Genomic DNA, 57671 nt, shown 5'->3' on the forward strand with positions numbered 1-57671 from the left:
CGAGAAGGATAGTCTTCGCTTCGCCAGACTCCCGACACTTAAGGGCTTCATCAATTACTACTTTGATGGCGTGCATCGGTTCCGGGGCACTAAGAATGCCTTCAGTACGGGCAAAGGTTATCCCTGCTTCGAAGGTAGCCAGCTGGTGCTCGGCCCTGGCTTCCACAAGTCCCAGCTTATGAAGATGACATATAATAGGCGCCATACCGTGGTAGCGCAGTCCTCCGGCATGAACCGGTGGCGGGATAAAACCATGACCCAGGGTATACATCTTAAGCAAAGGGGTCAACCCCGCTACATCACCGAAATCATAGGCATATGGTCCCCTGGTCAGAGTAGGACAGCTTGCCGGTTCAACACCGATGATTTGCAGGTCAGGCTTGGCTCCGCTGAGCTTATCCCTCATCCAGGGTATGAATTGCCCGGCGAAATTTGAGCCGCCTCCCATACAGCCCACGATAATATCAGGATAGGCATTAGCCATCTCCATTTGCAGTCTAGTCTCCTCCCCAATGATGGTCTGATGCAGCAGAACATGGTTGAGCACGCTGCCCAGTGAATAATGGGTATCATCACGGAGGGCAGCATCCTCGACTGCTTCACTGATGGCCAACCCCAGGCTACCGGGACAGTCGGGGTCCTTCGCCAGCATATCCCGTCCTGCCTTGGTATCAGGGCTGGGACTGGGGACACAATGGGCACCCCAGGCCTCCATCATAACGCGGCGGTAGGGCTTCTGGTTATAGCTGATCCTGACCATATATACCTTGAGTTCAATATCAAAGAACCTGCAGCCCATTGCCAGGGCACTGCCCCACTGCCCGGCTCCGGTTTCGGTCGCTATCCGTCTGGTACCTTCCACCTTATTGTAATACGCCTGTGCGACTGCGGTGTTAAGTTTGTGACTACCCGCTTGACTGGTTCCCTCATACTTGTAGAAAATCTTAGCCGGCGTGTCCAAGTGCTTCTCCAACCGGTGTGCCCGATACAGAATAGTCGGCCTCCAGGTACGGTAAATTACCTGTACTTCTTCCGGAATCTCGATGTAGCGCTCAGGGCTGAATTCCTGCATGATAAGACCCATTGGAAACAGAGGTGCTAAATCGTCGGGGGTTACCGGCTGCTTGGTTCCCGGGTGCAAGACCGGCGGCAGCGGTTCAGGGAGATCGGGCAGGATGTTATACCATCTGGTCGGCATCTTTTCTTCATCAAGAATAAACTTCGTTCTTTCCAATTTTACCTCCTGTAATTCTTCCATTTATTGGGGCATCTTTACCCTTATGACATAAGGGGATACCTTAATAATAATAGTATCACTGTAATCATAGCAACCTGTCTTCTATAAGGTCTCCTCCTTTCTCCTTCAGTGATATTGATCAAGAGTCTCTCTCAAGCTCCGAACAAAAGACTTCAGAGAAGAGAGAGAGTTATCTTCTTCGATTAGCTGAATGAGGCGGCTGCCGACAATAACACCATCGGCTATTCTGGCTACTCTACCGGCCTGTTCCGGGCTGGATATACCGAAGCCAACGCAGAGAGGGAGTTCTGTTTTTCCTCTGACTCGCTGGACAAAACTCTCCAACCCCGGGGGCAGGCTTTGCCTGGCTCCGGTGACACCGGTCAGGGAAACCAGATAGATAAACCCCCGGGACCTCTGCGCCACCAGCAAGATACGTTCCTCGGAACTGGCAGGGCTGAGCAGGTAGATAGGATCCAGCCCGTATTTTTTCATATTCGCCTCCAGTTCTTCTCCTTCTTCCGGCGGCAGGTCCGGGATTATCAAACCATCAACACCGGTCCGGTTTGCCGAGTGGCAGAATGCCTCCAGTCCAAAGTTTAGTATCGGGTTATAGTATCCCATAAAGACCAGCGGCGTTGCTATCCTCCGTTTTATCTCCTGCGCTGCTTCAAGGCAGACCTGTAACGTAACCCCACGCTTGAGGGCCTGATAGCTTGCTTTCTGGATAGTAGCGCCGTCAGCCAGCGGATCGGAGAAAGGGATACCCAGTTCAATAAGATCGCAGCCGCTTCCGGCAAGCAGGACTGCTGCCTCAATAGTTGCTTCCAATGATGGATAGCCCAAAGTGAGGTAGGCAATCAGCACCCTATATCCCGGTCTAAAGATATTCTGAATACGACTCATAGCTCCATCCCCATCGTTTCAACGACAATAGCCAAATCCTTGTCACCACGGCCGGAGAGATTCACTACGACAAGCTGGTCTCGTGTCAAACCGGCGGCCAGTCTAGCCCCGTAGTATATGGCATGGGCCGATTCCAGTGCCGGAATGATACCCTCGGTATGACAGAGAAGCCGAAAACCTTCCAGCGCCTCGGCATCAGTAACCGCCACATAGCTGGCCCGGCCGGTATCCTTATAGTAGCTGTGCTCGGGGCCAACCCCAGGATAGTCCAGACCGGGAGCAATGCTGTGAGTCTCTATTATCTGACCGCTACTATCCTGAAGCAGGTACGACCTGGTACCGTGCAGCACACCACTCCTGCCCGCAGACAGCGAAGCGGCGTGGCGGCCACTCTTCAGCCCGGCTCCGGCGGCTTCTACGCCAATGAATTTAACCTCTTTATTGTTATAAAAAGGCGAGAACAGTCCCATAGCATTGCTTCCCCCACCGACACAGGCAACCAGATAGTCGGGAAGCCGGTTATACATAGTCCTGATCTGGGCTTTTGCTTCCCTGCCGATTACCGACTGGAAGTCACGGACAATCATCGGATATGGGTGCGGACCGGCCACAGTACCGAAGAGATAGTAGGTGGTTTCGACATTGGTAACCCAGTCCCGGATGGCCTCATTGATGGCATCCTTCAGAGTACGACTGCCTGATTCTACGGAGCGCACCTCGGCACCCAGCAGTTTCATACGGAAGACATTAGGTGACTGGCGCTTGATATCATCTTCACCCATATAGATGATACATTTGAGGCTCAACATCGCGCATACCGTAGCGGTAGCTACCCCATGCTGCCCGGCACCGGTCTCGGCAATAATTCGTGTTTTCCCCATCCGCTTCGCCAGCAATCCCTGACCCAGGGCATTGTTAATCTTGTGGGCACCGGTGTGAGCCAGGTCTTCCCGTTTCAGCAAGATGACAGCGCCGCCCATCTCTGCTGACAGCTGCTCTGCCGGGTACAATGGGGTAGGCCTACCGACATACTGCCGACATAGCTGCTCAAACCGACGTTCGAAGGCAGGGTCGGCCCGGGCGCTTAGATAGGCCTGCTCCAGTTCCCCAAGCGCCGGCATCAGTGTCTCGGGGACAAATTTCCCACCGAATTCGCCAAAGTATCCCCGTTGGTTAGGCAACTGCCTGTTATTCTCTCCCATCGGCCCTCCTTACCGCATCGACAAAGGCTTTAATTCTAGCTACATCCTTTATTCCGGCTGATTCCACCCCGGAGGAGACATCGACACCCCATGGTGATATCATCTCAATAGCCCGGACCGCATTTTCCGGAGTGAGCCCTCCGGCGATAATTACAGGAAACTGCCGGGCTACCTCTCGAAAGAGTTTCCAGTCGGAGGTTATCCCTGTTCCACCATAGCTGTCTTTAACCAGAGAGTCAAGAAGGTAAAGGTGCCGCTGACTGGATAGCAACCTGTCTGCACTGGCTAAAGCATCACATATTACCGCAGGATCCTGTCCCTGGGCTACCCTCACCGCCTTAATCAACGGCCGAGTAATCTCACGGCAGTACGCCCATGGCTCATCACCGCTCAGCTGGATACAGTCCAAACTGCAGGTGGCGGCAATCCTGTTCACGACAGGAGCAGGTACATTAACGAAGACTCCCACCACCTCGACCGTATTGCTATGTTCTTTAATTACACTGACTATCTCCTGCGCCCGGGATATGCTTACCTGCCGCCGACTGGGAGCAAAAACCAGCCCGACAAAATCACTGCCGGACTCGATAGCCGCCAGAGCATGCGATTTTTCAGTGATGCCGCAAATCTTGATCCGGGTCATAACATCAACTCCCTTATCTTACCCGCAACATCATTAGTGGCAACCAGAGCCTCTCCGACCAGTACTGCATCGACACCACACTCCTCCAGTCTTGTCACATCAAGACGGCTGTTGATGCCGCTCTCGCTAACTACGATGGTCGGTTCAGGCAGTAACGGCCGCAGCCGGCAGGTGGTATTAATATCAACAGTAAAGTTGCCCAAATCCCGATTGTTGATGCCGATAACCCGAGCCTTAGCCTGAAGGGCCCGGCCTATCTCGGCCTCATTATGAACCTCAACCAGACATCCCATACCAAAGCTGTGGCTTAAGGAAAGCAACTCATCAAGCTGCTGCTGGCTCAAGATACCTACTATCAACAACAGGGCATCAGCGCCATAAGCTGATGACTCGTATATCTGGTAGGGATCGAAGATAAAGTCCTTTCTTAGCAGTGGTAGGTTGACCTCCATCCTGATAGCAGCCAGGTAGTCGATGCTACCACCAAAGTAGTTTGCCTCGGTGAGTACCGAGATGGCTACCGCACCACCAGCAGCGTACTCGTTAGCCAATCCAACCGGGCTGAAATCATTACAGAGCACCCCCCGTGATGGTGATGATTGCTTGACCTCGGCAATCAACTGAATCCGGCTCTGATTGATGGCCGAGCCAAAATCAAGTGGCACACGTCGTTGAGCAATCCGTTCTTCCAGAGCGAATAGTGGCATTTCCAGCTTCCTTGCCTCAAGCTCTTCTCTTTTATCGGCAACAATCATGTTAAGCACGTTATTTACCATTGACAACATCCCTGTCCAGACCCTGGCTTAATTTTACCAGGGCATTAAGCTTTTCCAGAGCCATACCGCTATCGATTACCTCTTCAGCGAGGCGTGCTCCTGCCACCAGGTCCGAAGACTTTTTGCCGACGACCATAGCCGCTGCTGCATTCATAACGGCAATATTACGTCCCGCTCCACGCTCTCCACCCAGGATACGACGTATTATTTCAGCATTATCCTTAGCGGTACCCCCCTTAATCTCCTCGGGCCCCGCCTCTTCAAAGCCGAAATCATTCGGAGAGACTTCATAGGGAGATAGTACCCCTTCCAGAGTGACCTCCCGGATCAGGGTAGCACTGCTTATAGATATTTCATCCATGCCGTCATTACCATGCACTACCAGAGCATGCTTGCTACCCAGGGTATGCAGGACGCGGGCTGTTTTCTCACTCAATTCTAAAGTGGGTACACCGACAACTTGGAATTCGGCTCGGGCCGGGTTAGTCAACGGGCCCAGGATATTGAATACGGTACGGATGCCAATCTCCCGACGGGTGGCAGCAGCAAACCTCATCGAGGGGTGGAAGATAGTTGCCAGCATAAAACACAGGCCTATTCTCTCCAGACACTCGGCTACCGCCTCTGCCCCGAGGTCGATTTTAACCCCCAGTGCTTCCAGAACATCGGCGCTACCACAACAGCTGCTCATTGCCCGGTTCCCGTGTTTAGCCACCTTAATCCCGGCTCCGGATGCTATCAGAGCAGCTATCGTAGAGATATTGGCGCTTCCAAACTCATCGCCTCCCATGCCGCAGGTATCAACTACCGGGAGGGCCGTCCTGACCGGTATCGCCCTATCACGCATAATACTGGCCAATCCGGCTATCTCATCTACGGTCTCTCCTTTAACCCGCAGTGCCACGACCAGGGCGGCAATCTGCGAAGGCGTCGCATCACCATCCATTATTTCACTCATTACTGCTGAGGCCTGTTCAAAAGTGAGCGAACAGCCATCCGCAACCATTCCGATAGCGTCTCTGATCATTTTTCTTACTGCCTCACGTAGTCCAGAAAGTTTTTCAGCAGGTCCTTACCTACATCAGTCATAATCGACTCCGGGTGGAACTGGACACCCTCTACCGAGAACCGGCGATGACGCAGCCCCATAACGATACCATCCGCCGTCCGGGCACTGACCTCAAGACAGTCGGGCAGACAATCACTCATTACCGCCAGGGAGTGATAGCGAATAGCAGGAAAGGGATTGGGCAGCCCCTTGAAGAGACCCCTTCCGTCGTGATAGATAAGCGAGGACTTACCGTGTTTGATTTCAGCGGCGCGGCCGATCTTAGCTCCGTAGCTGTAACCGATACACTGGTGCCCCAAACAGACACCCAGGATAGGGAGCTTGCTACCGAATTCACGGATAACCTCATTGGATATGCCGGCCTGCTCCGGAGTGCCCGGCCCCGGTGAGATAACGATACGCCGGGGTAACCTGGCATCAATTTCCCCCAGTTTTACTCTGTCGTTACGGACTACCCATACCTCTTCTCCCAGCTCGCTCAAGTACTGGTAGAGGTTGTAGGTAAAGCTGTCGTAATTATCTATCAAAAGCAGCATGGCTGACCATCTCCGCCTGTTCCATCGCTGTTATTAATGCCTGGGCTTTGTTTAAGCTTTCCTGGTATTCACGCTCGGGAATACTATCGGCGACAATACCCGCGCCAGCCTGAGTATAAGCAACACCATCCTTGATAATACTGGTACGGATGTTTATGGCAGTATCCATATTACCGGAGAAACCGAAGTATCCCACTGCACCGGCATAGGGCCCCCTCTTGTCCGGTTCCAGCTCAGCGATAATCTCCATCGCCCGAACCTTCGGTGCCCCCGACACTGTCCCGGCCGGGAAACAGGCACGCAGGGCATCGAACTGGGAAAGACCGTTCTTCAGTCTGCCTTCGACATGCGATACCAGATGCATAACGTGAGAATAGCGTTCAATACCCATAAGCTGAGTTACCTTGACTGTACCCGGTTCGCTGACCCGCCCGATATCATTACGACCAAGGTCCACCAGCATAATATGCTCGGCACGTTCCTTCTCATCGCTCTTAAGGTCTTCTTCCAGGGCCAAATCCTGGGCAACATCTCTACCCCGGGGACGGGTACCGGCAATGGGGTGGTTGGATACTATTCCGCCTTCCACCCTTACCAGTAACTCAGGAGATGCCCCCACAATGTGGCAGTCCCCCATTTTAAGATAGTACATATAAGGCGATGGGTTGAGAGAGCGTAGCGCCCGGTACAGGGTAAAGGGACTGGCGGTGGTCGGTCTGGCCAACCTCTGAGACAGGACTACCTGGATAATATCACCGGCACAGATGTACTCCTTAGCTCGACGCACTCTTTCCTCAAACTCTGTCCGGGAAAGGTTCGAGGAGGCTGGAGCCGGGGATTGTTCATGTGAAATAGATAAATGGTATTGAGGGCTAATCGGCTGCCTTAACCTCGCCACCAGGACATCAATTTTATTGGTTGCATTCCGATAGGCAGCCTCAACATCGCCGTTTACATGAACATGCGAGACCACCTTTATCTTATGGGTGAGATGATCGAAAATGAGCAGGGTGTCCGCCAGCATGAATACTGATTCTGGAAGGCCCAGTGTATCAGACTGAGGGGAAGGTAGCTCTTCAAAGTAGCGGGCGACTTCATAGCCCAAGTAGCCGACCATCCCTCCATGAAAACGGGGCAAGCCGCTGTCAGTCGCCAGTCGGAAACGAGCGAGCTCCTTTTCGATAAGGGATAGGGGATCAACAGAATTATTGGTCTCGGCTCTCAGAACCAGGGCGGGCTCGGTACCGATAAAGCTGTAGCGGGCCAGTTGCTCGCCACCCTCTACACTCTCGAGTAGGAAAGAGTAATCCCCGCGAGCTACCTTAAGATAGGCAGATACCGGCGTTTCCAGATCAGCCATAATCTCACAATATACCGGTATCAGATTACCATATCTGGCCAGTTCTCTAGCCTCATCCAGTGCAGGATAGTACATATTATCTCCCAATAAAAAACTCCCAACCCCTACAAAGGGGCGGGAGTTCAACTTCCACGGTGCCACCCTTCTTAGCCCTCACTCCATAATCAGAGAATAAGGACTATCTCTATCAGGTACAGAAGCAAGAATCTACCTCAATACCCTGGAATACAATAACGCTTTCCCTGCGTCAAGACCTACTTATTGCTGAATCAGCAATTTTCAGCCTGCGGCTCCCAAATCCATTCACCATCTGCGCCAGCACCGGCTCACACCCTACCCGGCTCTCTGAGCCTCGCTTGAAGGCTACTACTCTTGTTCACAGCCTTTACAATATTCAATTGGATAGGATGTTAACATAATATCAATCGTTTGTCAATAGCTACCCCCCTACTTCTATCAGAGGGAAATATTACGGCTGATGCGGTTGCTTATAATATTTGGACGGGTGTGATAAAATGTACAAGGAATGGATTGGAACTCTGTTTCGCAGTCGGGAGGGATCGCATAGTGGTCTAGTGCGGGCGCCTGCTAAGCGCTTACCTTGGGTAACCGGGGTCGTGGGTTCGAATCCCACTCCCTCCGCCAGATAAAATGCCCCTTAGCAAGGGGCATATATTTTAATAACCGGTGTAAGGCTATGCCTCGATATTATATCTGGACTATCGGTTGTCAGATGAACAAGGCTGAATCCGAGCGACTCGGCAGTTGCCTGGAACAGCACGGGTATCAAAGGGCGACCGCCACCGAAAAGGCTCAACTGATTGTACTTAATAGCTGTGTGGTACGGCAGAGTGCGGAAAACCGGGTTATCGGCAGGCTGAACGCTCTTAAGACACTGAAAAAGTCATGCCCTGACCTTAAACTGGCGGTTACCGGCTGTTTGGTAAACTCAAAGACAGACGAACTCAAAAAGAGCTTCCCTTTCGTTGATTATTTCTTTAAGCCCGGAGAAAATCCGCCCTGGCTGGAGGATCCAATACCAGGTCCGATATTACCCCGACATCCATCAACAGTCACTTTCGTCTCCATCATTCAAGGCTGTAATAATTTCTGTTCCTACTGTATCGTTCCTTATCGTCGTGGCCGGGAGAGAAGTCGCCCACTTGAATCAATAGTAGCTGAAGTGAAGGAGCTGGTGCGCCATGGCGTAAAAGAGGTGGTCCTGCTGGGACAAAACGTGGACTCATACGGGCAGGATCTTCCGGAAAAGCCGCAGTTATCCGATCTGCTTGGTGAGCTTAATACTGTGGATGGACTGGTCCGCATCCGCTTCCTGACCAACCACCCCAAGGATATGAGCCTCAGGCTCATTAATAAGATAGCCTGTCTGGATAGGGTCTGCGAAGAGATAAGCCTCCCTGTGCAGTCGGGCAGTGATGATATTCTGAAAGCAATGGGACGAGGTTACACTGCAGAGCACTATCGCCGGCTCATAGAAGAAATACGCAGCAGAGTGCCGGGAGTAGCCTTAAGCACCGACGTCATTGTCGGCTTCCCCTACGAAACGGAAGAGCAGTTTCAGAAAACATTTGAACTGATCTCCGAGCTAAAGTTTGACGTAGTCCATGTCGCTGCATATTCAGTGAGGCCGGGGACTGCTGCTGCCGAGAGATTTCCCGATAATGTTCCGCTGGCTGTGAAAAGAGAGCGATTGAAAAGGGTGGAAAAGATTCAGGAAGAAATAGCGGCTGCAATTAATGCCCGGCTATTGGGTAAGACAGCTGAGGTCCTGGTAGAAGGTAAGAAAAAGGGGCGGTGGTGGGGCCGGTCTCAAAACGGTAAACTGGTCTTTTTCGATAGCAGTTGCAACTGCCTGGGACGACTGGTCAAAATAGATATTGAGAAGACAAGTCCATGGGCGCTGCAGGGTAGTATTAACACCAATCGGACTGATTAAAGCAAGGAGGGATAATGGACACCAACATAATATACATAATCGCCTTTCTGTGTGTGCTTGGTTTAGTATTCTATTTCTTCATGATCAGACCACAGCGAAGGAGACAGCAAGAGCACGATGAACTGATAAATCAGTTGAAACAAGGGGACAGTGTGATCACCGCCGGCGGCATATATGGGCGGGTGGAAGATGTCGGTCAGGACAGCGTCGTCCTGAAAATAGAATCAGGGGCCACAATGAGAGTGGCTAAAAGCAGTATCGCCGGTAAAGCAAAATAATAAGTACGATCCGGCATCTTTCCCTTATTCCAATGAGACAGAGACGTACAGCAACCGGTAACCTGATAGAGATGGCAATGGATAGTGTTGATAACCTTAAAACGAAGATAGCGGAGCTGAAAGAAAAGCTAAGGGCAGTCATTGTCGCCCACAATTATCAGAGTCCCGAGATACAGGATATCGCCGATTTTACCGGCGACTCCCTGGAGTTAGCCCGCAGGTGCACCGGGGTGGATGCTGAAACCATCATATTCTGTGGCGTACATTTCATGGCAGAGACAGCGGCCATACTTAGTCCCGAACGTACCGTCTTACTGGCTGAAGGAAGTGCCGGTTGCCCTATGGCTGATATGATTAGTGCCGATGAGCTTAAGGATTGGAAGCTGAGATACCCCCGGGCGTCGGTAGTCTGCTACGTAAATTCAACAGCCGGAGTCAAGGCAGAGAGTTATAGCTGTTGCACATCGGCTAATGGAGTCAAGATAGTAGATGCGGTACCCAACGACGAGATTCTCTTTGTCCCTGACCAGAATCTGGGGCACTTTATATCCACTCAGACCAGAAAAAGGATGATCCTTTACCCCGGCTACTGTTATGTGCACCACCGGATTAAGCCAGCGCAGGTGAAGATGGCAAGGGAGCTTTATCCCGATGCCACGCTCATCGTCCATCCCGAATGCCGACCGGAAGTAGTAGCCCTGGCTGATGCTGTCCTCAGCACCTCGCAGATGCTCCGCTATGTCAAAACAAGTTCGCAAAAGAGCTTTATCATCGGTACCGAGGAGGGACTGCTGCATACGCTACGTAAAGAGAACCCCGGTAAATCCTTCCATATGCTATCAAACAGCCAGGTCTGTACCGACATGAAAAAGACAACCCTGGCGACGTTAGCCGAGACGATGGAGATGAGAAGGAACAGGGTAACTGTTCCCGAGGAGATAAGGTTGAAGGCAAAGCAGGCTGTTGAGAGAATGATTGCGGTAGGGTGAAGAAAAAGGAGCACAGGAGTGTGAGCCTGGTGAATAAATTCAGACCGTCTAATGAACAGATTGATGGCATTATTAACCTCGCCCTGGCAGAGGATATTAGTCAGGGTGATATCACCAGCGAAGCCTTGATACCAGCCAAACTTCAGGGTAAGGCAATCGTGCTGGCTAAGGAAGAAGGAACTCTGGCCGGTGGAGAAGTAGCCAGACAGGTTTTTCTCAAGGTATCCCCATCACTTAAGGTGGAGCTATTGATAGAAGATGGTACTTTGATTCATCCCGGAGATATCATAGCTACTATTTACGGACGGGTAATAGATATCCTCAAGGCAGAACGGGTGGCTCTCAATTTCTTACAAAGGCTAAGCGGTATTGCTTCGCTTACTGCCCGCTATGTTGCCGAGACTACGGGGCTTGGAGTCAGTATCTGTGACACCCGTAAGACTACCCCCGGACTCAGGATACTGGAGAAATACGCCGTGAGTGCCGGCGGTGGCAAGAATCACCGTTTTCATCTCGGTGACGGCATCTTGATCAAAGACAACCACCTCTCAGCACTACGCACCCAGGGAATGAGCATAAAGGATATCGTGGCTCAAGCGAGACGAAATGCCCCCGAAGGTCTGACGGTGGAGGTCGAGGCCGATACTGTTTCAGAAGCCCTGGAGGCAGTTCAAGGTGGGGCCGATACGATCCTGCTCGATAATATGAGTCCGGATGAAATACGCCGTGCCGTGGGACTAATACCGGGGCATGTCAAGACAGAGGCCTCGGGAGGTATTACCCTGGCGAACGTACGTGCCATAGCGATGTCCGGAGTGAATACTATCTCAATCGGCGCGCTCACCCATTCAGTAAAGGCTTTGGACATCAGCCTGGAGCTTGAACCGGAGACCATCCAGCCAGTTCATACGAAATAGCCCGTGCCGACCTTTTTGACATGCGATATCCGGCCTTTATCTTCCCCGGCTTAAAGAGACTGATAATTAATACAGATGGCAAGCGGCACTACTTCTGGCACTTCGGACATAGGCCAAAGAAAGCAAGGTGCTTCATATTGACCCTGAAGCCGTATTTCTCTCTAATTTCGGTCCACAACGGGTTCAATATCGACTCTTCGACGTCGACAGTTTTTCCACACTTCTCACAGACAAGGTGATGATGATGGCCTTTCCCAATACTGTGGTAGCGTACCCGCCCATCGCCCAGGTCAGTCTCGGTAACCATTCCCAGTCCCTTCAGTAGCTCCATAGTACGATAGACAGTAGAGATATTCATCTGGGGATAATGGTCACAGATCTGAGCATATATCTCCTCAGCACTGATATGACCATCCGTTTCCTCTACAGCTGTTAGTATCATTATACGTTGTGGTGTCAGGCGGTAGCCTAACTCACCCAGTTTACGACCTATTGCTGTAGTTTGACTCATTCGACTTTACCCTGCTTGATAGACCAACTATGAACAAATTATAAACAAGAGATTAATTCATGGCAACAAACAATGCAAGAGCAATTATACAGATGGGTCATTAACGTTTATCACCGCTGTCCAGCATAATGGTTACCGGACCGTCATTATGAATCTCCACCTGCATATATTGCTGAAAGCGCCCGGTGGCTAAACTGAGTCCGGTATCACGAACTTCCTTGACAAAGTATTCGAAGAGTTCTTCAGCCCGGGATGGCGGTGCTGCCTCGGTAAAACTGGGGCGGCGCCCCCTCCTGGTATCTGACAGAAGAGTGAACTGGCTGATTATCAGTATTTCTCCGTTAATATCCAGAACGGAACGGCTGAACCTGCCCGCCTCGTCAGCAAAAATACGCAGATTCACTGCCTTCTGCGCCAGGTACTGCGCATCCTTTCCAGTATCACTATTAGCAATACCGATAAAGGCTACCAGCCCCTGTCCGATTTTACCCACTATCTCATTGTTGACACTGACCGAGGCACTGGTAACCCGTTGCAGGAGTGCCTTCACAACTACTTTCCCGTTTACTGTTTCTTAGCAGGTTGCTTCGCCGCTCCTGAGCTAACATCAGTATTGCGGCTGTCGGTAACATAAAAACCGCTCCCCTTGAAAATGATGGGTGCAGAGTGAAAAACACGACGAACTTTCCCCTCGCACTGAGGACATATAGCTATCGGTTCTTCATCAAACCGCTGCCTTTTTTCAAAACGGAAGCTGCATTTATCACACTTATATTCATAGGTGGGCATCTACATCACCTCACGGATACTTGTATCACTGTCTCACTGGCTATTTTACACAAATAATCGCCATAAAGGCAAATTCAGGCGATGCGACATTGGTATCAATGATCAGTAGACCGAAATAGGCGCCAAAATTAAATTGATTCCCCCTAGACTTCGGGGTGAAAAAGGTGTAAAATTTAAGCGGTTAGCGGAGTGGATAAGTATATGTAGTTATGACCGCATTAGCAGCGAAAGATTATCGGATAAAGAAGGCACCGGGCTAATTGATAGTCGGTGCTCTTCGCATTTATAGGGAGGTGTAGTTATGCAGTCAAGTCTGATTGGGAAAATCGAAAAGGCCAAGCGCTATGCCCAGGAAACCGACCGAATCAGCTTCTCCGATTTCTCAGTAGAATTCCGCGGAGAGAATGACAGCTACACTACGGGATATAAGGATGGCAAATGGCATTGCTCCTGCCACTTCTTTTCAAGCTGGGGGCTTTGTAGTCATACCATGGCACTGGAGAAGATTCTGGGCAATATGCTGCCCGAGGAAGCCAGGATCACTCAGGAGCCCGTTAACCTGGGTTAAGCTAAGCTCTGGGTTGCTCTCTTTTGCTTATCAAGCCGCTCCCTGATTCGGTTTGCTTGATTACCTCGGCCACCACGAACAGGGAGCCGGTAGCACAGACGAGATCTTCGGGCCCGGCCATTTTCACCACTAGCGATAACGCTTCGGGAATTGACTCCGTTGATCGTGCTTCTACTCCGTATTTTCTGAACTCAGCCTTCAGGCGAGCCGGCCCCATCGCCCGGGGATGGGCGGAACGAGTAACGATCACCCTGTCGAAAGCGGGCGCCAACTCAGAGACAACACCGGCAACATCCTTGTCCGAAGAAGCTCCCATAACCAGGACACTTCGTTTGAAGTCGAAGTATACTTTCAATGACTGCCTTAACCTTCGGGCAGCATCAGGGTTATGGGCTCCGTCAACGACCAGCAGCGGCCGGCGATTCAGTATCTGAAGCCGACCTGCCCAGCTTGTCGCTGCCAGTCCACTGGTAATACTATCCCGGGAAAGACTGAAACCCCTTACCGATAACACCTCCAAGGAAGCTAACGCCGTAGCAGCATTCTCTAACTGGTACTGGCCGAGAAGAGGAATGGCTAGTTCGTAGCTGTCCAGTCTCCCCTCGACACGGAGTAGCTGTCTCTTACCATCAAAACCAAGGTTTCGCCAGGTAATATCTTTACCTACCATAACCAGCTCCGCTTTCTGATCTCGGCACGCTGCTACTATTACCGGTACCACCTGATCGAACTGTGGGGCAAGTACCAGCGTGCCGTCAGGCTTGATGATACCCGCCTTTTCTTGGGCAATTTTGGCCAGTGAGTCACCCAGCACTGCCGTGTGATCAAGACTGATTGAAGTAATAACACTAACCTCCGGCAGAATCACATTGGTAGCATCGAACTTGCCTCCCATCCCCACCTCCAGTACCTGAAAATCAACCCCCTTGAGCTTGAAATAGGTAAAAGCGAGAGCGGTCAACAACTCAAAGGTAGTCAGTTGACCATGGTCAGCTTGCTGATTTACACGCTCGACCTCTGGTTTCATCTCATTTACTATGGAGGTGAGCTCATCTTCGGTGATCAACGTACCGTCAACCCTGAAGCGCTCCCTTATCGTATTAAGGTGCGGGGAGCTATAGAATCCTGTCCGATAACCCGAGGTTGTAAGGGCTGAGGCAATCATTGCAGCGGTACTCCCTTTGCCGTTGGTACCACCAACATGGACTGACCGGGCTGATAAATGCGGGTTGCCTAGTCGTGCCAGCAGTTCTTCAACACGTCTCAGGTCATAATGAGCCAGGGCATGCGGCATCGGTATCTTCTCATAGTCAATATGACTATAAAGGTAGTCCAGTGCCTGTTGATAGTCCATTATAATCCGACGAAAGGAGTCTAAGAGGTTATCCACCAAGTTTACCGCCATTATAGCACTTGACGCTAAGCAACGGCTACTGGTACTATCACCTTACGCGGTTGAACCGCTTATTTAAGGAATGAAATGAACTTTATTGAAAGGCTGACCGAAGCTGCTCACAGGAACAAGAGCCTTGTCTGTATCGGGCTTGACCCTGACTCTCAGTTGATGCCCCGGAACAGGAGTGTCTTCGAATTTAACCGGGCGATTATCGAAGCTACTGCTGATCTGGTTTGCGCCTACAAGGTCAATTTCGCTTTCTATGAAGCTATGGCTGACGGTGGGTTCGACTCCCTGAAACGTACCATCAGGTATATCCCTGATGGCATACCGGTTATCGGTGATGCTAAGCGCAGTGATATCGGTAATACGGCAAGGGCCTATGCCAGGGCTATCTTCGATAACCTCAACTGTGATGCCGCCACCGTAAATCCCTATCTTGGCTTTGACTCGATAGAGCCGTTTATTAACTACCGAGACAAAGGCATATTCATCCTGTGTCGGACATCAAATACCGGCGCTCTGGACTTCCAGTCACTGCGCTTTGATGAGACGGAAACAGGGAGCCATGCTCTGTTTGAACTGGTTGCCCGAAAGGCCGAAATATGGAACAAGTACGGTAATATCGGGCTGGTAATCGGCGCTACTTATCCTGAGGAACTGAAGATAATCCGTGAGGCCCACCCCGATATGCCTCTCCTTGTGCCGGGTATTGGCGCCCAAGGCGGGGACCTCGCCCTGGCAATCCGTTACGGGATCGATGCCCAGAGCGAGAGGATTATTATCAATTCATCACGGCAGATAATATATGCCTCAGCGAATGACGATTTTGCGGAGGCAGCCCGGCGGGCGGCCTCATCACTGCGCGAACAGATTAATTCCTGTCTGCCTTGATTTCCCAGAACAGGCGTAATGACTATCGAAATAAAACTGGGCGATGTGGTTCGCCTCAAGAAGAAGCACCCCTGTGGCAGCTACGAGTGGCAGGTAGTCAGACTCGGAGCTGACATCGGAGTCAGGTGCCTTAAGTGCCAGCGTCACATCCTCCTTAAACGCAGTATCTTCGAGCACAGGGTAGTAGCCTTCATTTCCCGGGGAGACTGACGACTCATCGCTATACTCATACAAGAATAAGATAAAAGCCGGGTTAAAACCGACTGGCAGAGAGATCCGGTAGACCCAGCCAAATGTCTACATCCTCCTGCATTCTTCACGAATTTCGATAACCATACCCCCGGGACTGGTATCGAAATAGCACCAGCGACATCCCTCAAATACAGCCGCCAAGAGCAATGTGTGCCCCTGCTTCTGCAGTTTTGTCACTATTTCATCATAATTAGCTACACCATAAGCGATGTGATGTATCCCCTCGCCCTTATCTCTAATGAAATCGGCCCAGATCGATTGTTCGTCGAGTGGCTGAAGCAATTCTATCGAGTGCGTACCTAACCTAATAAAAACGAGCCTGACCTTAAAGGGTTTACCAACAACCAACTCTCCAGATCTGGCTTCGTAGTCGATAACATCGGGAGTACCGATATCCCATATAGAAGAAATGAACCTGGTACTTTTCTCGGCATTTTTTACGGCGACACCCAGATGAACGACACTGGGCAACAGAATAGACCCTTTATCCAGTTTCCACTGCAACACCTTACTAACCCCCTTTGGTCAATGATCAACTTGGCAAACTCAAAGTATTGTTTCTCAGGAAAAGGCACCCCTTCATACGCCGATTCTATCGCAGTAAGAGACCTAAAACACACCGGCAGGAGGAGGGGTAAGCTGGACTATCATCTCTTTACGGCCAGGATATTCCTGTACCAGCCGGTTGCGCTCACCGGCTTCGTAGTCGGTAGAATCGAAGGCGGGTGCCATAGTAGTACCCAACAGGGCAAAACTTCCCCCTCTCTTTAAGAAGGAACCCTGCCATACTCCCCTGGGTACAGTGAACTGAACCTGTTCCCCATTATCTATCGCTGTCCCCAGGGCTATCAAACGGGACATACCATCGGGGTATAGATTAAGCATAATGACAGGATCACCGCAGTAAAAGTGATAGGTCTCATCAGTAGGCAGCCGGTGGAGCCGGGAACAGGTATCCGGTATCAGCAGATAGTATATTGCGGTGGCGAATGATTTTCCGGTAGTATACCTGTCCGGCAGCGCATCAAGAGAAACATTTTCTACCGAGCGGTAGGTTTCCCGATAAAAACCGCCCTCTTCCGGAAGAGGTTTCAAACCCAGGGCACTTATTATCTCATCCGCTGATAACATCATTAACCAATCAACTTACGCGGCATCTAATATAACACTTAACCTGATTTTAGACAAATCGCCTGCTTGTGTTTCCATCTTGGTAATGGATATAATAGGTCAAATCAGTCCTATTGAGAGGAGTAGTCTAAGATGCCGCTATATGCCTATTTTAACAAGCAATTTGTTCCTATGTCTGAAGCCAGACTAGGAGTTATGACTCATTGCCTGCACTATGGCACCGGTGTTTTCGAGGGCATTCGCGGTAATTGGAATAGTGACGGGCGGCAGCTTTATATCTTCCGTCTCAACGAACACTACCAAAGACTGCTTAACGGCTGCCGTGTGCTTAATATCGATCTGTCCCATACTATTGACAAGCTCTGTCAGATCACTGTGGAGTTGATAGAAAAATGTGGTTTTGAGGAGGACATATACGTCCGTCCTTTAGCCTATAAGAGCTCAGAGGCGCTGGGTGTTCGGTTGCATAATCTGGATGATGCCTTCATGGTCTTTGCCTTCCCCTGGGGACCATATTTGGATACGAACGGGGTGAAGTGTATAGTTTCTTCCTGGCGTCGCCCCAGTGAGACACCACAGGCTAAAATTACCGGCCTTTACGTGAACAATGCTCTGGCTAAGACCGAAGCTGTCAAGAATGATTATCACGAGGCGATTATGCTTACTGCCAGCGGCTATGTCTCCGAGGGGAGCGGTGAGAACATCTTTCTGGTCCAAAACGGCGGACTGGTGACGCCGGGCGTCGATGATCTTATGGTAGTAGGAATTACCCGTGACGTTGTAATTAAGATGGCACACAACGAACTGGGTATAGAGACCACAGAACGGCATATCAACCACAGCGAACTCTACACCGCCAGCGAATGTTTTTTGACCGGAACAGCAGCTAATATCACCCCGGTGGTTGAGATAGATGGGCGTAAGATAGGCAGCGGCAAGGCGGGTGAGATAACCAAGAAATTGCAAAAAGCCTACTCTAACGTAATAAAGGGACAAAACCACAGATACTGTGAGTGGTGCACCCCGGTCTATAAAAACGGACCGGCAACAAAAGGCCGACAGGCTATTCCCTGACCTCGCTCACCTTCAACGACCGCAACAGGCAAAGGACCTGGCAGCTTGCCTCAAAAAGAGTGGTGTAGTTATGGGCTTCTTCCAGCAACTGACCGATAGCAAAGCTGCCGTGACCACGAACCATAACAATATGATATTTCTTAAGCGCTTCAGCGATGATATCAGCTAATCCACCCGGTTTTACTTCCATATTCCAACCGAGAACAGGAACACGCTCCATTAAGGGAGATACTTCGCTACAATTGGGGGTAATCTCGGTTTCCATTAACGACATAGCAACAGCATGCGGCGGATGGGCATGAACAATGGCTAATGCCGAGGTTGCGCGATAGATAGCCCGGTGGACGGGCAGTTCGCTCGATGCAAGCGGTGTAAAACGATCGTTTTTGTCTATTCCGGTCTCTATCAGATCGTTTTCCTCCAGACAGCCAAGCATACCTCCACGGCGTGTAATCACCAGGCGGTCTCCCATTCTGACACTCAGGTTCCCGCTGTTGGAGCAGACCAGACCGCGACTACAAAGGTCACGACCTGTACTTTGAAACTGGCCTAGGAGCATATCACCCTTTCTCTCTTCCGGTGCCGACCTTACGATGTTGTCAGACCATACCACTTTAGTGTATATCAGCCACCTACTAGTTTATACCTACTTAGCAATAGACATCAAATCAGACTATCTGCCCGGACCAAGCTGCCTGATAACTGCAATTACTCTACCCTGAACTTCCACGTTATCAGGTTCGACATATATTGGCTTCATCCTGGTATTGGCTGGCTGAAGCCGTATTTTCCCGGCTTCAGAGTAGAATTTCTTTAAAGTTGCTTCCCTCTCTGCCTTAAGCCAAATAGCAGCCACCTCGCCGTTATCCACGGCATTGACATACTCCATCAGCACAATATCACCATCGCTGACCAGAGCATCCACCATTGACCACCCCCTCACCCTTAGAGCATAAATCCCATCGCGCCCCCGGGTCAAGTCTCTGGTCACCTCTATAGTTTCTGCAAAAGCAGCCGTATCCCAAGTATCGGAGGTAGGTACCGGTATCGGCTTCCCTGCCGCTATTTGACCGATAACGGGTACCAACAACCGATATTTGAAATGCGTGGAATGAGCAACCAGCCCGATACCACGTGCTATTTCGCCGTGACGACGAATGTACCCGTTCCTTTCCAGAATATCCAGGTTATATTTAACCACTGATGTCGAACTGATTGCACATCCACTGGCAATATCCCTGATAGTAGGTGGATAGCCCCTATCTTCCACAAAACGATAAATAAAGTCGATAATCTGTTGTGGTTTAGATGATAGTTCCTTTACCATATACCCTTCCAGGGAATCCGCACAAAACGAACATCAGTTCTACACCACCATAATACCAAACATAGCCTATGGTCAATACCACCGGCTACGATTCTTAAGAATATTTGGTTAACCTTCCGTTGAAGACATGGCCTGTGCCTGATTGAGCTTCTTCGTCAGGCGTGATTTACGTCGGGCAGCATTATTAGCGTGTATGATCCCTTTCTCAGACGCTTTATCCAGAACACTGACCGCGTCTACCACCGCCTCCCGACCCAGATTAAGCTCTCCTGATAAGATGAGCTTCTCGGCTTTGCTTATCTTGGTCTTGCACAAACTGCGAATGGATTTATTGCGGAACTGTCTCCTTTTGGAAGCCCGCACCTCTTTTTGAGCTGATTTACTGTGTGGCAACATCTACCTCCCTAATTGTTTAGATTAGCTTGAGTCGAGGGGTTGGTTTTTGCGGTGGGTTCGCTTCCCACACGGGTAACGTTTATTACCCCCCTGATCCCCTCGATTTTTCCTAACATCCGACTCAGCTGAGCCAGACCGTTTGTCTCCAAAGTAAAATATTCGGTGACAGTATTGTCATCATGTCGAACAGAACTAGCAGCGGCTATGTTGACCTTCTCTTCAGCCACGATTGTAGTAATGTCACGCATCACTCCAACCCTATCCCAAGCATCAACGCGGATATTGACTGGGTACAGTGCAGCGGTACTTCCCCAGTCCACCGAAATCAGCCTTTCTTGTTCGTCCTCGTGGATTATATTATAACAGTCCTGACGATGGATTGATACTCCGCGACTACGTGTGACATAGCCGATAATACTATCTCCGGGCACGGGATGACAACACTGGGCCAAATGGGTCAGCATATCTCCTGAACCTAGTACATTAACAGTAGGTATCGTTCGTTTGACCGGCGTTACTCCCGTTGTTTCTTTCTGCTGTTCCTGTTGAGCAGATAATTTGACGGCAATCTGATGGGTAGAAATACCACCGTAGCCAATAGCTGCCAGAAACTCGCCCATATCGTCGTAGTTGAGCAGTTTGGCCAGCTCCTCCCGGCTGCTAAGTTTTATCCCCAGTCGCCTAATCTCTTTATCAAGTAGCTCACGACCACGCTCAATATTCTCCGTTCGCTCCTGTTTTCTGAACCACTGTCGTATTTTCTCTCTGGCATGAGATGTTTGGACGTAACCCAATTGGGGATTCAACCAGTCTAGACTTGGTTTCTTATCACCCTTGGTAGTCATAATGTCTACGATGTCGCCATTCTGAATTCGATAATTAAGCGGTACCAGCCTACCGTTAACTCTGGCCCCTATACAGCGGTGTCCCAGCTCGGTATGGATACGATAGGCAAAATCGAGTGGGGTAGCGCCCTTGGGCAGGTCCTTAATCTCACCCTTGGGGGTATAAGCAAAAACCTGGTCAATGAATATATCAGTCTTGACCGACTCCAGAAACTCTTCAGCACCACTTAGCTCACGCCGCCACTCAATCAGCTGACGAAGCCAACCTATTTTCTCCTCAAAGTGCAGATCCTTCTTTTTGCCTTCCTTATAGCGCCAGTGAGCCGCTACACCGAACTCGGCAACACGGTGCATATCATAAGTACGAATCTGTATCTCCAGAGGAGTACCGCCATACATTACCACTGTGTGCAAGGATTGATACCCGTTCGGTTTGGGATTAGCAATATAGTCATCGAAATCACCGGGTAAAGGACGCCACAAGTTATGGATAACACCTATAGCAGTGTAACAGCAAGGTACGGTATCAACCAGTACTCGTATGGCTAGCAGGTCATGTATATTGTCAAAGGTTTTCCCCTGGGCGGCATAGTTCTCCATTTTCTGATTTATACTGTAAATGTGCTTGGGCCGACCCGATATCTCAACTTTCAGACCTATACGATCAAACTCTGCCTCCAGGATTTGAATTACCTGGGCTATTACGCTCTCCCGCCGGGCACGCCGGGCGGCAACCAGCCTGGCCACTTTTCGATATTTCTCCGGCTCCAGATATCGGAAGGAGAGGTCCTCCATCTGCCATTTCAACTCCCATATCCCCAGGCGGTGGGACAGTGGAGCATATATCTCCAGGGTCTCCCGCGCAATCCGGCGCTGCTTCTCCGGGGGTAATACACCCAGAGTGCGCATATTATGCAATCTATCGGCCAGTTTTATGAATACTACGCGGAGGTCCTCCGCCATGGCTACCAGCATTTTCCTCAGATTTTCCGTCTGCTGTTCACTTGCTCTGGATACGGAAACGCCAGCTCCTGTTCCTGAAAAAGAAAGTTTGCTCAGCTTGGTGACACCATCGACCAGCTTGGCTATTTCGGATCCGAAGGTAATCTCAATATCGGAAAGCGGTATATCACAGTTCTCCAGGACATCATGCAGCAAGGCAGCAGCAACAGAGTTAGCATCAAGTTGGAGTTCTGCCAGAATTAACGCAGTCTGTATCGGGTGCTCCAGATAGGGCTCACCTGATATGCGTAACTGTCCCTCGTGGGCTTTCCGGGCAAAGTCATAGGCGCTCTCGATCAGAGCTAGCTTCTCCGCCGGAAGATATTCCTCAACCTTGGCTTTTAGCTGACTGTAACTCACCACCCACCTTGCCAACCGATAGGATTAGTTAAGTATAGCGTAACGCGTTTAACGGTGCAAAATCCACCTACGCCTTATCGCCGATGCCAGAATCAGTACGCTACCAGTATTCCACGATGGTAAACGTCCTACCTTGTGTTTCTCGTATCGCCTCTTGCCAGCGAGGCAAAGATACCGGCAGTACACAGGGCAGTGAAAACTATGAATGCTATTTTGGTGCTGCTCAAAAATAACGGGTAGTGTTCCGGCGTAATTTCTACTCTACCGATATATATGGTAAATAGCAGCATCGTAATTCCCATGCTGAAACTCATCCCAATCTGCCGCATGGTTGCCATTGTTGCTGAAGCTACCCCGTAGAACCTTTGTTTCACAGAGCTCATTATGGCATTGGTATTAGGAGAAGTAAACAGAGCAAAACCAGCGCCCATAAGGACCAGAATACCGATGATAAAACCCAGACTACTATTTTCATTGACAAAAATAAGTACGGACAGCCCTATAGCATTAATCCCCATACCGATCGAGGCGAGTATCCTGGGTTCAATCCGATCGGAAAGTCTGCCGGCGAGCGGTGATAAAGCAGCCTGTACCACAGGCATTGCCACCAGAACGAGACCCGCATTTTGCGGATCAAGCCCTTTAATGTACTGCAAATACAAGCTTAACAGGAAACCAACAGCGAATAGCGCGCTGTAATTAAGCAAGGTTGCCAGGTTAGAGAAAGCAAAGACTCTGTTCTTTCTAAAGAGGCCTATATCCAGAAGCGGATGCTTGACCTTTATTCCTCGCCGGACAAAATAAAAGGCTCCGGATATACCTGCTGCCAGTAGCCCGATGCCCAGGGCATCGGGTAGCCGGGAAAAACCATATATTATGCCTACCAGCGTAAGCCCATAGATTACAGCACCACCATGATCGAATTTCTCCTCTTTTGCCTCAGCCCATTCCCCCTTCATTTTCCATAGAATCAGGATAATTATTATTATGCCCAGTGGTATAGTAGCCAGGAAGATGCTTCTCCAGCCGAAGTGCTGAGTCAACATTCCACCAAGTACAGGGCCGAGAGAAAGTCCTGAGTATGTCATAGCGACGCTTATACCCAGTGCCTTACCCCTCTCCCCTGATGGAAACACCGAAGTCACGATAGCCAACCCGGTAGCGAATATCATGGCGCTGCCGATACCCTGGACAAAACGTAATGAAATCAGCAGATTAGCAGAATGGACAAACGACAAGAGGAGAGATGAAATGGTATAGATGATTACACCATAGGTAAGAATCTTCTTTCGTCCCCGTATATCAGAGAGGCGCCCAAACGGCACCAAGGACATTACTGAGGCCAGAATGAAAGAGGTAGTGACCCAGCCCAACGAAACAGCATCCATGTGGAGTTCTCTGCCAATCGAGGGCAGAGCTATGTTAACTGCAGAACCCATAAATGCTGCTAAGAAAAAGCTTAACGAGACAACAACCAGAGTTATTCTTCTCATTTTTTACTCGCTGTCATGCTAATCTTTACCCCGGCGTTATATCGTCATTCTATAGTAACACAACCCGGACTTCCCCATCTTTCTACGCAATCCAGATGTTTCATGCTAACCTTTTCCCATACCCGGCGTTATACACTTTAGGAACCGGGAGGCAAGCCAGTATTATGATCGTAGAAGCAATCTACTACCTGAAAAGGATTCTGTTTCGGTTACGGTGGCTCATTATGTCTGATAGGGAAAGGTATGCCTATCTGTGGAACCGAACCAGAGATAGTCTACAGGGGTGCTCGAGGTGAGAGGGGAGTCTACGTATTTATCTCACTCTGAACTACGGCAGACCGGTAGCCGCATCTTATGGCTAGAGGTTGCTCGAAGGGATTAATAGAAAAGCTCTCCGCAGTTATGAATGGCCGGGATAGCCTGGTTACACAGAATATACCATAACTGAACTGATCTGGACTAAGTGCGGGCGGATTAGACCGGGCCCGATCTTATATTCTTGTGCCAGCATTACTGGCAGCATAAAATTCTCTGGCCCTAAACATGCTGCTGCTGGTCAACTCACCCAGCAGACTCTTGAGCACGGATATATATTTATCCTCTTCGTCATGATCAATAGTAACAACCTTATCGGCTACTTCCTGACAATAATTACAGTTATTGCATCCAGAGAGACAATCCTTTTTCTTGAAAAATTCAATGAAGCCGTCCAGGGACTGGTTATCAATATACACTCTCGGCGGTGAAGCGATTGCGTTTGTTCTGGCCCCGGGCAGATTCGACTCTGCACTCCTTAACTTAGAGGTGAGGGCACTTAATATATCGTACAGATTACCCGGATAATTCAAAGAAGCATATGCCTTGGTGGCATTCAAAATCCACTTTGTTGACATCGCTCTGCCACCGATTTTGAAGAAATCAATACCCATCTCCTGGTAGATATGTATATCTTCCGGCCTTATCCAGCGAGACTTAATAAGCTGGGACTTATCGGTAAGGCTACTCAGAGCACAATGAAGCACACAATAGTCCATATAGAAACCACAGAGCGGGTTTTGTCCTTGGCTGGCATGCCCCAGGGTATTGTTATGATAATACTCGTAGGGACACTGGTAAAGACAAAGGCTGTTGGTCAACACTCCAAGCTCACATTTTACCGAGCTTCTAATCGCTTTAAGAAGCCTGAAATCACGGTTAACATTAGAGTCCAGCATAATGGCATCAACCCCCAGGGACTCAAGAAAATTCGCCCGGGCAACGCTGTTTACGTGGGTTATGGTTGACGCCTCTACCTTAAGGTTGGGAAACTGACGTTTGATAAGCTCTATCAAGTACGGGATAGCGACGGTAACGCTATCCACCCCGATATCACTCAACCACCCCAGGTGCTGCAGTAACTCACGATGAGTGTCTTCATGCCACTCCATATTGTTGAGGCAAGGAGCATTAAGAAGATAATTGAACTTGAAACCGGCAGAATGCACCAGCCTGATGTATTCTTCGGCACGACTTATCGTCATTTGGGGAATATCTGGGCCGGAGCCTCCGCTCCCGATCATTGAGGTAGGCAAAACGCCATATAATTGAATATCTGCCTTCGTCTCACTCAGAAGGGGTATCAGATCCCTATCCCAGTTCGTTGGCAATAATAACTGCATATTTACTTCACTTTGAGGTTGACGGTAAAAGCTATTCTAAAGATACTACATATAGAACAACATTTTGTCAAGACCCAAAATGCTCACTTTCAAAAATACCAATAGGCCAGCGTTACAGAATGCACCTTACAACTAGAAGTAACGTCATTGCACAATAACTAGCCTTGTAATATATTATATTGAGAGAAACAGTTTGTCAATACGTAAATCAATTATTTACTGATTTGTGAGGATTTGCCGTGAATCTTAAGAAAGTACTGGAGGTTACCGCCCGTGAGGTACCGCAACGAACTGCCCTCGTTTTTGGCCCGCAGAAAATTTCCTACCGAGAGTTAGACACGGCTGCTAACAGGGTAGCCAATACGTTGATTGGATTAGGGGTAAAGAAAAGTGACCATGTTGCTATCTTAATGTCCCATAACCCCGATTGGGTTATTAGCTACTTCGGCATTATCAAAACTGGCGGCGTAGCCATACTGCTCAGTCCTATGCTGAAAGCGCCCGAGCTTGCTTCCCTGCTACGTGATTCTGATGCCGGGGTACTGATCACGGAAAGAAGACTATCCCGGATGCTTACTACCTTCCGACCCGATATCCCACGGCTACAGCATGTCCTAGATGTCGACAGTGAAACTTACAAATCAATGCTAGCGAAAGTCTCTGCGGTATCTCCGGATGTCAACATTAATAACGATGATACGGCTACTATTATATATACGTCAGGGGTATTGGGCAGGCAAAAAGGGGTAGTACATACCCATGCTTCTCTTATGGGAACACCTGACATAGTATCCGCAGGACTTCATAGAGTCGGAGACGACGTGGTTATCGACCCGGTTCCCTTTTTCTACCTCCTGGGATTAAGCGAACTCCTTTTCGGATCGATCATAAAAGGGTCTACTGTAGTAATAATCCCCCGTTTCACTCCCAGGTCCGTTCTAGAAGCCGTAGAGCGGAAAAAAGGTAGTATCCTCTTCGGAGTTCCGGCAATGTACAATGCTTTAGCCATGCTGCCGGATAAGGTCATCAGTGATTACGACCTTAGTTCATTGAGAGTTGCCTCTTCAGCCGGGGCGAAGTCATCACCACATCTCATGGGGATACTGGAGAACAAGCTCAATCTGACTTTCTGCGAAACGTACGGCCTTTCGGAACTTTCCGTTGTTTCTATGAGCACTCTCGATAACCACAAACTGGGTACCGTGGGCAAACCGATCTGCGATCTCAGGATAGTTGCCGATAACGGAGAGGAGGTTGCTCCCGGTGAAGTAGGAGAGGCTGTTTTCAAGGCCCCCTGGATGATGAAGGAATACTATAAGGCCCCCGAACTCACGGCTCAGGTCATTAGAGACGGCTGGTTTTATACCGGAGATTTGGTCCGTGTGGATGAAGATGACTACCTTGAATATGTAGAAAAGAAATCATTCATAATAGTAACACAGTCAGGATTAAAAATATCCCCATGGGATGTCGAGGATGTGCTCTTAAGTCATCCCGCTGTCGCTGAAGCAGCCTATGTTGGGGTTGGCTGTGTCTCCGATGAACTTATTCCTACCGCCTTTATCGTCCTCAAGGAAGGGCAGGTTGCCAGCGAAGCAGTAATGGCCGCTTTCTGCCGCCAGAACCTGGCTGACTTCAAATTACCCAAGAAGTTTGAGTTCGTGGACAGTATACCCAGGACCGGCTCCGGAAAAATTTTGAGGCAACAGCTCAAAGAGAGACAGGATTGAAATCCTGCACCTTGGGCGTATTGCGTTGTTTTTCTTGCCTTGACTCCACCACAAGTATTCTATATCAGAAGGACCGCCGCAATAGCCCCACTACTCCGTAATCCCGGTACTACCACCAACATTGTATAATCACGGGTCAAACGAGATTCTATTTCCCCTTCTTTATCCACATCCTCTCACCATCGGTGATAAATTCGACTGTGCCGTCATCACTGGTACGGTATATATTTCCCATACCTGTCTTTTCTGCCAGCCTGGTTATTACCCCGTCGGCAGGATGACCATATTCATTATCAGCGCCTACTGAGATGACAGCTATTCGGGGATTAACCACAGCCAGGAACTGGGGTGTAGTAGAAGTATCGGAGCCGTGATGACCGACTTTGAGTACCGTGCTGTTCAGCTTGGCCCGGCCGTGTATCAGCTCAAGTTCGACTTCCCACATTGTATCAGCCGTAAGCAGGAAGCTTATCTCGTCCATGCTCAGCCGTAATACCATGCCATTGTTATCAATGTCGGATTCAGTGCCGGTCAAAAGAGGCCGGGGAGGATTGAGTACCTCCAGTAATACTCCACCGCCCAGATCGATTTGCTGTCCGGCTCGGGCAAAGCTGCATCTATTATCCTTCTGCCGGACTAACCGAAGCCACTCATTATATATACCGGACACGTAGGCTAAATCAGGGTAGAGCACCTGCTCGACATTGTATCTATTTAATACTTCCACCAGGCCGGTAACATGATCGGCGCTAGGGTGAGTCAACACTACCATTTCGATAGTCCTGTCCCAAAAGGGCATTTTTTCGCCCAACTCCAAACCGATTGCCTGCGGGCTGGGGCCGCCATCAATCAGCACCTGCTGATTACCTCTCTGAATAAGGATAGCGTCACCCTGTCCGACGTCAAGAAAACTGACGTGGAGCTTGTCATCCGGTGCAGTAACCTCAAAAAGCCATAATAACATAGCTGCGACTGCTAGGGACAGTAGCACCCACTTGATATATGTTTTGGGAATAAAATCAGATATCTTATTCATCCCGATCCTGTCCCGGTTTCAGAAATTTGACGGCGAGGGTACTTACTTTACGGCGGTTGCTGCTAAAGAAGATAGCCAGCGCTAAAGCCAGGTAGTAAATCCAGACCGCACTTAAGTTAAGGGAAATATCCAGGGAGGACAATGGGATAGCGGCGAAAGCCCTGATCACCAGCAAGAGGTAGAATAACAAAAGCCAGGTTAACCACCCGATAACCTGAGCTACGGGGAGGGCAAAGAATCCCAGAACACCGGATATAGCGCTGCCGGTAATAGCACCGGGCAGGGCGGGGAGAGCAAGCAAGGTAGCCGGGATAGCTACAAATGAGACAATGCCGAAGTAGTAAGCGATTAGCGGCCCGACTCCGATAATAGCCCCCAGGCTTATACTAAAGCCATCGCTGGTAAAATTAGCCGCGGTTACTATCGGCCTGTCTTCACCCATGGTTGCTCTGATGGCTTTTCTACCTAAAGTCCGGAAGAAGGGAGCAATCAGGATCAGGCCAGACATAGCCGCGAAGCTCATCTGGAAGGAGGCCGTCCACAGGATTTGTGGTTCGATAGCTACCATAATAGCAGCAGCGAAGGTAAGAGCGGTGATGGCACTGCGCTGTCTGCCGAGAATGTCGGCAGCAAGAAACAGGCTGGCCATAATTGCCGCCCGGACTATTGGCGGGTGCATCCCGCTGATTAGGGTATAAAACCAGATCGCAGCCAGTGCCAGCCAGATGTAGAGATAGTACCTTCTCCCCCAGAGCCAAATACCGGCGCCGAGCAGGACACCGGCTAGAATACTGAGATGAAGGCCGGAAATAGCCAGCAGGTGGGTAGTGCTGGTACGGGAGAAATCATCCTTGATCGATAGGGGAATATTTCCCCTGATGCCCAGAGTGACAGCCTGAGCCATTGACGCCTGGGGCTCAGGTAAAACCTGGGTCAAGGTTTGGGACATCCGGTTTCTTACCGAATAAACCCAAGCCAGTGGTTTAAGCCCCTTTTCTCTCGCTAGAATTTCTATTTCAGGGTAGGACATCAATGAATAAACCCCCTGGTGGGCAAGGTAAGACTGGTAGTCAAAGTCATTAACCGGGAGGGGTGTCTCAAGCTTCCCTGTAATCAGGAGTACATCACCATACTTATAGCCGGTATATCGCGGTACAAACAGCAACGCGGTACCTGATACCTTGTGCCATTTTGCGCCAGATCTCAATTCTTCGACCGACAAGCGTATTTGAGTAGTTTTATCCCTGACATCCGGATCAGCGCCAACGATTCCCTTGACCGTAACCGCTTCCTGGTTATTGTAAAAGCACAGTTGATTTTCATCAATAGCGGGCTGACTTGCCTCAAACCTGATGACACCCCCGAAAAAAGCGGCCAGACAGAGGCCGACTAAGATAATTACTTTCTTACGATGGCGGAGCCGAAGAACCAGAGGGAGAGGAATAAGCCCGGTGAGAAGAATGATCGGTGGTGGGCTAAATTCTAGCCATCCGCCCAAAAAGATACCGGCTAGCCAAGCACAGCTAAGATAAATAAGTGCCAATGTCCGTCATCCTGGATTTATTCGACTACAGCAACCAGTGGCTCAATCTGCCGGAAGATACTAGTCTCGATACCGCTTACCTTAGTCAGTTCACCGGTATTGCGGAAGGGGCCATGCTGGTTACGATAGTCTACGATAGCATTAGCTCTATCACTACCAATCCCGGGTAAAGCCTCAAGCAACCATGCTTCAGCCCGGTTAATGTCAACCTTTTGTGGAGAGTCTTTCTCCCCTGCCTCAGCAATATAGAGGCTGATGTTATCACATTCAATTCCGGTATTCGTATCCCCGGCAGCCTGAACCAGTATCGCTATGCTATCGTCGGCTCTTAACGGGTACAACCCGGGGTTTTTAACCGCTCCGCCGATATAGACCTCTCCTATTTGCTCTGCGGGGGGAGGGCTGGAGATGATAATCTCCGTAGCCTGCTTACCGCTATATCGTGACCAGACTAAGATACCCGCCGTGACAACAATAGCCAGTAGCGAAATGGCAAGTGGCGTCCAGCGTCTGTTTTCCATATCAGCCCTCCCGGTCCTGATTTACATAACAATATAGATAGCCATAAATGCAGGGGAATCTACCAAGTATAATTGGCATCCGGATGGTTAGGGCAACAGTATAATAGGAACCCGGACGATGTCAAACGCGATTACACGAACTAAAGCCAATAATCCGCTGCCTTATTGATAGAAAGCCTCCTGCTGAAGGCTATCCGGGGAAAGTGAAGAAGTGGGGGTATGAATGGATAGAGGGGAACTACCATCCCGCTTACATTTAAGTACTTTAAGTACTGCTGAGTACGGTACGCAGCGCTTCTTCCTGCTCCGGAGTAGTGATTGCTATTATCCTGTCCCCATCCCTGATTGTTGTGTCAGCAGAAGGAATGTGAGGCTTTTGTGACTGGTGGATAATTAGAGACAGCCTGCTTCCCGGTGGCAGGGGAAGCTCCTTTACCTTCTTACCGACTGCTTTCGAATTGGGCAGAATTCTGATTTCCACAATCTCCAGACCCACCTCGCCGAGGTCCTTCAGATGTGTCAGAGGGTATGTTGGCAGTTCTCCCTTGATGTGCTCCAGAATAACGTTGGTACTGTCTACCGTAATGTCAATCCCCAGTTTTCTAAAGACAATTTCGTTCTGGGGATTTCTAATTCGGGCTATGGTTCGAACAACATTGAACCTGTATTTGGCAACCTGGCAGGCAACCAGGTTATCTTCATCGTCCCCGGTTACTGCAATAAGTATGTCAGCCCGGCTGGTGCCTTGCTCAGCCAGAGTTGCCGCTTCGCAGCCGTCGCCACGAATGCAAACGCCACCCAGCTCATCGTTAATGATTTTGCATACCCCGGCATCCTTTTCAATAATGACTACCTCATGGCCTTCGCTCAATAAAGCTTTAGTCAGATAATAACCTACTCTACCACCACCGATGACTATGATATACATATTTCCGCTTCAGCTTTCCACCCTTTCTCTCAATATCTGGGCAAATATTGTGGTCGGGCTGATGGTCTCGAGCCCCATGGTACTGTACAACTCCTGGCGCAGGGGATCATAAATACGGCTGACCACTTTGGGCACATTGAATATATTCTTGGCGATTTGAGACGCCATAATATTACGATTATCACCCTGGGTAGTGGCAACGAAGGCATCCGCATCCTCTATGCCCGATCTTTTAAGAACTTCTTGATCAAGACCATTACCTACCAAGGCGTTGCCTTTGAAATTTGGGGGCAGCCTCCGAAAACTATAGGTATCCGTATCCAGAATAGTTACTGAATGTCCATCACCATCCAGCAGTCCGGCCAGTCTAGCTCCAACCCGACCGCAACCCATAATTACTACTTTCATAAACCAAATCCCTTTAGTTAGGTATTTGAGATAGGACCCAGATGATATAGTATGACGCGACAGGGGGCATTTTCAAGCACGTAAGGAACAACTTCACCCAGGCTAAACTCTCCGAAGCGCCTCTTGTAGGCAAAACCCATCACGATCAGATCAACCTCACAGCCAACGGCTTCATTAACAATGGCCGGCCCAACTTCACGGGCCTGGAGCACCTCGGTATCGATCTTGTAATTATGCTCCGCAGCAATTCTCTCTACGCGGTTCAGTATCTCTTCAGCTTTCTGAATTTCGGGTTTGATCTCGGCGTCCAGCGGCAGGTCACGTTTCAGCGTGATAACATAAATAACACGGACCTGGCACTTGTCCTGCTTACCCAATCTACAAGCGAACAGAATTGCTTCTTCATCGGCCTGACTGCCAATTACAGGTAACAGAATTTGGCTAAATCTAATTACTTCCATCTCACCTTGTTACTGAGCACCGATAATTATACTCCCCCGGTCAAGATACTACAACCATACTGCAATTCACCAGCTAAAACTTCATATTAGCTAGCGCCACTGCCAAAACGATGGAGCAAAGAGAGCAAACACCGTGAGCAGCTCAAGACGCCCTGCCAGCATGCATACTATCAGGGTAACCTTCCCGGCAGCAGGAACGAAGGCGTAGTCCAGCACCGGTCCTACCATGCCCAGGCCGGGGCCAACGTTCCCCAGGGTAGCAATAACAGAAGACAGGGCGGTTATCTGGCTAAGCCCGAAAGAACTCATTATCAAAAAGCTGACAATCATGGTAGTAAAGTACAGAACGGTCATACCGATGACACCGGAGACAACCTGCTCCGACAGCACGGTATTCCCCACCTTTAGAGGGATGACCGCCTGGGGATTAAAGGCGAGTGCAATCCGGCGATATGTATACTTCAACAATACCAGTATCCTGCTCACCTTCAGCGCTCCTCCCGTTGAGCCGGCCGAGGCACCGACTATCATCAGAACAAGCAGAGTCGCCTTGGCGAATGCCGGCCAGCTGTTAAAATTAACGGTACTGAAACCAGTTGTCGTCATGACTGAAACAACCTGAAAGACGCTATGTCTAAAGGCACTACCGGCAGACATCCCCATGCTGTTTATTAAATTCAAAGCAATAAGAATGGAAGCGCCGACAAGCAAACCGATGTAAAATCTGAATTCCGGGTTAACGAAAAGACGCCCGGGTTGACGTTTCCACAAGCATAGATAGTGTAGTCCGAAATTAACTCCGGCGATTATCATAAAGGTAATAACGATGCTTTCCACGATTACGCTGTTATAGGCACCGATGCTCAGGCTTCTGGCGGCAAAACCTCCGGTGGGCATTGTACCGAAGGTAATCGTTATAGCGTCGAATGCGGATATATTCCCCGCCTGCCAGAGCAGCATGAACTCCACAATTGAGAAGCCAACGTAGAGGTACCATAGCGACTTTACCGTATCCTGGATGCGGGCGGTCAACTTTTCTGCCTGAGGCCCCGGTATTTCAGCTTCGACCATGTGAGCAGCTCCTATGCCGAACAGAGGGAATAAGGCAACAAATAGTGTTATTATTCCCATTCCCCCCAGCCACTGAGTGAAGTTGCGCCACAGGAGAATACCTTGGGGTTGGCTTTCAATAGAGCTAAGGACGGTAGCTCCGGTAGTGGTATAGCCTGACATAGCCTCAAAATAAGCGTCAAGATAGCCAGGAAAAACTCCGGCCAGTTGATAAGGTATCGCGCTGAAGGCTGAAGCTAGCAGCCACCCGCAGGTGACGAAGAGTAGCGCTTCCCGTCGGCTGAATCTCCCCCCACCACCCGGAGTCAAACGCCAGAGCAGTAGACCTGAGCAAGCGGTGATGCCTGCTGAAATGGCAAATGACTGGGACACCGGTTCACCGTAGTAGCCACTCCAACCCGTAGGAAAGAGCATGGCTATACCGAGCCCTATTATCAGCAGTCCTAGATAGTGGAGAACAACCCTAACTCTCATATCTATTGTTTAGGTGAATAACTTTTCCACAGCCGGGATGAGCGCAAGCGGTGATATTACAATAAGGTGGTCACCCGGTTGTACCGTGCTGTCATCAGGCGGAATGATTACGGTATTGTTGCGAACAACAGCTCCACAGATTGCTCCCTTAGGCAGGCCTGCTTCTTTAATACTTCGTTGGGCTATCGGTGCTGTCGGGCCGGTCACAAACTCAATAGCCTGTACCTGCTCGCCACCGAGCATGGCTACCGAAATGGCCCCGCCGTGAAGTGCGAAGCGGGCGATTCTACGTGCTGTCAGTAAAGGCGGCGACGCTGCCACATCAACACCAACCGCTTCAGCCAGAGGAATATTCCATGGATTATTGACCAGCACTAGATTACGTGAGATTCCCAGGCTCTTAGCTAACAATCCGGAAAGGATATTCACTTCGTCGCTTTCGGTACTGGCAACAAAGGCATCGGCTAGTGGGACTCCCTGTTCGATAAGGAAATCCCGGTCAGTACCATCACCCTGGACTACTGCCGTTCCCTCCAGTCTGCCAGCAATCTCCTGGCTCCGGTCTTCGTTCTTCTCAATAATTTTGACAGGGACCCTACGTTCGCGCAGCCCTTCGGCAACAAGGCATCCGACACGACCTCCACCCAGGATAACCACACTACTGGCCGGACGCTTTGGTTGGACAAACATCTCCCCTAACTCATCCATAAACTCAGCAGCAGCAATCAGGTAAACGCGGTCACCCTCTTTGATGATTTCATCAGCGGCCGGGATAAAGATACCTTCAGCACGAAGAATAGCGGCTATCACACACGGCCTGGGAAAGGTGATCTTGTTTAATGGTTTGTCTATTGCCATCCCCTTTTCCGTTCTGAATTCCCTTATCTGAACGATACCATTGGCAAAGTTATCCACCGGCGAGGGATAAAAACTGGAGAGTATATCAATTATTTCTTTAGAGGCTTCAACCACCGGGTTGATAAAGAGGTCTACCCCGAAGGTCTTCGGCCGGATCACCTTTCTGGGGGCAGAGGGATCAGTGGCCGGGCTGATAAAATAGCTTGAATATTCGGGGCTACGAACCCGGGCGATCGTCATACGGGCACCCAGCTCCTTAGCAATAAGGCAGATTATCATGTTGGTTTCATCGCTATCGGTGACAGCAATGATTAAGTCGGCTCGATGAATCTCAGCCTCTATTATGGTCTTGGGTACTGCCGCATTGTCCAGAATGGTTGCCACATCGAGCTGACGGCGGACGTTCTCTATCGCCTTCTCAGACCGATCTATTACCGCTACCTGGTGGTTTTCCTGGACAAGCAAGGAGGCTATGTTGAAACCAACTACTCCGGCGCCGGCTATAATAATGTACATCTATTCAACCCTTCTTACTGGCAGGCAATCTCAAGAATCTTGAAATACTTTGCGAGATAGCGTTCCATTTTCCTTGAGACTTTTTCCGCCTGCGCAGTACCCGATCACCGGGACGAATGGTGGGTAATTCCTCAACAAAATCTTCTTTGTCGCTCCGTAGCGTACCTTTGGTATCCATTGGCCTCCATCTCTGATCCAGGCTTCTAAATCACAGCCATAATAATGGCACCGATTTAGGAAATGGTCAAGTGAGTCCCCTGCTCTCTACCATCCCACTTGAATTATTTTCCCACGGTTCGGAGAATTTTACCCACTCACCTGACTTCTGTCAACAAGACCACCGCTTGACAATTACACAGTCCTCATCTAAACTCAAAGTACATATTTTGTGCCTAGGCTTTTGGCATCCTAATCATAGTCATCATTCAAATGAAGTTATTTATACGTTCTTTGTCCACGGAGGAGAAATATTAATGGTCAGGTTCCCCTTTATACCTAAAGAAGAGAGTTTTTTTGGACTTTTTGAGCAGAGCGCCCGGAATATGGTCAAGGCAGCCGAGGAGCTGCATAACATGATGGATAACTGTGGTGATTTCGTGAAAAGCGCGGCTGAGATAGCCGAGCTCGAACACCAGGGCGACACTATTACCCATCAGATTATGGCTCAGCTACACCGCACCTTCGTTACCCCGTTTGACAGAGAGGATATAGCACTACTGGCCCATGCTCTGGATGACGTGACTGACTTCATTGACTCGGCGGCCGATGCCATCCTTATTTATAAAATAGATTGTCCTACACAAAGGGCTAAGGAACTGGCCGACGTCATCGTCCAGGCATCGATTGAGGTAGAGAAGGTGTTGCCTAAACTGAGGCGTCGTGCCGAGTTGAAGCAGGTGCTTGAGCGGTGTGTGGAGATTAACCGTTTGGAGAACGTCGCCGACCGGATATTCCGCTCGGCGATGGCCGAACTTTTTGATGATAACATAGACATCGCTCAGGTCATCAAATGGCGTGAGATATACGAATACATGGAAACAGCAACCGACCGGTGCGAGGATGTGGCTAACGTCCTTGAAGGGGTAGCCCTTAAGCATGCCTGATCCGTTTCTGATCCTGATTATTGCTCTGGCACTCGGTTTTGGTGTGGTTAACGGTTTTAATGATGCCGCCAATGCCGTAGCTGCTTCAGTTGGTTCCCGTGCTCTTTCCCCCCGAAATGCCATCATAGTGGCTGCCTGTTTTAATATGGCTGGTGCCGCTTCCGGCACGGCAGTTGCCAAGACCATCGGCAAGGGGATTCTAGTACCGGAGGCAATGAATTCCTACCTGCCGGTAATTGCCGCCCTGATTGCCATCGTTATCTGGGGGGCTATTGCTACCTACCATGGCGTACCGATAAGTCTTACCCATGGATTTATTGCCGGCCTGGCTGCTGCTGGAGTAGCCGTAGCCGGCAGCACGGCAGTGGTATGGAGTGTTATGCAACGGATTCTGGTCTCGGTAGCGGCTGCCCCCGCTCTGGGCTTTGCCGGCGGGTTTGGCCTAATGGTCGCTCTACTATGGATATTCCGCCGTAGCGCTCCGGCCAAACTACGAACTGTCTTCAGCCGTTTGCAGTGGCTTACTACCGCCTTTCTTGCTTATAGTCACGGTAAGAATGACGGCCAAATGCCAATTGGCATCATCACGATGGCTCTGGTAATTCATACCGGGCAGACCGGACTGTGGGACAATATTCCCTGGTGGGTAATAGGGGTATCAGCCGCCGCTATCAGTATAGGGACACTAACCGGCGGATGGCGGGTTATCAAGACAGTAGGAATGAAGGTTACTGCTCTGGAGCCAATTCATGCCTTTACGGCTAATATTGCCGCGGCAGGAGTAATTGAGGCGGCTTCGCAGCTGGGTATCCCGGTAAGTACCACCCACTGTAACAGTGCGGCTATCATGGGTGTCGGAGCTACAAAGAGACTCTCGGCAGTACGTTGGGGGGTAGCACGCCGCATTGTCGCTGCCTGGGTCATCACCTTTCCCGTCTGCGGCGGGCTGGGTTATTTAGTCGCCAAGCTAATGCAGCCGTTATTCTAACCAACTGACCTACAGGATAATCTCACGCTTTTTTACTCGGCACTTTTCCGCAGTAATGATTGCTTTGATCTCAGATACAGCCAGGTCAACCGCGCCCTCTTTGTTTACCACCACATAATCAAACTGAGATAGCTGTTTTACCTCTCCGCGAGCAGTTTTTACACGCAGGGCCAGATCAAATGGAGTTTCCGTGCTGCGTCGATCCAGCCGGCTGACAAGCTCTTCAATAGACGGCGGTATAATGATGATAGATACTGCCCCCGGCAGGATTTTTTTGATGGTTGCTGCTCCCTGGATATCAACCTTTACTATTGTATCCTGCCCGTTCCCCAAGGCTTTTTGAACCGGTCCCCGAGGCACCCCGTACCAGTTCCCGTAAACATTAGCCCACTCCAGTAATTCTTCTTTCTTGATCATTTCCTGAAATTCTCCCGGGGAGACGAAGTGATAGTGCTCATTATCTCTTTCGTTAGACCGCTTACATCGTGTAGTCACCGTGGTGACATACTGCAGGGGATAGCCGGACTGTCTTATCCTGCTCAGAAGAGCATCTTTGCCTACACCTGACGGACCGGAAAGGACTATCAGTAAAGGTTTTGCTTGCGGATCAAAAGGAGGCTGATTTTCACGGCTCACATTTTTCATCGCCCGGATCTAGCTTTAGCGCAGGGTTTTCTCGACTGGCTTGTAGCCGACCAGCAATGGTTTCCGGAGCCAGGGCTGCCAGAATAATATGTCCGTTATCGGTGATGATGACGGCCTTAGTTCTCCTGCCGTTGGTCATATCAATCAGTAGCCCCTTGTTTCTACCTTCCTGAACAGTACGTTTGGTAGGTGCTGAGTTCGGCGAAACTATGGCAATAACTCTGTTCATGGCTATGATATTGCCAAACCCAATATGAACCGGCTCCATAATCATTGTAAACACCTCAGAAATTAAGTAGTTTATATCTCTATAGTGCTTAATATCTTACACTTTTACCGACGATTACGCAACTGTTCTTGACATAGCTTCACCTTTACAATACCATAGCATAATCACCCGTTAAACAGAATTAACCCCGGCGGGATCGGCTTTCGATAAAGGAGGCTCAATGTTTAAAAAAATTCTGGTTTGTCTCAACGGCTCCGATCTTGCGGAGCAGATTTTACCCTATGCTGCCGAGGTAGCCCAGCTTTCTGGCAGTAAGGTTGTGCTTCTCGCGGTGACTATTCCACCGGGTGCTGTTGTCCAGCCGTTAATCGGTTACTACCACGCCACCCCGCTGGAAAGGATCCAGAGAGACGAGGAAGTAGCCGGAGAATATCTAAAACGTGTGGCAAGGAGACTGCGCAGGAAACGGCTTCACGTGGAGTGCGTCACTCTACCCGGAGACCCCGGTAAGACTATTGTCAGCTATGCTGCCCAGAATGATATAGACCTTATCGCTATGGGTACCCATGGGCAGAGCGGCTTGGGGCGGCTGGTCTTTGGTAGCGTAGCAGACTTTGTACTGAGGCATTCGGAGTTACCTATCCTGGTGAGAAAACCCGAGTACACCAAGAAATAAATGTCCTTCGGGTCATATTCAATTCATCTTCCTGACCGGAAAAGTAAGCCGGGTAAAATAGGTTAAGAGAGGCAAAATCACCCTTCTTTTTCATCGAAAATTCTAGTAGAATAGATTTTGATGGCAAAAGAAGAACTAACTCCTATCCGGCGGCAGTACCTAAAGATAAAGCACGATTACCCCCAGGCTATTGTCCTCTTCCGGCTGGGAGATTTCTATGAGACCTTTGACAGCGACGCCGAGCTTACCTCCCGTGAGCTGGATATTGTCCTGACTTCAAGGGAGATGGGTAAGGGGCACCGGATACCCATGGCCGGTATTCCTCATCACGCCCTGGATAATTATCTGGCGAGGCTTATTAATCGTGGCTATAAGGTTGCTATATGTGAGCAGGTTACCAAACCCGGTGAGAGTAAAGGCATTGTTGAACGTAATGTGGTGCGGGTGGTAACACCGGGAACAGTCATTGAACCAGGCCTTCTCAATAGCCGAACCAATAACTATCTGGTTAGCCTTGTTCTGGATGATGAAGCAGCGGGTATTGCCTACGTTGATATCACCACCAGTGATTTTGCGGTCACCCAGACACCTCTTGATCGGGTTAACGCCGAACTGGAGCGACTCAAGGCTTCAGAGATTATTACAGCGAACAGTTCTCAGTTATCCGATCTGGAACTATCATTCCCGTTAAGCCGCCTTGAAGATTATTGGTTTGAAATCAATGAGGCCCGACAAACATTACTCAAGCACTTTGGAGTAGCCTCTCTTGACGGCTATGGATGCAGTCACCTCCCCCTGGCAGTGAGAGCTGCCGGCGCCATTATTAGTTACATTCGGGAAACGCAGAAGGGAGTTCTGGGACAGCTAACCCGGCTTACTACCTATTCGACAGATTCGTTCATGGCACTCGATGCACAGACCCAGAAAAATCTGGAGCTGTTTCACTCTGGCCGAGAGCAGCGAACCGATGGCTCTCTGCTCTCGGTGATCGACCTGACCAGAACACCGATGGGGAGCCGACTGTTAAAGCGCTGGTTAGGGCAGCCTTTACTTGACATAACAGAACTAACTAAGAGGCAAGACATAATAAACTGGTTCTTCGATAACACATTGATTCGCAATCAGACAACTTCCTGGCTCGATAAGGTGGTTGACCTGGAACGGTTGATTAACCGGATCAGGAGTGATGTAGCTACTCCCCGTGAGTTAATCAGCCTGAAGCAAGGTCTGGAGATTATCCCCAAGCTGATCGAAGTAATCGATGCTGATAATGAAGATAGCGCCATCGGATTGCTCAGAAAAGAGCTCAGGCCCCGCCAGGATGTTATTGATTTAATTACAGAGGCAATAGAAGATCTACCACCATCTTCCTTAAGCGCCGGAGGCGTAGTGCGAAGAGGGTTCTCCGAGGAACTGGATAGCCTGCGTCTGGTAGCTAAGAATGCCAAGCAGTATCTGGCTAATCTAGAGCACCAAGAACGGGAGAAGACCGGGATCAAGTCGCTCAAGGTCGGATTCAATAGGGTTTTTGGCTACTACATTGAGGTCTCTAAGGCTAACCTCGGTCAGGTGCCACAGAGTTACATTAGAAAGCAGACCCTGGTCGGTGGTGAGCGTTTTTTCACGCCCGAACTAAAGGAGTACGAGTCCCTGATTCTGAATGCCCGTGACAGGATTGGTGAACTTGAAGCGGGTATCTTTCGCCGAATATGCTGCCAGGTATCTACAGCCAGCGAGCGTATTCTAGCCGTCGCCAGTGTCCTGGCTAATCTCGATGTCTTCTCCAGCCTGGCCGAGGTGGCAGTAAATCACAGTTATGTCCGACCAAGGTTGACCATGGACAGTGAAATAGTTATTAAGGGGGGACGTCACCCGGTAGTAGAGAGAGGAGTATCGACAAACAGCTTTGTACCAAATGATACCTATCTCTCCAATAGTGATAACCAGCTTATCGTCCTTACCGGACCCAACATGTCCGGTAAGTCAACCTATTTGAGACAGGTTGCCTTAAGCGTTCTGTTAGCGCAGATAGGAAGCTTTATTCCTGCCGAATCCGCTACCATCGGTCTGGTTGACCGTATATTTACCCGCATCGGCGCCGGAGAAGATATCGCCGCCGGTCAGTCAACCTTTATGGTAGAAATGGTGGAGACAGCCAACATCCTTAATAACGCCACACAGCGCTCGTTGATTATTCTGGATGAAATCGGGCGTGGTACCAGTACCTATGATGGACTTTCGATTGCCCGGGCGGTTTGTGAGTATATCCATAATAATTCCCGGTTGGGAGCCAAAACCATCTTCGCCACCCATTACCATGAACTGGTGGAATTAGCCAGTGTTCTACCCAGGGTAAAAAACTTCAACGTAGCGGTAACCGAAGAAGGCGGCAGGGTGGTCTTCTTATACAAGATTGTACCGGGTGGGGTTGACAAAAGCTATGGCATCCATGTTGCACAACTGGCCGGCTTGCCCAAGCCGGTAGTGCAGCGGGCTAATGAGATACTGAAGGAAATGGAAGAAGGCAACAGCAAGGAGACAACAGCACGAGAAAGACTAGGGCGAAAGAAAGAGACAGCCCGGCAGACATCGTTCTTCGGGCCAAAATCGCCGGTGGCAGAAGAACTGGAAAGACTTGACATAAACTCCCTGACACCGCTGGAGGCAATCAACAAGCTCTACGAATTGCAGAAGAAGGCGAGGGATGGGTAGCGCGGCAGACTATTACCCAAATAGATAGGCTCCGGGAAGGCGGCAGCGGTAATTTGACAGCTATCCGGTGCTGCCTGGTATTAGTGCATAATGTTATAGTAATTAATAAACTGAAAATATAGAAAGGGACATGAGAAGATGGGAAGAGTAGATGATAAGGTTGCCCTGGTAACCGGCGGTGCCACCGGCCTCGGAGAAGCTGATGCCCGTTTGCTGGCTAAGGAGGGAGCCAGTGTTATCATTACGACCAGGAAGAAGGTGGAGCAAGGACAGGCGGTGGTTGAAGAGATAAGAAAGGAAGGCGGAGAGGCCACTTTTCTTCAGCTTGATGTATCGAAAGAGGATGATTGGAAAAGGGTAATGAACGAAGTAGTTAAGAAATACGGTAAGCTCAATATTATCGTCAATAATGCCGGGATTTCCGTGGTGAAGAATGTTGAAGAAACCTCCCTGTCCGATTGGAATGCGGTAATGGACATTAATTCGACCGGAGTCTTCCTGGGGACTAAATACGGAATTGAGACGATGAAGGATAGTGGCGAACCGTGCTCGATAGTGAACATATCATCCGTTGAGATCCATATCAACGAGCCTGACTTTTTCGCCTATAATGCCGCTAAGGGTGCAGTGAGGAGCATTACCAAAACGGCAGCGATTCACTGTTGTGAAGCCGGGTATAACATCAGGGTCAATGCCATCTACCCGGGCTACATCTACACCCCGATGCTTGACGGGGAGGCCAGAGACTACGGACTGACCAGCGCACAGTACATGGCACAGCTAGCCGAGAAATACTGCCCCATAGGTCATGTCGGGGAACCGATGGACATCGCCTATGCTGTCCTTTATCTCGCTTCCGATGAATCTAAATTCGTTACCGGGGCAGACTTTATCATCGATGGCGGTATCGCGGCAAAGTAACCTGTAGCAACGAAAACCGGGCCTAGTCTACGCTTTCGACTACGTAGTTTCTCAGGATCCCAATCTCGGCTATACGTATCTCTATCACGTCACCGGGGCTCATCGGCCCGATGCCGCTGGGAGTACCGGTGGCAATAACATCCCCGGGTAGCAGGGTCATAATACCGGATATAAAGCTCACCAACTCCGGGACGGAGAAAATTAAATCGCTGGTACTGCCTCTTTGCTTTGACTGACCGTTAAGATAGGTCTCAATGCAGATATTGCCGGGATCAAGCTCGGTCTCGATGCAGGGACCAACAGCAGCAAAGGTATCAAAACCTTTAGCCCGGGTCCACTGCCCGTCCTGTTTTTGAAGATCACGCGCGGTGACATCGTTAAAACAGGTATAACCCAATACATATTCCAGGGCCTTTGCCGCCGCTACTTGACTTGCTACGGCTTTCATCACTACGCCGAGTTCCCCTTCGTAATCAACCCTCTTTGAAGAACGAGGGTAGATGATTTTACCCTCGGGACCGATTACTGATGTCGACGGCTTCATAAAAAGCAGCGGGTTAGCCGGGACGGGCATTACCAGCTCCCGGGCGTGGCTGTAGTAGTTAAGCCCTATTGCCACTACCTTGGATGGCGAGCAGGGTGCCAGAAGTCGGACATCATCAATGTTATAGTAGCGGTCAGACGGCTCCAAACCGTCATAAGGATTACCAGCGACAGCTTGGATAACCTTCTCTTCCAGTATTCCGTATTCAGGCTTCCTGCCGGTAGCAAAACGGATGATTTTCATTTTAACGTTGAGTTTACCAACCTTTCTTTTGGATTTCAAACCCCTCCAGTACCGGCAAAGACTCTCCCGGCAATTGCCGAATACAGCATAATAAGCCGATTTAGGACAGGTGCGGCTTGCAGAGGATTTCCTTGACCTTAAGGTTGAAGAAATTATGGGAATTCACCGGCCTTAACAAGATGGCAGTATCGGCGCCATGACCTGTGCCGCCGATAGAGATAACATCCTCATCGGTACGTACCAAGCCGCTATCAGCCGCCATCAGGGCTATTTCACAGGCAACCTTCACTCCCTGCCCAAAGACGCGCAGAGTATCGGCGATTATCATCCCCAGGACATAGGTATTATACTTATTACGCATCGCGGCACTCAGCCCGCCGAAGGCATGGGCCGTAGTCAGTATGACACCTTTCTTACTCTCAATGATCCGCCTGTTCTCTTCCTTGAATTCCTGACTTTCGGCTTCCCGCAGTCCGGTAACGTGGCTGACTATGATAACCTCCACCCCCGTGATGACATCAATAGCCCTTACCGCAGTAGCGCCGCTTGTCGATGCTACCAGAATTTTCTTAATATCCAGCTCCTCCGCTCGCTTGCGAGCGATACGGAGAGTCGCCTCGGTAGTCTCGCTACCGGGATGTTCAAAATATACGGTCCTTAATTCCATTACCCGGTTGTACCCCCCTTCTAATGTGCCGCAGTTACCCTGTTATTCTATCACATCCCCGTTGCCTGACTATATCGACTATGGTATATTTATCTGGTGGACGGTGAAATTTCTTTCATAACATCGGGTACGGTTACCACGCCCCAAGGCTTCCTGGCCGGGGCTACCTATGCCGGACTGAAAAAGAAGAAGGTAAAAGGTATCCTCGATCTGGCTATTCTCTCTGCGGAACGTTCCTGCACCGGAGCGGCTCTATTCACTACTAACAGGGTCAAGGCAGCCCCGGTGGTGCTATCCCGGCAGCGTCTACAGTCAGGCAAAGTAGGGGCGGTAGTAGTAAACAGCGGTTGTGCCAATGCCTGTGTTGGTGAGGAAGGTATTAGAGATGCCGTCGAGATGGCAGATTTGGCCGCCCGGAATCTCGGGGTATCCCCGGATACTGTTTTGGTTGCCAGTACCGGCGTAATCGGCAGACGACTACCGATGGACCTTATCAAAGCTGGCATCAAGCGCATTAAGGTCTCCAGAGACGGCGGGCATGATCTGGCACGGGCGATAATGACTACCGATACCGTTCCCAAGGAAGCAGCAGTAGCGGTCAGCAGTGACAACGGTAATTTTGTTATCGGTGGTGCGGTCAAGGGCTCGGGAATGCTTCACCCCAACCTGGCTACTTTCCTTTGTTTTTTGACTACCGATGCTGCCGTAGAGCCGGAATTCCTCAAACACGCTCTGCAAAAAGCGGCTGACGTTTCTTTTAATATGGTTTCTATTGATGGGGACACCAGCACCAACGATATGGCACTGATTATGTCTGACGGAATGGCGGACGTCACAAGCACCATTTCGCCAGGGGATTACCATTCCGAGATTTTTCAAGAAGCCCTTAACCGAATCTGTATCCACCTGGCAAAGAGCATCGCCCGCGATGGTGAGGGAGCAAACCGGCTTATTGAAATCAATGTTAGCGGGGCGGCCAGCATTGCCGACGCCAGACAGGTAGCCAAGACAATAGCAACATCGTCTCTAGTGAAGACAGCGGTACACGGCAAAGACCCTAACTGGGGCAGAATCCTGGCCGCGGCCGGTCGTAGCGGCGTTGAGATAGTAGAATCGAGGATCGGCCTATCTATCGGGAATATCTGCCTGGTAAAAGCAGGCTGCCCGGTATCCTTTGATGAAGCGGAAGTAGCAAGAATAATGGGCAACAGTGAGGTAGTGATAAACCTGGATCTTAACCTGGGTAGAGCTGAAACCACTGCCTGGGGTTGTGACCTGTCCAAGGAATATGTCGCCATTAACAGCGAATACACGACTTGAGTTTTAGTTACTCAAGACAGAAATAAGGGGTGTCTATTGAGCAGAGTTACCGTAATAAAGATTGGCGGGTCTACCTTAGGTAGCCATGATACCGCCCTGACTGATATCGTTGAGCTTCAGAAACAGGGCATATCATTGGTTATCGTGCATGGTGGTGCTAATGTGGTAACCGATTGGCTGAAGCAACAGGGAGTGACCACCAGTTTTATCCGCGGCGAACGAGTAACCGATGAAACAGCCCTCAAAATGGTAGCTGCCGTGCTCGGCGGCCTGGTCAATAAGGAAATTGTCGCTGCAATTAATAGCCAGGGTGGAAAGGCAGTCGGTATCAGCGGTATCGACGGAGCACTAATCCAGGGCAGAATCAGGAATAAAGAGATGGGGTACGTCGGTAACGTGGTCAGGGTAAACACAGATCTCCTGGATGCCCTGCTTGATTCTGGATTCGTCCCGGTGGTCTCCCCTCTCAGTCTACACTCGTTTGACAGACCGGATGATACCCCGTTAATGCTTAATGTTAATGGCGATACCGTAGCCGGTGAAATTTCTGCTGCCATTGGTGCGGAAAGGCTTATCTTTCTCACCGATGTTGCCGGTATCAGCGACAGTTCGGGCAGATTTATCCCGGCGCTGTCACCGCATGAAGCCGAGGCTTTACTGACTTCAGGTGTAGCTTCAGGAGGAATGATTCCCAAGATTAAAGCCTGCTTGAAGGCTTTATCCAATAGTTCGACTACCTGTATTATTATGGATGGCAGAAAGCCGCACGCTCTGCTCAAGCAAATCAACGGTGGTAGTAGCAGCACCACGATAAAGGTTATTTAGTTAATATGAATACTGGAATGAGCCACTGGCAGGAGCTTGAAAACAGGTACTTTATGCATACCGTGGAACGGACACCCCTGACCCTGATCAAGGGGAAAGGGGCATGGGTCTGGGATGAGAACGGCCGGAAGTACCTCGATTTTGTCGCCGGTTGGGCAGTTGACAGCCTGGGACACTGTCACCCGGCAGTAACCAAAGCAGTGATTGAACAGGTACAGACACTCATCCATACCTCGAACCAGTTCTATACTATTCCCCAGGTACAACTGGCGGAGATCCTCGTTCAGTATAGTTGCCTGGACAGGGTCTTCTTCAGCAATAGCGGAGCCGAGGCTAATGAAGGCGCGGTGAAACTGGCCCGGCGCTACGGGAAACGATACCGAGACGGGGCCTATGAAGTAATTACCGCCAGCAGCTCGTTTCATGGCCGTACACTGGCCATGGTGGCTGCTACCGGCCAGGAAAAGCACCAGCAACCCTACCTCCCCCTACCGGATGGTTTCACTCATGTGGAGTATAATGACATCGAAGCGATAAAAGCGGCTACTAAGGAAAAGACTTGCGCTGTGATGCTGGAACTGGTGCAGGGTGAAGGTGGAGTAAATATGCCCGATAAGGATTACCTGACTGAGGTGCGGGCATGGTGTGATAAGCAGGGCATTCTTCTCATTCTGGATGAAGTCCAGACAGGGGTGGCCCGACTGGGGACGCTTTTTGCCTATGAGCAGTTTGGCATCGAACCTGATATAATGACACTAGCCAAGGGGCTGGCCAGTGGTATCCCCATCGGAGCCACACTGGCCAAGGATAGGGTATCCGTATTCAGTCCTGGAGAGCATGGCTCTACCTTTGGCGGCAATCCGGTGGCGTGTGCCGCCGGGTACGCGACACTGAAGTTCATTATCGAAAATGATGTCGCCGGAAACGTCAGGGAGACGGGGAACTATCTGGCGTCCGGACTGGAGAAGCTGAAGCAGAAGTTTTCCTTTATTACTAATGTTCGTGGGCGTGGGCTACTATTAGCCATGGAGTTTAACAGTGATATTGCCCAGCCGGTGCTGATGGCCTGTCTTGACAAGGGGCTGTTGGTCAACCGGTTGAAGCCAAACACACTGCGTTTTATGCCTCCTCTAATCATCGGTAAAAGTGAGGTTGATGAAGCGCTGGGCATCCTGGAGCAGGTACTGGCCGGTCGTATTGCTTAAGAGCGGAGCTGTCCTATGGACATCGATAAGATCATCAACGAGATAGAAGAGGGAAGAGGTTACGGCAGCGAGCAGTATGTTACCGTGGGCGGTATGAATATTCGCTGCTCAGTGAGTGGCGATGGTCCTCCTCTTCTGTTGCTTCATGGCTTCGGAGAATTCCTGGAAACCTGGGACTTCAATTTCCACTTCTTGAGTGAACACTGCCGGGTATATGCCATGGACCTGCCCGGGCACGGCCTGTCTGACAAGCCATACCTCGATTACAAGGTTTCTTTTTTTACTGACTTTGTGATCGGTTTTATGGACAATTTCGGGATTAACCATGCCAATATCATCGGACACTCTTTCGGCGGCGCCATTGCCGCAAGTGTTGCCGCAAGCTTTCCGGAGAAAGTTGATAAGCTTGTCCTGGAATCCTGCTTCGGTTTGAGTAACGATATATCCCTGCTTCATAATCTGTGCAGTATGCCGGTAATGGGTAGCGTCGACAGCACGGAACCTGCGGTGAGGTCTGCCCTGGAGCACAGGGTAAGGATGGAATTCTATAATCCGGATTTCGTCGCCCGTGAGATAGCCGGAATGAGCTATCGGTTTATGCAGATGAAAGAGGCAAGTCGGGTGATGCTGAACATTATGCATAACTGGGTAGGCGTTAACGGCCTTAAGCCTGAGGTAGTCATGATAGACAAACTACACCTGATCAAATCACCTACTCTGTTCATCCATTGTGAGCAGGATAGGATCCACCCTGTCAATCTATCTCAAAAGGCTTATCGTCTCATTCCCAAAAGCAGCCTGAAGGTATTCAACGAGTGCGGCCATTGCCCCCATATCGAGAAAGCCGCCCAGTTTAATGAAGAGGTACTAGCATTTCTGGAGCGGGGTTGATTTCACTACTTTATAATGGAGGTTTATGATGTCGGGCAAAGTAGTATTGGCTTATAGCGGCGGGTTGGATACATCGGTAGCCATCAGATGGCTCAAGGAGAAATACGATCTGGACGTGATCGCTGTCTGCATTGACGTCGGCAATGAGCGGGACTTTTCACTAATTCGACAGAAAGCGCTTGACATCGGCGCTATCAAGGTATCGGTAATAGATGCTAAGAAATCATACATCAGCGACTATGTTTTCCCTGCATTGCAGGCTAACGCCATTTATGAAGGGCAGTATCCCCTGGCTACGGCTCTAGCCCGTCCTCTGATGGCCAAGCTGCTGGTAGAAGTGGCACGGGAGGAAAACGCCCAGGCAGTGGCCCATGGCTGTACCGGTAAGGGAAATGACCAGGTAAGATTCGATGTAAGCTTTAACGCTCTGGCACCGGAGCTCAAGATAATTGCCCCGGCCCGGGAATGGGGGATGACCCGCCAGCAGACCATTAGCTATGCTCAAAGTCACGGTATACCGGTGCCCATCACCGTAGCCAGTCCCTACTCAATCGATGAAAGCCTCTGGGGTAAAGCTATCGAGTGCGGTGTACTTGATGACCCCTGGGCCGAGCCCCCCGAGGAGGCATTTACCTGGACAAAATCACCCGATGCAGCCCCCGATGTGGCGGACTATGTCGAGATTGGTTTTGAAAGTGGTATTCCGGTCGCCATGGATGGTAAGAAGATGGATGGCGTCAGCCTGGTCAACCGATTGAACGAAGTGGCCGGGGGACATGGTATCGGCCGGATCGACCATGTGGAGAGCCGGCTGGTAGGGATAAAATCAAGAGAAGTATACGAAGCACCGGCCGCGGTAGTACTGCTTCAGGCACACCTCGCTCTGGAAGTAATGACGCTATCCCGGGACCAATTGCGCTTCAAACAGAGGGTAGCTCAGGACTATGCCGACCTTATCTATAACGGTCTTTGGTTTACGGCACTACGCCAGGACTTAGATGCCTATATCCGGTCTTCCCAGCGTTTTGTCAGCGGCACGGTGAGATTGAAGCTGTTCAAAGGGTGCTGCCGCGTGGTCGGGCGAAAGTCCCCGTTCTCGCTATATAAGCATAGTTTGGCCACCTATGATAAAGGTGACGAGTTTGACCACAGTGCCGCCGTCGGTTTTATCCACCTCTGGGGACTTCCGGCCAGGACTCAGGCACAGGTACAGGATACCAAATAGCCGGATGATTACCGGTATCGGTTAACATTATAGATATAGATTCAAACAGGGGGGAGAGAAATGAGTCTTATTCGGAGCCGTTTTCGTAAAGCGGCCAATAAGCTGGTAGCAGAGTATACCGTCTCTACCCATTTTGATTGGCGATTGTACCCGCAGGATATTGCCGGCAGCATTGCTCATGCCAGGATGCTGGCCCGCCAGCAGATAATCTCGGAAAGAGAGGCTGAGGCTATTACGGAAGGCCTTGATGCTATCCGGGAGGAGATAGAGCAAGGCAAATTCCAATTCAAGACCGAACTTGAAGATATTCATATGAATATTGAATCCCGTCTCATCGAGAAGATAGGCGAAGTGGGCAGGAAACTGCACACGGCCCGGTCGCGAAATGACCAGGTAGCCCTCGACCTGCGTCTCTTCACCAGGGAAAAACTCTCAGAGACCCTGGACAGCCTGAAGGATTTGCAGCAGGCGATAGTCGGACTGGCCGAAGCCAATAAGAGCATAGTGATGCCGGGGTATACTCATTTACAACCGGCGCAGCCGGTGCTGTTAGCACATCACCTGCTGGCCTATTTTGAGATGCTTCAGCGGGATAACGACCGGTTTCGCGACTGTCTCAGGCGGGTTGATGTTATGCCTCTGGGGAGCGGCGCTGTCGCCGGCGTAACCTATAATGTGGACCGCCATTTTTTGGCCCGTGAGCTGGGTTTCAGCCGGATAAGTCAGAACAGTATGGATGCTGTTTCGGACCGGGACTTTGTCCTGGACTATGAATCGGCAGCCAGCCTTTGTATGATGCACCTTTCCCGTCTGGCGGAGGAAATTGTTCTGTGGTCTTCCCATGAGTTTGGCTTCATCGAACTTGATGAGGCTTATGCTACCGGTTCTAGTATAATGCCGCAAAAGAAGAATCCGGATATTGCTGAACTGGCCAGAGGGAAGACGGGACGGGTGTATGGCCGGCTTACTGCCATGCTGGTCACTATGAAGGCACTGCCCCTGTCCTACAACAGGGACTTGCAGGAGGATAAGGAGGGTCTTTTCGATACCATCGATACGCTGCTATCCACCCTTAAGGTATTTACCGGTATGATCAGTGCTATTAAGACCAGTGCGAAAGATACCGAACGGGCACTTAAGCGTGGCTATATCCTGGCGACCGACCTGGCTGACTACCTGGTCAGGAAAGGGGAATCTTTCCGCTCGGCGCACGGTATAGTAGCCGGACTGGTGGGCTATGCAGAGAGAAAGGGTAAGTCCTTCAGTGAGCTTGACTTAAACGAATACAAGGAGTTTTCGCCGCTGTTTGAAGAAGATGTCCGCTCTATTAGCATCATGTCTTCTCTGACAGCCAGGGATGTCATCGGCGGTACCGCCCCGGAACAGGTGGAGCAGGCACTGGCCATCGCTAAAAAGATACTGAACGAGGCCGAGTATTGAAAGACATTCCTAAAGTCAAGCTTGCTCCGTCTATCCTCTCCGCCGATTTCGGCCGCCTTGGTGAACAGGTAGCCGAAGCCTCCGCTGCCGGGGCCGATTATATCCATGTTGACGTAATGGACGGGCACTTCGTACCTAATCTGACCATCGGGGCTCCGGTGGTAGCTGCTATCCGCCCCTGGACCAAACTCCCCCTGGACGTTCATCTCATGATCGAGGCACCCGAGCGGCAGATTAAGCACTTCGCCGACGCCGGAGCGGACATTATCACGGTTCACATTGAGACCTGCCCCCATATCCACCGTATCGTAGAAACAGTTAAGGGACTGGGGGTTAGAGCCGGGGTATCTCTTAACCCGGCTACACCGCTGGATATGCTTGACGAAATTCTTCCTGAGATCGACCTGGTTCTGGTGATGACGGTTAACCCCGGCTTCGGTGGACAGACCTTAATCAAAGGTACGCTGGATAAGATAGCCCGCCTGCGGAACGAGCTTGACCGTAGAGAATTAACGGCAGAACTGGAGGTGGATGGGGGTATCAATGTCGAGACAGCCCCCAGGGTAGTGAAAGCAGGGGCAGTGGTATTGGTAGCCGGAGCAGCAGTGTTTAACTCGCCAGGAGAGATTAAGGAATCCCTGGCAGCGATACGAACCAGCATCAACCAGAGCTTGATATGAGGTTTGGATTGGCTGGGGAAGAAGGATTCGAACCTTCGCTCACGGATCCAGAGTCCGCTGTCCTACCACTAGACTATTCCCCAGCGTGCTAAAATTATAGCGGCTGGAATGTGATAAGTCAAAAATGAACAATCTGGGCTATTTAGGTTATCTTGGATTCCTGGGTCTGCTCGGTGTGAAATTTCGTAACCCGAAGCTCTACCTCTTCTACGGGTTTTATGCTTTCTACATTTTCTTTTTTCTCTAGGTAAAGAAACATGCCGAACGGAACCGGTGAGAGCCTGGTCAACGAGAATTAGTTTGACATAATGATAGTTCATCTTTATGCCGAGTAAACGAACCGGCGCAGAAAGGGGAGGGGTATTTTGGCTGACCCAACCACTCTGGAGAAAACCCTGGGCATTTCCTTTAATAACGCTCAGCTCCTTGAGCAGGCACTGGTTCATAGCTCATTTGTCAATGAAAACCCCGCACGGGCACCAAAATCTAACGAGAGACCGGAATTTCTCGGCGATGCCGTCCTGGGGCTGATAATCGCCGAGAAGCTGTACCGGAGCGTCCCTGACGCCAGCGAAGGTGAATTGACCGACCTTCGCGCCGCACTGGTTAGAGGAGATACCCTGGCGCGGGTAGCCAGGGCCATCGGGATCGGAGCCCACCTCCAACTGGGCAGGGGAGAAGAAGCAAACGGGGGAAGAGACAAAACAACCAACCTCGCCGGAGCACTGGAAGCAATAATAGCGGCTGTCTTCCTTGACCAGGGTTTCGCCGCCGCCCGAGAATGCACTCTTAGATTGTTTCAAACAGAGCTGCATAGAGTGATCAACCAGGGCATTGAAATCAACTATAAGTCACGACTCCAGAAATTCATCCAGGAGAGAGGAGGCGAGACGCCTGTCTACTATGTCACCAGGACAGAGGGGCCAGCCCACAACCATAGCTTCACCGTCGAGGTACGAAGCGGCAACACCATCCTGAGCAACGGCACCGGCAAAAGCAAGAAGCTGGCCGAAACCGAGGCAGCCCGTTACGCGCTTGACAAACTGCTCGGCCAACCGCCGCCACAATCCACTTAGTCCGGGCAAACTCCAGACACTTTACACAATGGCCCCCCTTTGCTAAACTTCAATGCAAGGAGCATATCCTGTCTAATATTCAAACAGAGGTGCTGCTATGGGAAAACGAGACTACCGACAAAGGGAACCTAAAAAAGCCAAGAAGGAAACCAGGAAGATATTGGCTGACACTGAGGTACTGCCGGCTTCAACAGTAGTGGAAGTAATCAAAAAGGGAAAGAAAGAGGAGGCAGAGGAATAGTAGACTCGGGTTCCATAGCCGGCATTCCAGCCAAACTGATAGCATACCCTCGGGCATCAGGTCTACCGGATCCTGTTAGAAAGTGGAGAGTATATGGTCAGCGATTTAGCCTCGGTCCAGGTGACTGTATATGGCCATGTCCAGGGTGTCTTCTTCCGTGACTTTACTTTAAGGTGTGCGATAGAACTGGAACTGACCGGCTATGTGCGTAACCTGACCCAACATGCCGGGGTAGAAGTCATCGCAGAAGGGAAAAAAGACCATCTGGAAAAGCTTGTCAGCCGGCTTGAGATAGGGCCAACGGCAGCAAGAGTAACCGAAATAGTCACCAGATGGTCATCTTATACCGGGGTTTACCCGAGCTTTAGCATCAAACACTAGCCAGACACCGTCAGGACTCGAACCCCACTTTGGCTACCTTAATCAAATCGAGGTACTCTGTGCGAATCCCGACCATCTCAGAGGCTTCAACATCAACCTCATAGGGCTCACCGACAAATATCTTACCGAAGTCTTCAATCTCACCTTTAGTGGGATCATCTCCACTGACAAACTTCTGACTGGCCTCGATAATACCCAGGTCGAAGGGTAGGGTAAAATAGAGGTCGGTCAATACTCTGTCGATCCCCAGCTCATACAGATCCGGCCACCCCCCCCGCTCTCCACCACCATACTTGGTACTGGGCAGCAATGACAGCAGGTTGGCCAGACTCAGAACACCGCTTCCATGAGTAACCCTTAACGGCGCAACCGTTATCAGATAGTCACTGGACAGGATGACATTAGGTATCCAGAAGGTCGGTACTGCCAGAGGCTTAGGCAAAGGATTGTCCACCTCAACCCAGATACAGTCCTTAACATCCAGCATTATGACACGAGGAAACTTATAGCCCAGGTCATGGTATACCGGCTTGACCGCTGCCCCTCCCGGCAAACCTTCCAGCAGCAGGATATCAGCCTGACTAACCCGCCTAATGCCGTCTATTATCACCGATAGTATCTCCCGGCTGGTGGTTACCGGATATGGTTGTGAATAGCCGGCACTGGGTTTAATCAAAACACGTCTCGCCCTGGATACCACCGGCGGTGGTTCAAAAACAAACTCGGAATCCTTAACTATCAATGCTACTCCCTCTCCCAGTCAAGCATCAACACCTTTACGGTATCCCCCGCCGACACCCCCGGTCTGTCCTCAGGAACAATCGCCAGACCGCTAGCTAAACTCATCGAGCTCAGAATCCCCGAGCCCTGAGGGCCGGTTAGACTGGCAAAGTATTGGCCGTCACGCTCTTCTACCACAACCCGGACATAGATACGCCGCCCGTCATCATTAACTACGGAATTCCTGATCACCGCTTGAATGCTGGGTTTAGTCAAATTCTGCTTACCCATCATCTTCAGAATGGCAGGGCGTACAAACAGCTCGAAAGTAACCATGACGCTGACCGGATTACCAGGCAAGCCAAGATGAGGTATTTTCCCCACCGCACCGGTACTCCCAACCACATTAATCATACCGAAGGCAAGCGGCTTACCCGGCTTCATTCTAACTGTCCAGAAGGCAATCTCGCCCTGTTTGACTAAGACATCCTTAACGACATCATAATCTCCCAGAGAGACACCGCCGCTGGTTACCAGCATGTCAGCTTCCAGTGTATTGCGAAGGCTGGCCACCACCGAATCCTCACTATCACGAGCTATACCCAGCATCTTCGGAATCCCCCCGTAACGACGCACCAAAGCTGCCAGACTATAACTATTACTGTTGTATATTCTACCAGCGGGTAGAGGCTCGCTAACATCCACCAGCTCATCGCCGGTAGCTAGAATAGCCACCTCGGGACGGCGGATAACCTTGACCGTACTACGCCCCAGGGAAGCCAGGACACCAACCTCCGCCGGTCTGATTACCAGCCCCCTGCTTAATACCTTTGCTCCCCGGCGAACATCCTCGCCCGCCCGGCGAATATCAAATCCGGCCTCCACCTCTTTAAGAATACCTATCTCATCGGTAGACCCGGCTCGTGAAGCCTCATCGGTATCCTCAAATCTGACGATACTGTCGGCACCTTCTGGTACCGGAGCACCGGTCATAATACGGATAGCGGTCCCCTCCTCCAATCTACGCCCGGGAATATCGCCGGCCGCCAATGTATCGATAACACGCAAACACCGCGGCTTCTTTCCGCTGGCTCCTTTGCTGTCCTCAGACCTGACCGCATAACCATCCATAGCCGAGTTATCCCGCGGCGGAATGTTAATACCGGAATAAATATCCTCGGCCAGAACCTGACCCAAGCAGTCCAGAATGGGCCGCTCCTCCACTCCGAGCACATAGACATAACCAAGGACCTTATCCAGCGCTTCTTCAACGCTTATCATAGCCTATTCACCAAACCTCTCGGTAAATGCCTCTTTAACTTCCCGGTAGTATAATTAGACAAATTCAGGCGCATAGTATAAAACCTCACGGTATCCTTGCCTCAACAAACCTTACCCTGAGATCACCGGGAAAAGCACCCAATCGATATACATCTATTTTACCACGGAGGTCAATAGCCCTTAAGCACGATCGGCTGATACCAGTTGGGGAGATAGATAATGCCCCTCTCTTGATAAAAAGAAAAGGGGCACGAAGAACTAATAATCTATAATTACCTGCCGACAGGAGTCAAAAACTAAGTATCTCGCTAAAACCCGGTGAGAGCCAATACCTAACCGGTCACATGATGCACATGGGCGGGTACGTAGGGCAGCAGGGCCAGGTGTCTCGCTCTTTTGATAGCTATCGCCAGAGTCCGCTGATGCCTGGCGCAAACACCGGTCTTACGCCGCGGCGTAATCTTCCCTCTGTCGGTAATAAACTGCTGCAGCTTTGACGGGTTCTTATAATCGATCGTTTTTGCCTTAGCGACGCAGAATGAACAGACCTTTCGCTTGGGTGCAAATCTCGACCCGCTCCACTTTCGTCTCTCCCCATTATCGAATCTATTAAATTGTCGTTCGGCCACTACCTATAAATTCCTCTCTAACTATTTTCCCATTAAAACGGAATATCTTCCGGGCTGACTTCATCGCCTTCAATACTACTCATTCCCTCCTCGGGAAGAGAGGCTGCCGCTACGCTGGGTAAGAATGTTACGTGGTCAGCCACAATTTCATTGCGGAAACGCTTTTCGCCATCCTGACTATCCCAGGTGCGTGTGCGTAACCTTCCCTCAACATAGATCAGCCTTCCCTTAGCCAGGAACTGATTGCACTGCTCCGCCAGTCTATTCCAGGCGACCACAGTGAACCACTCCGTCTCCTCCCTGCGTTCACCTTGACTGGTAGTATATCTCCAATTAGTCGCAACACGAAATGAAGTCACCGGATTGCCGTTCGGGGTAAAGCGCATCTCAGGTTCGCTGCCAAGATTACCAATGATTATCATTTTGTTTACGCTCGCCATTACCTCAATACTCCTTTTCCTCTCCAGATCCTTCGAATACAGCTCCACCCGCTATTCAGGCGCCAGGCCTTATCAGCAGATATCTCAACACATCCTCGGAAATCTGCAGGCTGGCTTCCAACTGTTTGCACAATGAAGGCTTAGACTCAAACCTGCTCAGTACATAGCTGCCTTCCGTAAAGCTTCTTATCGGGTAGGCCAGCTTCCGTTTGCCCCATTGTTCCACGGAAGCAATAACGCCGCCCCTTTCCGTGATGAATCTGCTTACCTCGTCGACTTTAGCCTCTAACTGCTCGTCGACAACCTCCGGGCTGATAACCATTACCAACTCGTAGCCTCGCTGTGGTATGTCTTCTGTCCCTAAAACCTTTTCTTTTTCCGCTATTTTCTTAACTGCCATTTATTCCCCAAAAAATTTAGTAAGCTATTATATCATACAACAGATTGGACAAACAATACGTATCAAAACACGCTGGCCAGCTTGACACAACACACCGATATTGATAGACTTTAGCAGGTAATCCGCAATGGCCCCGTGGTGTAGCGGTCTAACATGCCACCCTGTCACGGTGGAGATCGGGGGTTCGAATCCCCCCGGGGTCGCCATCTAGTTATGTGGAGTACATGTTGTCTCCAATATCTCCAGTCATCCGCAAGTCTCCTTCCCCATAACATTTCAAGCGATTCCCTCGAAACAGGTTGACGTATGCCCTGGCACACGTTATGATTCTTTCCGGAAAAGCGCACCGGGCCACAGTTTATTCTCATTACAGTTACGGCCCGTGAATAGAGAAAGGCGATGAAACGATACGGCATTTTCTCCTCACTGGCATCAGGTGCTATCCTGTCCTGTCTGATGACAGCACTCTTCGTTACGCCCTCTTATGCTGCGGATAAGGGTACGCTGACCCTGGAAGTAGACCAGGGTGAGATAGGTGATATCGTTGAGATCGACGGTTATGATTTCGATGCCGATACCAGGCTAAACATATACTTTTCCCGAGATAAGGCCAGTGTAGACGACCGCTTATCCAGCGAGATTACCAGCTACGAAATAACAGGTCTGGTTTCGGTTGACGAACGTGGCGATTTCATCTCTCCGCACTCCTTCAAAATCCCTGAAGAACTCAACGACGGCAGGGATAGTGCAGAGGTATGGAGCGGGACCTACTACTTTTACGCCACCTACCGCGACGACAAGTATATTGTGGCATCGGTAAAATTCACCGTTGCCAGCGGCGAAATCGAGCTGACGCCGGAGGAAGGTGCTGTCGGCAGTGAAGTCAGCATCAGCGGTAAGGACATGCGCCCCGCTGAAAAAATCACCATTGATTATGATAATAGTAAGGTTGACATAATAAGTGGCGATGCTATCACCGACAGCAACGGCGAGTTCCTTTGTACCATCATTATTCCCGAGAGCATTGCCGGCTGCCATACCATAACCGCCGCCGACGAGTCGGGCAATAAGCCCGGG

The 57671-nt window shown here is 50.2% G+C and carries 63 protein-coding genes and 3 tRNA genes (2 of these 66 cut by a window edge); 27 read left to right on the plus strand and 39 right to left on the minus strand.

The annotated features are described in order from the left end of the window. From PHI12_00555 to trpE, 8 genes are all read right to left on the minus strand, one after another. Window positions 1–1234, minus strand: the 5' portion of a protein-coding gene (locus PHI12_00555; protein ID MDD5509300.1) for a TrpB-like pyridoxal phosphate-dependent enzyme. The gene continues 125 nt to the left of window position 1, outside the view; only the first 1234 of its 1359 coding nucleotides appear in the window; it begins with the start codon at window positions 1232–1234; its stop codon lies off the left edge, out of view. A 129-nt stretch (window positions 1235–1363) separates the two neighbouring features. Continuing rightward, a complete protein-coding gene (trpA, locus tag PHI12_00560) occupies window positions 1364–2143 on the minus strand; it encodes a tryptophan synthase subunit alpha (protein MDD5509301.1) in 780 nt (259 codons plus the stop codon). Next, window positions 2140–3345 (minus strand): tryptophan synthase subunit beta, encoded by a 1206-nt coding sequence (gene trpB, locus PHI12_00565; protein MDD5509302.1) that lies wholly within the window; start codon window positions 3343–3345, stop codon window positions 2140–2142. The genes trpA and trpB overlap by 4 nt, the downstream gene beginning before the upstream one ends. Beyond that, window positions 3332–3988, minus strand: a complete 657-nt coding sequence (locus tag PHI12_00570) for a phosphoribosylanthranilate isomerase (GenBank protein MDD5509303.1) — start codon at window positions 3986–3988, stop codon at window positions 3332–3334. The genes trpB and PHI12_00570 overlap by 14 nt, the downstream gene beginning before the upstream one ends. Beyond that, window positions 3985–4764 carry an indole-3-glycerol phosphate synthase TrpC gene (trpC, locus tag PHI12_00575; protein ID MDD5509304.1) on the minus strand — a complete coding sequence of 260 codons (780 nt, stop codon included), beginning with the start codon at window positions 4762–4764 and terminating at the stop codon, window positions 3985–3987. Before trpC ends, PHI12_00570 begins: the two co-directional genes overlap by 4 nt. After that, entirely contained in the window at window positions 4754–5791 is a 1038-nt protein-coding gene (gene trpD, locus PHI12_00580; GenBank protein ID MDD5509305.1) for an anthranilate phosphoribosyltransferase, read from the minus strand. Before trpD ends, trpC begins: the two co-directional genes overlap by 11 nt. A 5-nt stretch (window positions 5792–5796) precedes the next feature. Next, window positions 5797–6369, minus strand: a complete 573-nt coding sequence (locus tag PHI12_00585) for an aminodeoxychorismate/anthranilate synthase component II (protein ID MDD5509306.1) — start codon at window positions 6367–6369, stop codon at window positions 5797–5799. Beyond that, window positions 6350–7816 (minus strand): anthranilate synthase component I, encoded by a 1467-nt coding sequence (gene trpE / locus PHI12_00590; protein ID MDD5509307.1) that lies wholly within the window; start codon window positions 7814–7816, stop codon window positions 6350–6352. Before trpE ends, PHI12_00585 begins: the two co-directional genes overlap by 20 nt. Window positions 7817–8282: 466 nt before the next feature. On the opposite strand from trpE, the gene PHI12_00595 reads away from it, so the two are divergent. From PHI12_00595 to nadC, 5 genes are all read left to right on the plus strand, one after another. Next, a tRNA-Ser gene (locus PHI12_00595) sits at window positions 8283–8374 on the plus strand. A 52-nt stretch (window positions 8375–8426) separates the two neighbouring features. Further along, complete coding sequence (locus PHI12_00600; protein ID MDD5509308.1) at window positions 8427–9686, plus strand: MiaB/RimO family radical SAM methylthiotransferase; 1260 nt, start codon at window positions 8427–8429, stop codon at window positions 9684–9686. Between the two features lie 14 nt (window positions 9687–9700). Next, window positions 9701–9964 carry a preprotein translocase subunit YajC gene (gene yajC / locus PHI12_00605; GenBank protein MDD5509309.1) on the plus strand — a complete coding sequence of 88 codons (264 nt, stop codon included), beginning with the start codon at window positions 9701–9703 and terminating at the stop codon, window positions 9962–9964. Between the two features lie 32 nt (window positions 9965–9996). Beyond that, a complete protein-coding gene (nadA, locus tag PHI12_00610) occupies window positions 9997–10953 on the plus strand; it encodes a quinolinate synthase NadA (protein MDD5509310.1) in 957 nt (318 codons plus the stop codon). Window positions 10954–10982: 29 nt separating this feature from the next. Continuing rightward, a complete protein-coding gene (gene nadC / locus PHI12_00615) occupies window positions 10983–11870 on the plus strand; it encodes a carboxylating nicotinate-nucleotide diphosphorylase (protein ID MDD5509311.1) in 888 nt (295 codons plus the stop codon). Window positions 11871–11958: 88 nt separating this feature from the next. Here the strand turns inward: nadC and PHI12_00620 are convergent, their stop codons facing one another. The 3 genes from PHI12_00620 to PHI12_00630 form a co-directional block, all read right to left on the minus strand. Further along, window positions 11959–12381: a Fur family transcriptional regulator gene (locus PHI12_00620; protein ID MDD5509312.1), complete on the minus strand. Its 423-nt coding sequence runs from the start codon at window positions 12379–12381 to the stop codon at window positions 11959–11961. 100 nt (window positions 12382–12481) lie between these two features. Next, entirely contained in the window at window positions 12482–12931 is a 450-nt protein-coding gene (gene dtd, locus PHI12_00625; GenBank protein ID MDD5509313.1) for a D-aminoacyl-tRNA deacylase, read from the minus strand. Between the two features lie 14 nt (window positions 12932–12945). Next, entirely contained in the window at window positions 12946–13170 is a 225-nt protein-coding gene (locus tag PHI12_00630) for a zinc ribbon domain-containing protein (protein ID MDD5509314.1), read from the minus strand. Between the two features lie 301 nt (window positions 13171–13471). On the opposite strand from PHI12_00630, the gene PHI12_00635 reads away from it, so the two are divergent. Continuing rightward, window positions 13472–13738 (plus strand): hypothetical protein, encoded by a 267-nt coding sequence (locus tag PHI12_00635; GenBank protein MDD5509315.1) that lies wholly within the window; start codon window positions 13472–13474, stop codon window positions 13736–13738. Window position 13739: 1 nt separating this feature from the next. Here the strand turns inward: PHI12_00635 and PHI12_00640 are convergent, their stop codons facing one another. Next, on the minus strand, window positions 13740–15143 hold the full coding sequence (locus PHI12_00640) for a bifunctional folylpolyglutamate synthase/dihydrofolate synthase (protein MDD5509316.1): 1404 nt from the start codon (window positions 15141–15143) through the stop codon (window positions 13740–13742). A 75-nt stretch (window positions 15144–15218) separates the two neighbouring features. Here PHI12_00640 and pyrF point away from each other — a divergent pair, with 75 nt between their 5' ends. Both pyrF and PHI12_00650 read left to right on the plus strand, forming a co-directional pair. Then, window positions 15219–16028 (plus strand): orotidine-5'-phosphate decarboxylase, encoded by an 810-nt coding sequence (gene pyrF, locus PHI12_00645; GenBank protein ID MDD5509317.1) that lies wholly within the window; start codon window positions 15219–15221, stop codon window positions 16026–16028. 18 nt (window positions 16029–16046) lie between these two features. Then, the gene (locus PHI12_00650; protein ID MDD5509318.1) at window positions 16047–16238 is read left to right on the plus strand and encodes a DUF951 domain-containing protein; all 192 of its coding nucleotides are present in this window, start codon (window positions 16047–16049) and stop codon (window positions 16236–16238) included. 87 nt (window positions 16239–16325) lie between these two features. Here PHI12_00650 and PHI12_00655 read toward each other — a convergent pair whose 3' ends face one another. Further along, on the minus strand, window positions 16326–16787 hold the full coding sequence (locus PHI12_00655) for a VOC family protein (GenBank protein MDD5509319.1): 462 nt from the start codon (window positions 16785–16787) through the stop codon (window positions 16326–16328). A 102-nt stretch (window positions 16788–16889) separates the two neighbouring features. Beyond that, window positions 16890–17414, minus strand: a complete 525-nt coding sequence (locus PHI12_00660; GenBank protein ID MDD5509320.1) for a cupin domain-containing protein — start codon at window positions 17412–17414, stop codon at window positions 16890–16892. A 129-nt stretch (window positions 17415–17543) separates the two neighbouring features. Between PHI12_00660 and PHI12_00665 the strand changes: the two genes are divergently transcribed. After that, entirely contained in the window at window positions 17544–18485 is a 942-nt protein-coding gene (locus tag PHI12_00665; GenBank protein ID MDD5509321.1) for a branched-chain amino acid transaminase, read from the plus strand. On the opposite strand, the gene PHI12_00670 is transcribed toward PHI12_00665, so the two are convergent. The 6 genes from PHI12_00670 to PHI12_00695 all read right to left on the minus strand — a co-directional run bounded on the left by PHI12_00670 (window position 18475) and on the right by PHI12_00695 (window position 25554). Beyond that, the gene (locus PHI12_00670; protein ID MDD5509322.1) at window positions 18475–19044 is read right to left on the minus strand and encodes an aldolase; all 570 of its coding nucleotides are present in this window, start codon (window positions 19042–19044) and stop codon (window positions 18475–18477) included. The two genes, PHI12_00665 and PHI12_00670, sit on opposite strands and share 11 nt — an antisense overlap. A gap of 114 nt (window positions 19045–19158) precedes the next feature. Continuing rightward, on the minus strand, window positions 19159–19812 hold the full coding sequence (gene lexA / locus PHI12_00675) for a transcriptional repressor LexA (GenBank protein MDD5509323.1): 654 nt from the start codon (window positions 19810–19812) through the stop codon (window positions 19159–19161). 108 nt (window positions 19813–19920) lie between these two features. After that, window positions 19921–20205 carry a 30S ribosomal protein S20 gene (rpsT, locus tag PHI12_00680; protein MDD5509324.1) on the minus strand — a complete coding sequence of 95 codons (285 nt, stop codon included), beginning with the start codon at window positions 20203–20205 and terminating at the stop codon, window positions 19921–19923. A gap of 11 nt (window positions 20206–20216) precedes the next feature. Further along, entirely contained in the window at window positions 20217–22415 is a 2199-nt protein-coding gene (locus PHI12_00685) for a bifunctional (p)ppGpp synthetase/guanosine-3',5'-bis(diphosphate) 3'-pyrophosphohydrolase (GenBank protein MDD5509325.1), read from the minus strand. Between the two features lie 128 nt (window positions 22416–22543). Continuing rightward, window positions 22544–23908, minus strand: a complete 1365-nt coding sequence (locus tag PHI12_00690; protein MDD5509326.1) for an MFS transporter — start codon at window positions 23906–23908, stop codon at window positions 22544–22546. A gap of 491 nt (window positions 23909–24399) precedes the next feature. After that, complete coding sequence (locus PHI12_00695; protein MDD5509327.1) at window positions 24400–25554, minus strand: U32 family peptidase; 1155 nt, start codon at window positions 25552–25554, stop codon at window positions 24400–24402. A gap of 251 nt (window positions 25555–25805) precedes the next feature. Here PHI12_00695 and PHI12_00700 point away from each other — a divergent pair, with 251 nt between their 5' ends. Next, window positions 25806–27296, plus strand: coding sequence for an AMP-binding protein (locus tag PHI12_00700; GenBank protein MDD5509328.1), 1491 nt, complete (start codon window positions 25806–25808; stop codon window positions 27294–27296). Window positions 27297–27444: 148 nt separating this feature from the next. On the opposite strand, the gene PHI12_00705 is transcribed toward PHI12_00700, so the two are convergent. The 9 genes from PHI12_00705 to PHI12_00745 all read right to left on the minus strand — a co-directional run bounded on the left by PHI12_00705 (window position 27445) and on the right by PHI12_00745 (window position 35290). Further along, a complete protein-coding gene (locus PHI12_00705; protein ID MDD5509329.1) occupies window positions 27445–28332 on the minus strand; it encodes an MBL fold metallo-hydrolase in 888 nt (295 codons plus the stop codon). Continuing rightward, window positions 28325–29875, minus strand: coding sequence for a ComEC/Rec2 family competence protein (locus PHI12_00710; GenBank protein MDD5509330.1), 1551 nt, complete (start codon window positions 29873–29875; stop codon window positions 28325–28327). Before PHI12_00710 ends, PHI12_00705 begins: the two co-directional genes overlap by 8 nt. A gap of 17 nt (window positions 29876–29892) precedes the next feature. Then, complete coding sequence (locus PHI12_00715) at window positions 29893–30396, minus strand: helix-hairpin-helix domain-containing protein (GenBank protein MDD5509331.1); 504 nt, start codon at window positions 30394–30396, stop codon at window positions 29893–29895. Between the two features lie 265 nt (window positions 30397–30661). Continuing rightward, a complete protein-coding gene (locus PHI12_00720) occupies window positions 30662–31324 on the minus strand; it encodes a TrkA family potassium uptake protein (protein ID MDD5509332.1) in 663 nt (220 codons plus the stop codon). A 9-nt stretch (window positions 31325–31333) separates the two neighbouring features. Further along, on the minus strand, window positions 31334–31732 hold the full coding sequence (locus PHI12_00725; protein ID MDD5509333.1) for a TrkA family potassium uptake protein: 399 nt from the start codon (window positions 31730–31732) through the stop codon (window positions 31334–31336). A 17-nt stretch (window positions 31733–31749) separates the two neighbouring features. Then, window positions 31750–32193 (minus strand): universal stress protein, encoded by a 444-nt coding sequence (locus PHI12_00730; GenBank protein MDD5509334.1) that lies wholly within the window; start codon window positions 32191–32193, stop codon window positions 31750–31752. Window positions 32194–32283: 90 nt separating this feature from the next. Continuing rightward, the gene (locus PHI12_00735; GenBank protein ID MDD5509335.1) at window positions 32284–33738 is read right to left on the minus strand and encodes a TrkH family potassium uptake protein; all 1455 of its coding nucleotides are present in this window, start codon (window positions 33736–33738) and stop codon (window positions 32284–32286) included. 9 nt (window positions 33739–33747) lie between these two features. Continuing rightward, on the minus strand, window positions 33748–35112 hold the full coding sequence (gene trkA, locus PHI12_00740) for a Trk system potassium transporter TrkA (GenBank protein MDD5509336.1): 1365 nt from the start codon (window positions 35110–35112) through the stop codon (window positions 33748–33750). Window positions 35113–35116: 4 nt separating this feature from the next. Further along, on the minus strand, window positions 35117–35290 hold the full coding sequence (locus PHI12_00745; GenBank protein ID MDD5509337.1) for a hypothetical protein: 174 nt from the start codon (window positions 35288–35290) through the stop codon (window positions 35117–35119). 295 nt (window positions 35291–35585) lie between these two features. Between PHI12_00745 and PHI12_00750 the strand changes: the two genes are divergently transcribed. Then, window positions 35586–36215 (plus strand): DUF47 family protein, encoded by a 630-nt coding sequence (locus PHI12_00750; protein MDD5509338.1) that lies wholly within the window; start codon window positions 35586–35588, stop codon window positions 36213–36215. Further along, window positions 36208–37203 (plus strand): inorganic phosphate transporter, encoded by a 996-nt coding sequence (locus PHI12_00755; GenBank protein MDD5509339.1) that lies wholly within the window; start codon window positions 36208–36210, stop codon window positions 37201–37203. The genes PHI12_00750 and PHI12_00755 overlap by 8 nt, the downstream gene beginning before the upstream one ends. Window positions 37204–37212: 9 nt before the next feature. Here PHI12_00755 and PHI12_00760 read toward each other — a convergent pair whose 3' ends face one another. Next, the gene (locus tag PHI12_00760) at window positions 37213–37848 is read right to left on the minus strand and encodes a guanylate kinase (protein MDD5509340.1); all 636 of its coding nucleotides are present in this window, start codon (window positions 37846–37848) and stop codon (window positions 37213–37215) included. Next, window positions 37829–38122 (minus strand): DUF370 domain-containing protein, encoded by a 294-nt coding sequence (locus PHI12_00765; protein ID MDD5509341.1) that lies wholly within the window; start codon window positions 38120–38122, stop codon window positions 37829–37831. Before PHI12_00765 ends, PHI12_00760 begins: the two co-directional genes overlap by 20 nt. A 175-nt stretch (window positions 38123–38297) precedes the next feature. Here PHI12_00765 and PHI12_00770 point away from each other — a divergent pair, with 175 nt between their 5' ends. From PHI12_00770 to PHI12_00780, 3 genes are all read left to right on the plus strand, one after another. Further along, window positions 38298–38753 carry a universal stress protein gene (locus tag PHI12_00770; GenBank protein MDD5509342.1) on the plus strand — a complete coding sequence of 152 codons (456 nt, stop codon included), beginning with the start codon at window positions 38298–38300 and terminating at the stop codon, window positions 38751–38753. Between the two features lie 120 nt (window positions 38754–38873). Further along, window positions 38874–41465: a DNA mismatch repair protein MutS gene (gene mutS, locus PHI12_00775; GenBank protein MDD5509343.1), complete on the plus strand. Its 2592-nt coding sequence runs from the start codon at window positions 38874–38876 to the stop codon at window positions 41463–41465. Between the two features lie 138 nt (window positions 41466–41603). Then, the gene (locus tag PHI12_00780) at window positions 41604–42386 is read left to right on the plus strand and encodes an SDR family oxidoreductase (protein MDD5509344.1); all 783 of its coding nucleotides are present in this window, start codon (window positions 41604–41606) and stop codon (window positions 42384–42386) included. Window positions 42387–42408: 22 nt separating this feature from the next. Here PHI12_00780 and PHI12_00785 read toward each other — a convergent pair whose 3' ends face one another. Both PHI12_00785 and PHI12_00790 read right to left on the minus strand, forming a co-directional pair. After that, entirely contained in the window at window positions 42409–43212 is an 804-nt protein-coding gene (locus PHI12_00785; GenBank protein MDD5509345.1) for a fumarylacetoacetate hydrolase family protein, read from the minus strand. Between the two features lie 61 nt (window positions 43213–43273). Continuing rightward, window positions 43274–43840, minus strand: a complete 567-nt coding sequence (locus PHI12_00790) for a pyruvate kinase alpha/beta domain-containing protein (protein MDD5509346.1) — start codon at window positions 43838–43840, stop codon at window positions 43274–43276. Between the two features lie 96 nt (window positions 43841–43936). Here PHI12_00790 and argJ point away from each other — a divergent pair, with 96 nt between their 5' ends. Genes argJ through rpe form a run of 7 tightly spaced genes read left to right on the plus strand, consistent with a single transcriptional unit; the run spans window position 43937 to window position 51426 of the window. Beyond that, on the plus strand, window positions 43937–45160 hold the full coding sequence (gene argJ, locus PHI12_00795; GenBank protein ID MDD5509347.1) for a bifunctional glutamate N-acetyltransferase/amino-acid acetyltransferase ArgJ: 1224 nt from the start codon (window positions 43937–43939) through the stop codon (window positions 45158–45160). A 36-nt stretch (window positions 45161–45196) separates the two neighbouring features. Further along, on the plus strand, window positions 45197–45985 hold the full coding sequence (argB, locus tag PHI12_00800) for an acetylglutamate kinase (GenBank protein MDD5509348.1): 789 nt from the start codon (window positions 45197–45199) through the stop codon (window positions 45983–45985). A 5-nt stretch (window positions 45986–45990) separates the two neighbouring features. Continuing rightward, window positions 45991–47190, plus strand: a complete 1200-nt coding sequence (locus PHI12_00805; GenBank protein ID MDD5509349.1) for an acetylornithine transaminase — start codon at window positions 45991–45993, stop codon at window positions 47188–47190. Window positions 47191–47205: 15 nt separating this feature from the next. Beyond that, window positions 47206–48081, plus strand: coding sequence for an alpha/beta fold hydrolase (locus PHI12_00810; protein MDD5509350.1), 876 nt, complete (start codon window positions 47206–47208; stop codon window positions 48079–48081). A 28-nt stretch (window positions 48082–48109) separates the two neighbouring features. Next, the gene (locus PHI12_00815; protein ID MDD5509351.1) at window positions 48110–49306 is read left to right on the plus strand and encodes an argininosuccinate synthase; all 1197 of its coding nucleotides are present in this window, start codon (window positions 48110–48112) and stop codon (window positions 49304–49306) included. 60 nt (window positions 49307–49366) lie between these two features. Beyond that, window positions 49367–50746 carry an argininosuccinate lyase gene (gene argH, locus PHI12_00820; GenBank protein MDD5509352.1) on the plus strand — a complete coding sequence of 460 codons (1380 nt, stop codon included), beginning with the start codon at window positions 49367–49369 and terminating at the stop codon, window positions 50744–50746. Further along, entirely contained in the window at window positions 50743–51426 is a 684-nt protein-coding gene (gene rpe, locus PHI12_00825; GenBank protein MDD5509353.1) for a ribulose-phosphate 3-epimerase, read from the plus strand. Before argH ends, rpe begins: the two co-directional genes overlap by 4 nt. A gap of 9 nt (window positions 51427–51435) precedes the next feature. Here the strand turns inward: rpe and PHI12_00830 are convergent. Next, window positions 51436–51509: transfer RNA gene (locus PHI12_00830), tRNA-Gln, on the minus strand. Between the two features lie 282 nt (window positions 51510–51791). Here PHI12_00830 and rnc point away from each other — a divergent pair. From rnc to PHI12_00845, 3 genes are all read left to right on the plus strand, one after another. Beyond that, window positions 51792–52502 (plus strand): ribonuclease III, encoded by a 711-nt coding sequence (rnc, locus tag PHI12_00835; protein MDD5509354.1) that lies wholly within the window; start codon window positions 51792–51794, stop codon window positions 52500–52502. Between the two features lie 97 nt (window positions 52503–52599). Then, entirely contained in the window at window positions 52600–52743 is a 144-nt protein-coding gene (locus tag PHI12_00840) for a hypothetical protein (protein MDD5509355.1), read from the plus strand. Between the two features lie 93 nt (window positions 52744–52836). Next, a complete protein-coding gene (locus tag PHI12_00845) occupies window positions 52837–53124 on the plus strand; it encodes an acylphosphatase (protein MDD5509356.1) in 288 nt (95 codons plus the stop codon). Between the two features lie 10 nt (window positions 53125–53134). On the opposite strand, the gene PHI12_00850 is transcribed toward PHI12_00845, so the two are convergent. From PHI12_00850 to rpsF, 5 genes are all read right to left on the minus strand, one after another. Beyond that, window positions 53135–53866 carry a DUF362 domain-containing protein gene (locus PHI12_00850; GenBank protein MDD5509357.1) on the minus strand — a complete coding sequence of 244 codons (732 nt, stop codon included), beginning with the start codon at window positions 53864–53866 and terminating at the stop codon, window positions 53135–53137. Between the two features lie 2 nt (window positions 53867–53868). Beyond that, the gene (locus PHI12_00855) at window positions 53869–55125 is read right to left on the minus strand and encodes a molybdopterin molybdotransferase MoeA (protein ID MDD5509358.1); all 1257 of its coding nucleotides are present in this window, start codon (window positions 55123–55125) and stop codon (window positions 53869–53871) included. A 332-nt stretch (window positions 55126–55457) separates the two neighbouring features. Beyond that, entirely contained in the window at window positions 55458–55754 is a 297-nt protein-coding gene (gene rpsR, locus PHI12_00860) for a 30S ribosomal protein S18 (protein ID MDD5509359.1), read from the minus strand. A gap of 32 nt (window positions 55755–55786) precedes the next feature. Further along, window positions 55787–56194: a single-stranded DNA-binding protein gene (ssb, locus tag PHI12_00865; protein ID MDD5509360.1), complete on the minus strand. Its 408-nt coding sequence runs from the start codon at window positions 56192–56194 to the stop codon at window positions 55787–55789. 55 nt (window positions 56195–56249) lie between these two features. Further along, complete coding sequence (rpsF, locus tag PHI12_00870; GenBank protein MDD5509361.1) at window positions 56250–56594, minus strand: 30S ribosomal protein S6; 345 nt, start codon at window positions 56592–56594, stop codon at window positions 56250–56252. Window positions 56595–56723: 129 nt separating this feature from the next. Between rpsF and PHI12_00875 the strand changes: the two genes are divergently transcribed. Beyond that, window positions 56724–56800, plus strand: a tRNA-Asp gene (locus PHI12_00875). 193 nt (window positions 56801–56993) lie between these two features. Continuing rightward, a protein-coding gene (locus PHI12_00880; protein MDD5509362.1) for a hypothetical protein crosses the window boundary here: on the plus strand, window positions 56994–57671 show its 5' end (the start). 981 nt of this gene lie beyond the right edge of the window; only the first 678 of its 1659 coding nucleotides appear in the window; it begins with the start codon at window positions 56994–56996; its stop codon lies off the right edge, out of view.

It is taken from the genome of Dehalococcoidales bacterium, assembly GCA_028716225.1.
Classification (GTDB): domain Bacteria; phylum Chloroflexota; class Dehalococcoidia; order Dehalococcoidales; family UBA5760; genus UBA5760.

Coding starts and splice junctions, on each gene's coding strand:
- trpD (MDD5509305.1), bottom strand. CDS start 5,791: ATGATCAGAGACGCTATCGGAATGGTTGCGGATGGCTGTTCGCTCACT.
- PHI12_00840 (MDD5509355.1), top strand. CDS start 52,600: ATGGGAAAACGAGACTACCGACAAAGGGAACCTAAAAAAGCCAAGAAG.
- PHI12_00750 (MDD5509338.1), top strand. CDS start 35,586: ATGGTCAGGTTCCCCTTTATACCTAAAGAAGAGAGTTTTTTTGGACTT.
- PHI12_00735 (MDD5509335.1), bottom strand. CDS start 33,738: ATGAGAGTTAGGGTTGTTCTCCACTATCTAGGACTGCTGATAATAGGG.
- trpC (MDD5509304.1), bottom strand. CDS start 4,764: ATGGTAAATAACGTGCTTAACATGATTGTTGCCGATAAAAGAGAAGAG.
- trkA (MDD5509336.1), bottom strand. CDS start 35,112: ATGTACATTATTATAGCCGGCGCCGGAGTAGTTGGTTTCAACATAGCC.
- PHI12_00600 (MDD5509308.1), top strand. CDS start 8,427: ATGCCTCGATATTATATCTGGACTATCGGTTGTCAGATGAACAAGGCT.
- PHI12_00760 (MDD5509340.1), bottom strand. CDS start 37,848: ATGAAAAATGTGAGCCGTGAAAATCAGCCTCCTTTTGATCCGCAAGCA.
- PHI12_00620 (MDD5509312.1), bottom strand. CDS start 12,381: ATGAGTCAAACTACAGCAATAGGTCGTAAACTGGGTGAGTTAGGCTAC.
- PHI12_00690 (MDD5509326.1), bottom strand. CDS start 23,908: ATGAGAAGAATAACTCTGGTTGTTGTCTCGTTAAGCTTTTTCTTAGCA.
- PHI12_00810 (MDD5509350.1), top strand. CDS start 47,206: ATGGACATCGATAAGATCATCAACGAGATAGAAGAGGGAAGAGGTTAC.
- PHI12_00720 (MDD5509332.1), bottom strand. CDS start 31,324: ATGTATATCATAGTCATCGGTGGTGGTAGAGTAGGTTATTATCTGACT.
- PHI12_00715 (MDD5509331.1), bottom strand. CDS start 30,396: ATGGAAAACAGACGCTGGACGCCACTTGCCATTTCGCTACTGGCTATT.
- PHI12_00665 (MDD5509321.1), top strand. CDS start 17,544: ATGCCGCTATATGCCTATTTTAACAAGCAATTTGTTCCTATGTCTGAA.
- PHI12_00670 (MDD5509322.1), bottom strand. CDS start 19,044: ATGCTCCTAGGCCAGTTTCAAAGTACAGGTCGTGACCTTTGTAGTCGC.
- mutS (MDD5509343.1), top strand. CDS start 38,874: ATGGCAAAAGAAGAACTAACTCCTATCCGGCGGCAGTACCTAAAGATA.
- PHI12_00815 (MDD5509351.1), top strand. CDS start 48,110: ATGTCGGGCAAAGTAGTATTGGCTTATAGCGGCGGGTTGGATACATCG.
- trpB (MDD5509302.1), bottom strand. CDS start 3,345: ATGGGAGAGAATAACAGGCAGTTGCCTAACCAACGGGGATACTTTGGC.
- nadA (MDD5509310.1), top strand. CDS start 9,997: ATGAGACAGAGACGTACAGCAACCGGTAACCTGATAGAGATGGCAATG.
- yajC (MDD5509309.1), top strand. CDS start 9,701: ATGGACACCAACATAATATACATAATCGCCTTTCTGTGTGTGCTTGGT.
- PHI12_00765 (MDD5509341.1), bottom strand. CDS start 38,122: ATGATTATGGAGCCGGTTCATATTGGGTTTGGCAATATCATAGCCATG.
- PHI12_00755 (MDD5509339.1), top strand. CDS start 36,208: ATGCCTGATCCGTTTCTGATCCTGATTATTGCTCTGGCACTCGGTTTT.
- rpsF (MDD5509361.1), bottom strand. CDS start 56,594: ATGGCAGTTAAGAAAATAGCGGAAAAAGAAAAGGTTTTAGGGACAGAA.
- PHI12_00745 (MDD5509337.1), bottom strand. CDS start 35,290: ATGGATACCAAAGGTACGCTACGGAGCGACAAAGAAGATTTTGTTGAG.
- PHI12_00730 (MDD5509334.1), bottom strand. CDS start 32,193: ATGGAAGTAATTAGATTTAGCCAAATTCTGTTACCTGTAATTGGCAGT.
- PHI12_00635 (MDD5509315.1), top strand. CDS start 13,472: ATGCAGTCAAGTCTGATTGGGAAAATCGAAAAGGCCAAGCGCTATGCC.
- PHI12_00725 (MDD5509333.1), bottom strand. CDS start 31,732: ATGAAAGTAGTAATTATGGGTTGCGGTCGGGTTGGAGCTAGACTGGCC.
- PHI12_00640 (MDD5509316.1), bottom strand. CDS start 15,143: ATGGCGGTAAACTTGGTGGATAACCTCTTAGACTCCTTTCGTCGGATT.
- PHI12_00790 (MDD5509346.1), bottom strand. CDS start 43,840: ATGGAATTAAGGACCGTATATTTTGAACATCCCGGTAGCGAGACTACC.
- PHI12_00780 (MDD5509344.1), top strand. CDS start 41,604: ATGGGAAGAGTAGATGATAAGGTTGCCCTGGTAACCGGCGGTGCCACC.
- PHI12_00705 (MDD5509329.1), bottom strand. CDS start 28,332: ATGAATAAGATATCTGATTTTATTCCCAAAACATATATCAAGTGGGTG.
- argH (MDD5509352.1), top strand. CDS start 49,367: ATGAGTCTTATTCGGAGCCGTTTTCGTAAAGCGGCCAATAAGCTGGTA.
- trpA (MDD5509301.1), bottom strand. CDS start 2,143: ATGAGTCGTATTCAGAATATCTTTAGACCGGGATATAGGGTGCTGATT.
- lexA (MDD5509323.1), bottom strand. CDS start 19,812: ATGGTAAAGGAACTATCATCTAAACCACAACAGATTATCGACTTTATT.
- PHI12_00770 (MDD5509342.1), top strand. CDS start 38,298: ATGTTTAAAAAAATTCTGGTTTGTCTCAACGGCTCCGATCTTGCGGAG.
- PHI12_00845 (MDD5509356.1), top strand. CDS start 52,837: ATGGTCAGCGATTTAGCCTCGGTCCAGGTGACTGTATATGGCCATGTC.
- pyrF (MDD5509317.1), top strand. CDS start 15,219: ATGAACTTTATTGAAAGGCTGACCGAAGCTGCTCACAGGAACAAGAGC.
- PHI12_00570 (MDD5509303.1), bottom strand. CDS start 3,988: ATGACCCGGATCAAGATTTGCGGCATCACTGAAAAATCGCATGCTCTG.
- PHI12_00855 (MDD5509358.1), bottom strand. CDS start 55,125: ATGATAAGCGTTGAAGAAGCGCTGGATAAGGTCCTTGGTTATGTCTAT.
- PHI12_00585 (MDD5509306.1), bottom strand. CDS start 6,369: ATGCTGCTTTTGATAGATAATTACGACAGCTTTACCTACAACCTCTAC.
- PHI12_00660 (MDD5509320.1), bottom strand. CDS start 17,414: ATGATGTTATCAGCGGATGAGATAATAAGTGCCCTGGGTTTGAAACCT.
- PHI12_00805 (MDD5509349.1), top strand. CDS start 45,991: ATGAATACTGGAATGAGCCACTGGCAGGAGCTTGAAAACAGGTACTTT.
- PHI12_00630 (MDD5509314.1), bottom strand. CDS start 13,170: ATGCCCACCTATGAATATAAGTGTGATAAATGCAGCTTCCGTTTTGAA.
- PHI12_00650 (MDD5509318.1), top strand. CDS start 16,047: ATGACTATCGAAATAAAACTGGGCGATGTGGTTCGCCTCAAGAAGAAG.
- ssb (MDD5509360.1), bottom strand. CDS start 56,194: ATGGCGAGCGTAAACAAAATGATAATCATTGGTAATCTTGGCAGCGAA.